This window comes from Neobacillus sp. S1115 (assembly GCF_055385565.1).
The window spans coordinates 15,001-72,671 of record NZ_AP038275.1 but is presented as its reverse complement, the minus strand read 5'-3'; the positions used below and the strand labels follow the sequence as shown (position 1 = coordinate 72,671).

Sequence of the window (57,671 nt, the reverse complement as noted above, 5' to 3'; positions counted from 1 at the left end):
GGTAGACCACCCCGTTTGCTCCAAATCCTAGTTCCTTTATGATTTTATATTGTTTGGAATGCCATCTCCCTGTAACATTTGTTCCCGGACTGATTTTATATTGATTCTTCCATGTATGATTCATCATCGTCTGATAAGAGACTCCTTAATGATCGTTTTTGATTAAAGGACGTTAAAGCAGTCCGGATGGCTGGCCCTGTCGGGGTTATTCCCCCCGTGGTCAACTTGGAAAAGATGCTTGTCAAATTTTGTAGGTTTGGCGTCCAATCCAGCAATCTTTCGACATCATTCTTTTTCCCGGGAAATACATAAACAGAAAATTGGTTATCTCCTGTCCTTGCGTTTAAGCTAAGTGAAAGGTCAAGCAGCGCCTCTTTTACAGTCGGAAGCTTTTGCTTCATGCTCGCGCTTGTATCGACAAGAATCAACACCTCTAATTCGACAGTCTCGCCGAGTTCGTCGACAACCTCCATCACTTCGCCTCTTTTTTCCGGAGGCAGGTCCTCCATTGTCTTGGAACGGCCGAGGATTTGCTGCAATTCCCGATTTACCATCCCTTGGATGGTTTGGTTCATTGCTTTTCTTGTGACCATTTGAACCGTTTGTGAGAGCGCCTCTGCATAGACTATCTGGCTCACGCCGCCGCCTGAAGCAGCGATTCCTTCTATTTCTGTCATTCCTTTTTCATCAATCACATCATGCTCCATTACACCAATGACATTAACGGTTATTCCCTGTTCATGAGCTAGTGCAGCCATCGCAATCGGGTCCTCACCCTGATTGGAGCAGCCATCTGTAATTAATAGGATTTGGCGAATCTTCCCTGTGTACATAACCTTCTCCCTCCACAAATGAATTGGTATCATTGTCGACGAGGGAAAAAGTATTTATACATAAATTAGCAGAATCCAGTGTAAAATAATTAGTTACGCTTGGCGCTTCATCTTTTGAACAGGAATAGTTGCCCATTTCGGTGTATTATGTCTGATCTTTGCCACCATGACGGTCATATCATCGTCAATTATTTCCGATTTGGAGCGAATCACATCTTCTAGGATTAAATCAGCTATCTCTTGAGGGTCATCTGTTTCCAATTCAAGGATTTTCCGTTTCATCCATAAATCATAATTTTCTACATGCTTCGGCCCCTCAAAGACACCGTCGCTCATCATAATTAACAAGTCCCCTGCCTTTAACTGTTCATCCACTACATCTACCTCAAAATCTTGAAGAATTCCCATCGGCAAGTTGCTTGCCTGTATCTTAATGACTTTTTTCCCCCTTTTAATAAAGCTTGGCGTAGATCCTATTTTAAGAAATTTGGCAGATGCGTTTTTTAAATCAATCATCGCCAAGTCCAATGTCGAGAATATTTCATCGGTTGTCCGCAGTGAGAGGATGGAGTTAACCGATTTGATGGCGATTTTTTCTTCAATGCCTGATTGGAGAATTTTTTGCAACAGCTTTAGTGTTTCATCACTCTCATAATGAGCCCGTTCGCCATTCCCCATTCCGTCACTGATGGCGAGTGCCATTTTACCAAGTCCCAGTTCAATCGTGGAATGGCTGTCACCGGACACTAAACCGCCATCCTTGGCAGCATGGGCTACACCCGTGTCGACCGTATAGGCCTTTGAAGACCTAAAGACAACATGGCAGAAGCCATTTGGATAGGTTGCACATTCCTCCAATCTAACCACAATCGTTTCCCCAAGAATATCGGATAGCATGGGAGCAATTAACTTTTCACACTCCCCGTGGCCATTACAAAACGGAACAGACATTTCAATATCAACATTTCCCGGCTCCAAGCTGTAAATTTCCACCTGTTCAATATGGATGCCAAATCCTTGCATGGCCTCCATGATTTGCTCCTCCTGTTTGTAGTAATTTTCCCGCTCACGCTGGATTTCCTTGGCGAAATTGTTCATCACTTCAGAAACACCTAAAAGTTGGTCCGCAACCAGCTTTCGACTTTCGTGTACTTTTTTCTTCAATTTTATATTGGCCTGGTAAAAAGTCAGTTCCTGGGCTATTGTTTCATACACCTTTTTCGGCCGCGAACAAAGCTTTTCCCATTCTCTTGACATCCTTAAAGAAATATTGCCGTCGTTTTGATCCATTTCATGAATAATTTCCTCCATGCAGGCATAGGTTGTACTAAAATTCTTTGCCCAGCACTGTTCTTTTTTAAAGCACGTTTGGCATGTCTTTTCGGTTACATGACTCATGAAGTAATCCATTTCCCGCTCATCTTCATTTTCAACAGGAAATGCATCCGTTTGTGAAAAGCTTTTGGAGAGGGCATGAAAGACATTTGAAAATTGCGAAACCCTTTGGGCCGTTACATCGCGCATTTTTCTCATATATTTTTGCTGCTCAGCCATATGCTCGGGTGTTCCGGGTATATACTTTGCCAGTCTGGAGGTTAAGCTTTGGGGTGTTAATAGGAATAAACAAATAGCTGCCGCTGTTTCATAGATTGTCAACAGCAGTGAGCCGCCCCCTTCACCGTACATGCCAATCAGCAGGGTAGCGATAAACAAGCCGACTGATACACCAATCTTTTTCCCTTCCTTGAGAAGACCCCCTAAAACACCTGAGAAGGCTAATAGACTCATATGATAGAAACTCGACACACTTGCCAGGCTGAAAATTAGACCAGTGACAACTCCAACCGTTGATCCGACAGTTGCCCCTGCTATAAAAGAAAAGACGAGAACCAAATAACGGGACAAGACATGTTCAAGCGATAGATCATAGACCTTCCAGCCAATCGTTCCCGTCATTATCGAAGCCAGCATGATGATCAAGCAGACGATTTCTTCTGTTTTTAATAGCTGCCTGCGTTTATTAGCCGTTAGCAGTGGAATGCTCTGCAGGAAAATCATCGTCAAAATAAAAGCAAGGCTGGCCTGGACCCCAACCATCATGACATCATAAAGGGTTATTGCTCGGGAGAGAATAAAGGCTTCAGCCAATTTCGAAAGCCCTAAAATAATTCCCACAAAAAAGGGCAGCGCTCTCATCTCATTGTTCAGCCATTTTTGACTGATACGGTAAATGAATAAGAACAGAAAAGTGACAATAAAGGTAAAGGCGGCATTTCCTAATGACAGGGTAGCAGCCCCTGTAACCAGTCCAATCAGGGCAAGCGGTGCCCGATCCTTTTTAATAAAATAAACAGCGGCAAAAAAGGGCAGACTAAACGGAGTCAGCTTTGCCAATATCAGGGCTCGTCCAAGTAAAAATCCTACGATTAATAATAGAAATCCTTTTTTAATGAAAAAGGACTCTAGCATAAATTGAAGCTTTTTAAATCCATAGTTCAAATTCCATTTTGGCGTGTGAAGATTGACTTCCCCGATCGGTTCTATTAAACTCGCATTTGGCTTTTCCATATATCCACACTCCCGATTCATTATTGTTAGAATCTATTATAAGTTTGCTAGATTTAAAAGTTTGTCAAAATAGTGAACGAGTTCAAAGAATCGTTCGACGGTTTTCACTATTTTCATTCAAATAATATTATCTATCTTAATTTGCTGTCATTATTTCAAAGTTTTTAATATATATTGGTACATAAAAAAGACAGGCCATTATGACCTGTCTTTTTGTAAAGCCTGCTCTATTTGTAAAAAAGTCTGCAGCAAGTTAACCCCGTTTAGCTCCTCTTCCGCCACGCTTGGACTCGGTGTGCCGCTTTAGGGAAGATAAACGATCTTCACTGTCTTTTAAGAATCTTGCCATTTTTTGCTCGAAGGATTCCGGCCTATTATGATTATTACGATCGTTTGCCCTTCCTTGACGAGGACGTTGTGAATGGGAATGCGAATGTTTTTTCTCTGGTTCCGGTCTATCTTTAGCCTTCTTGATGGATAGTCCAATCTTACCATCTTTCTCAACATTAAGAACCTTCACTTCAACCTGGTCGCCAACTTTAAGATGGTCATTAATATCTTTTACATAGTTGTCTGCGACCTCACTGATGTGAACGAGTCCTGTTGAACCATCCGGCAGCTCCACAAACGCTCCGAAATTAGTAATGCCTGTCACCTTTCCCTGTAACTTGCTGCCTACTTCGATTGACATAAAAAAAATGTTCCTCCTTAAAAATTTAAAAATCAACTTACTATATATTATACAGAAAGGGAAAATTGAGTGTCAATAACACTACTTATTGGTTCATTTTTCCTTCTTTTCGTCTGGAATATTAAAGATTATTTCGTTCTTGTCCGAGAAAAAATACTCTTTGCGGGCAAGCTTCGCAATGTAATCATCATCATTTAATTTGACGATGTTCTCTTTTAATATCTTCTCTTGCTTTTTTAAATCTGCCAGCTGATGATCAAGCTTCCGCTTCTCTGCCACTTTCGCCTCCAAGATTCTTGTTTGGGAAAGATAACTGGATATCATAAAATAAGAAAGCAAACAGGCAAACACAAAAAACAGCGACAGCCTTCTGAGAAGCAGCTTTTTCCTGCGGGCTGATGCAATTTCAGCATATTCCTGCTGTTGGACATAAGCTGTTTGGATTTTTGATACTGCTTTTTGTCGTTCTGCTCCCATTTATATCCTTCCTTACTCTTTTCTTTTTCTCAACTTGTCCATCCACTTACTAATATAATTCACGATTTCCTTGGATTTTCCTGCCGTTCTATTATATAACTTCTCGACGGATTTTTTAATACCTTTCGGCAAAAGTTTCCAAAAAACAAACAAAATCTTCTTCACAATGACAAATAGCACGTTAAGGATATAAAGAAGGATCTTCCAAATAAATTTGACAAGGGATAATAACCCCCTGCCAAATGTTAAGAGGATGGCGATGACAAGCTGGATTAGTCCGACAATTGGTTTATAAATTAAGAGGAGGAAAGTTCTTTTTGTAAATTGGGAGACGGAGATGACAGTCTCAATCAAAAGCTCCAGGAGCCTCAGATACATCGCTTTTAATAAGCTTTGATAAGCGGCGAATCCACATAGAAGAGCAATAAAAATATAGAACCGCAATTCTCCGTTATTCGCTAAAAATAACGCGTAAAATATTAGTAAGGCTTGAATCATCCAAAATAACAGATCATTTAAAAATACAATCCAGCCTTTTCGATGGGGCCTCTTTAAAAACCGATGGTACGTGTCAAGCATGGCGCCAAATAATGACCCCATTCCAATCATAGAAAGCATCGTCAGAAATTGCGTGGAAAGGGTCATTTGAATAACTTGCTAAAGAATCCTTTAGCTTTCTCCCCATGGTGTTCATCAAGATAGACCAAATCGAATATTTTCCCTTTAATTGAAACGATTCCTTTTTCAACATCGAGGTTTTTCATTTGCAGGTTTTGTCCCTTGATCGCTAAAAAGCCCATTGAAGTTTCTAATAAAAACTCCTCATTATCAAAGCTTTCCACTTGCTTTACACCGGTAATATCTAGAAGCTTTCTCCCTCTCATAATCACATCATGGTCAGGAATACTGCTTTTAGCAGGAGTATTATCATAATATTGGCTCATCCTTCATCCCTCACAATCATTTGTCCAGCTTCAGCGCCAAGGCGCTTGAGCTTTTCTATTTGTACAACCTTTTTGTACATTTCTATGTGTGAGGTAAAAGAATTAGAACATCATTAGTCGTTTTGCTCCTCGGAATAGCCAACGCGTTCTTCTTTTAGAATTGTATACATTTCCGCTGCTTCTTCCTTACGGGTAGTCTCCTGAATTCGTTCAATTTTGACGGTAATTCTCCTAGGACCGAGGCGGAGTGTTAATTCATCTCCGACCTTTACCGTGGAACTTGCCTTTGCTTCCTTGCCGTTGATTTCAATTCTTCCTTGGTCTGACACTTCTTTTGCCAGCGTTCTTCTTTTAATTAACCTTGATACCTTTAAAAATTTATCTAAGCGCATGTTAACTCTCCCCTTCTAAAACCCCTTAAATTTTGGGTTAATTCCAGCATTGATGCATGAGAACCGTCCCCATGCATCATAGCCCTTTTAATTTTGCCTCATCCCAGTATTGATCCAATTCCTTTAGGGAATGGGCTTCGATCGCTTTTCCGCTCATTTTTACCTTCTCTTCAATGTACTGAAAACGCCGGATAAACTTTTCATTTGTTGCAAACAAAGCTTCTTCCGGATTAATTTTTAAAAATCGGGCAACATTGACAAACGCAAACAATAAATCGCCGAATTCTTTATTTGCACGGGCACGGCCTTCTTCCGTTCCATCAAGTTCGGCAATAAATTCATCCAGCTCCTCTTTAACTTTCTCCAAAGCAGGGCCGATTTCCTTCCAATCAAAGCCCACCTTTGCCGCTTTCTTTTGGAGCTCATAGGCACGCAGCAAATTAGGCAGGGCCAGCGAAACTCCAGCAAGCAAGGAGACATCAGCATGTTCCTCCCCTTTTTCCTGCTTCTTAATCTCCTGCCAATTCTTGACCACCTCATCGGCATTGGCCGCTTCAGCATTTCCAAAAACATGAGGATGGCGGCGGACCATCTTCGCGGACAAGCCTTCAATCACATCCTCAATGGAAAAATATCCATCATCCTCGCCAATTTGCGCGTGCAGCATAACCTGCAACAGAACATCTCCCAATTCTTCGATGAGATGGTCAATATCCTCGCTATTAATCGCCTCAATCACTTCATACGTTTCTTCAATTAAATATTTCTTTAATGACTCATGGGTTTGTTCTTTATCCCATGGGCAGCCATTTGGTCCCCTCAAGACGGCAATAATGTTGCGCAGCTTGGGGAAGGTTCTCCATAAAATTTCTTCCTCCTGTACTGGAGGAACATAGATGGACCTTAAATTATCAATAGATAAATTCCGGTCTAATTCATATAAAGGTACTTTCATAATTGACTCTTCCTGACTGCCTGCTGCCGAGACAATATATATCTCATAATCATCCGGGAGCTGCTCCATTAAGGTTAATTTCACATTCGAAGCAACAAAGGCATCATAAACCTGGCTGATGATGATATGCTGGTCTATTTGGATCTGGCCAGCCTGAAGCGAAGTGCCGTCTAACAGCTGAAACCCGTCAATGGGGTCAATTTTTAAAGAAGTGAATAAGGCATCGATAAAGCTTTGACCTCCGCCAATGATGATTTCAACCCCGGCCTTTGCCCCATTTTCCAAAAGAATTTGGACCGTCCGCTCTGCCACAAGGGGATGCCCCGGCACAGCATAGGTTACTGATTCCGATTGCGCCTTCTCCAGCAAGGTTTCGGCAATTTCCTGATAGACATCCTCAAACTGCTCATGCTTTTCATAAACGGAATCAAACGAAGTATAAACCATTCCTTCTTTTACTAACTCTGCGACTACCGGATGCTCCTTTGTTCGCAAAAAAAGCCGCTGTCCTTTAATAAGCTTTCGATATACGCCGACCTGCAGCTGCTCCAGGTCGCCCGCACCTAAGCCGACAATTTCAATTTTTTTCGCCATATTATCTTCGATCCTTTCGAGCCATAAAATAAATGAGTTTGCTGCCAAACGGGAAAAGGGCAAGCTCTTCCTCAAGAAAAGTGCGTCCTCTAATAATAATCAACGTAAATAGAATTCCACCGGAAAATACCGCACTTAAAGACTGGATAGCTGCACCAAAGCGGCTTAATCCGAGTGGTTCTAATAGATGTTCCGCCAGAAACAGCCAGCCTTTCAAAAATAGAACCATAGCTAGCGCCGCAAAAAAAACAGTCCCTATTAAGCGAAGATTAAAAAGCGGGATGGCCGCTATTTTTTTAAAATGAATAATTAATAAAATGATAATAATGCCAAGCGACAACAAAGTAGAAAGTGCTGCCCCCATTGTTCCTAACATTGGTACGAATATCATATTTAGTACATACTTAACGGGAAATATTGCAGCTACCGCCAAAGCTGGAAGGGCAAAACTGCCTAATCCCTGGAGAATAGCGACAATTGTTGCAATCAATGATGTAAACAAAATAACAAAACTAAGCATCCCTAAAACATCTGAACCATAATCATTCTCAAACAGCATAGTGTTGGCCGGGCGAATAATCGCCCATAATCCAGCCGAAGCCCCTACGCCAATAACGATACTTACCTTTAGCGCCAATTGAATTTTGTGTTGTAAAAATTCCGGTTTGGAAGCAAGCCTCTCGCGGCTGATCAACGGCACCAGCGTTAACGACATCGAAGAAGCTGCAATCGTTCCCAGCTGGATGAGCGGCTGGCCGCGGTCAAAGATTCCTTTTAAGCTTTTTGCCATATCCCCGGGGGTTCCATTTGAAACGAGCAGAGAATAGAGGTTTAAAGAATCCGCCATTTGAATAAAAATCATCAGCATGCCGCTAACACAAATAGTAAGTCCTTGAAACGTGAGCGCCTTAAAAATCCGCTTTACCTGAAGAGCGTTCGTCTTTAAATTCCCTTTATTTGGTTCCATTAGTTTCCATTCTTTACGAATCCACAAGAACATAAACAAAATAAGGCCTGAAACCAAACTGCCTGTAATCGACCCAAACATTGCTCCCCCGCCGACAAGATAGAGAGAAACCCCCTTTTCCATTAATAGCCATGATAGAAAAAGAATCGTAACAACGCGGATTGTTTGTTCTGCCACTTGAGATAAAGCGGTCGGTACCATATCTCCTTTTCCCTGATAATAGCCCCGCAAAACGGAGACAAATGGAAAAGTTAAAAAAACGATCGAAACCACCCGGATGATGACGGCCAGATGAGGATCCTTCATCCAAATAGACAGCTGGCCGGCCCCAAAATAAAGAACAAGAAAACAAAGAAGACCGAATATCTGCAAATAGACAAACGATAAAAAAAGAAGAAGGCGTGGTTTTTCCTGGTCGCCTTTTTCCAGCAGCTCAGCATACAGCTTTGATATGACAACCGGAAATCCGGTAGTAGAAAGAACAACAGCAACCCCGTAAAAGGGATAAACCTGCTGATATATGTAAAACCCGATATCCCCGACAATGTTTTGAAAGGGAATACGGTAAAAGGCACTTAAAATTTTGGTGATCAGTGCCGATAAAGCTAAAATAAAGGCCCCTTTAAACACAGCCTTTGAAGGATTAACATTTTTCACAGTTTCACCTGCCTAATTAGCATAAGCGGAACCATTATAACATTAAAAAAGGCAGCGCTGGCTGCCTTTTTTAATATTATTGCTCCATTTGCCTAGCGAGGAATCCTGCGGCCGTTTCAACAGCCTTTTGTTCAACCTCACCAAGGGAGCCTTCCTTTGAAAAAATGATAACTGCCCCAATCGGGTCGCCATTTGCAATTATTGGCCCGATTGTATAAGATGTTACTGGTTCCTCGTTACCCTCAACCAAGGCAACATCGCCCTGCTGGGTACTGAGCATGGAGTTGCGATCCTCCATTGTTTTCTCGACTAAATCACTGATATTTTTATTTAAATAATCTTTCTTAGAACCGCCTGCAACAGCAATATACGCATCTCTATCACAAATTAAAACAGGATTACCGAGGCTGTCAAATAGGGCTTCAGCATATTCTTTGGCAAAATCGCTTAATTCGCTGATTGGTGAATACTTCTTTAAAATAACTTCTCCATCCCGGTCCACGAAGATCTCTAACGGATCCCCTTCCCGGATACGCAGCGTTCTGCGTATTTCTTTAGGAATTACAACACGACCCAAATCATCGATTCGACGAACTATTCCAGTTGCTTTCATCCAATGTTGCCTCACTTTCATCTGATGATTTTTCAACTTGGTGAGTGACTTAATTTCCTTTAATTGAAATCATCACCAACTTTGAACTTAGTATCTTTCAACTGGAAAGTTCTATTCACATCGGACATATTTTTTTCACATATTCAGGAAAGATTCCCAACATCACATAAAAGGGCCTGACCCCCGCTTTAATGCGTTAATGTTGGGGTCAGGCCCTTTTCGTTAATTCACAGGATTTTCCTGTTCTTTTTTCGCCAAAGAAATTCCCTTGATCATTTCAAACACAATATTAAGCCATTGTGCAGTCTCAAGGTCCTTTGTTTTAATCATGATTTTCAGCTTACGTCCTTCCATACCCGGGGTAACGGCTCTTCCGAAGCGGTTGCCAATATGGAAAAGCTTGCTGCCTTCAATTGTGTTTGTTATTTCTTCCGTTAATAAAATCGTGACATCCTGCTTGACCTGTTTAATCAGCTCTACTCCATTTTGGATGGCGTATACCTTCATCTCGGCAATTTGGAATAGGTAGCCGACCTCATCAGGATATTCGCCAAAGCGGTCGAGCATTTCAGACTGCAGCTCGTCAATATCCTCCAGTGCCAAAGCTCCTCTGAAGCGTTTATACATTTCTATTTTTTGATGGCCGTCCCGGATATATGAATCTGGAATATAGGCATCAATTTCAAGGTCAATTTCTACTGTTGGTTTTGCTTCAGCCTTAAGGTCGCCCTTCCGTTCCTCAATCGCCTCTTTGAGCATTTGCGAATAAAGGTCGAATCCTACCGAATCAATAAATCCATGCTGCTGGGCGCCGAGTAAATTTCCCGCACCTCGGATGGACAGGTCCCGCATCGCAATTTTAAAACCGGAACCTAACTCGGTAAATTCCTTTATTGCCTCGAGGCGTTTTTCAGCCACCTCTGTCAAAACTTTATCCTTTCGATAGGTGAAATAAGCATAGGCCACCCTGTTTGATCTTCCGACCCTGCCGCGGAGCTGATAAAGCTGGGAGAGTCCCATGCGGTCGGCATCATGGACAATCAATGTATTAACATTCGGTATATCGACACCAGTTTCAATGATCGTCGTACTGACAAGAACATCGAAATCACCCGCCAAGAAACCCAGCATCACCGATTCAAGTTCGTTTTCCGACATCTGGCCATGGGCAAAGGTGACCCTTGCGTCCGGCACCAGCATGGAAATTTCCTCTGCCTTCCGGTCGATATCCTCGACACGGTTATATAAAAAGTATACTTGTCCGTCGCGGGCAAGCTCGCGCTCAATGGCTTCTCTGACTAAAGAACCGTTGTATTCCATCACATAGGTTTGCACAGGGAAACGATTTTCCGGCGGCGTTTCAATGACCGATAAGTCCCTGACACCAAGCATCGACATATGCAGTGTTCTCGGGATCGGGGTTGCCGTTAGGGTTAACACATCAATATTTGTTTTCAGCTTCTTGATTTTCTCTTTATGTGTAACACCAAATCTTTGTTCCTCATCAATAATCAATAACCCTAAATCATGATAAACAATGTCTTTTGACAGCAGGCGGTGGGTGCCAACAACTATATCAACAGTCCCTGCCTTCAGCCCTTTGATTGTTTCTGTTTGTTGTTTTTTCGTACGGAACCTGCTTAATAAGCCGATATTAATCGGAAAATCTTGAAATCTTTCTCTTAATGTTTCGTGATGCTGCTGTGCTAAAATCGTCGTCGGAACAAGGAATGCCACCTGTTTACCGTCGGCAATCGCTTTAAAAGCGGCGCGGATGGCGACCTCTGTTTTCCCATAACCGACATCGCCGCATAATAACCGGTCCATTGGCCGCGGCCTTTCCATATCCTTTTTGATTTCATGAATCGATCGAAGCTGGTCATCTGTTTCACGGTAAGCAAACGATGTTTCAAACTCCCGCTGCATATCTCCGTCCGGCGTAAAGGCGTAACCGACTGCCGCTTCCCGCTCGGCATATAATTTGATTAAATCGTCGGCAATATCCTCTACCGATGATTGAACCTTTTTCTTTACCTTCTTCCAATCAGTGCCGCCAAGTTTATAGATTTTCGGCTCTTTTCCTTCGGAACCGACATACTTTTGGACAAGGTCGATTTGTTCTACAGGTACATAGAGTTTATCTGTCCCTTGATAGCGGATATGTAGATAATCCTTATGAATCCCGTTTATCACAAGAGTTTCAATGCCTAAATACTTTCCTATTCCATGATTCACATGAACAACATAATCACCAATCTTCAACTCCGAGTAGCTTTTAATCCGCTCGGCATTGGATAGCTTTTGACGGCTGGAGGACCGTTTCACCCGTTTATTAAAGAGCTCTTCCTCCGTAATAACGGCAATTTTCTGAATTGAAAGTTCAAACCCTGTCTGTAGATTTCCTCTTATAATCTGAATCTTTCCCGGTAAAAGCTGCTGGTTCTCGGAGGTAATACTTGCGTCAATTTCATAGTCTTCGAGCACCCGTTCTAGCTTAGCAACCCTCTCTTCATTAGCCCCTAAAAATAAAATGGTATAATTGCCTTTTTTCCATCTATCTATTTCTGATTTCAACAAATGCATCTGCCCGTGAAAATTCTGCATCGACCGGCAGGAAATATTAATAATATTTTGCGGGCTTGTATTGGCCACATGCCGTAAAAATAACGACATATAAAGAATTGGAAATTGCTTTCTTTGCAAAAACGCCTGCAAATCGTGGGATATTTGTACATCATGGATAATTTGCCCCTCAGCAAGCAAAGCTGTATACCACTCAGCCTCCTCTTTCAAAAGGGATTCATTCATCTCTTGAATCCTGCTGATTTCATCAATTATAACCAGCCCGTTCTTAGGCAGATAGTCTAGTAAACTACTAGGGGTTTCATAGGCCAATGACAGGTATTTAAAAACCTGATCAGGCTTTTGGCCATTTTTCAACTGCTCGAGCTCGAAGCTGATATTTTGGCTAAGCTCAATTTTTGCTTTATCATTTTTTAATTTCCTTAGACTAATCCCTAAACCATCTTCTATTTTTCCAACCATGCGGCTATAGTGTTCTGCTTCTAATAATACCTCTGTTGCTGGTCCGATAAAGACCTCCGACACCTTTTCCTTTGACCTTTGGTCCTCTAGAGAAAAATAACGAATTGAATCGATTTCCGTATCAAACAGTTCAATACGCAGCGGGTTTTCCTCTGTTAATGGATAAATATCAATGATGCCGCCTCTTACACTAAATTCTCCCGGTGTGGATACCATTTCCCCCCGTACATATCCCATTTGCACGAGAATGTTTAACAAGGACTCAAGATTGATATCTTCTCCTACTTTTAAGGAAAGCTGGTATTTTTCCCACAGTGATTTTGGAGGGAGGATTTTCTTTAATCCGGCAATCGGGACAATCATAATTCCCCTGGTCTGTTTGCTCCAATAATTTAAGGCTTCCATCCGCTGTGCCTTTAGCTCTGGACTGGCAATGCTCATTTCAGCAGCAATTAACTCATTGGCAGGAAAAAGAAAAACTTCCTTTTCATTCACTAAATTTGCAATGTCATCATAAAGTTTTTGTGCCTGCAGCAAATTATGGGTGACAACCATTATGGGTCTTTTCATTTTTTCGTAGATTGCAGCTGTCAGCACTGTTCTCGATGAGCCGGAAAGGCCCGCAATAAGCTGTTCCCTTAAGCCCTCTTCCACTCCGGAAATAACCGAGTAAATATCTTCCTGCTGAAGAAATAGTGATTTTAACCCCTCCAAGGTTTCTCCTCCTCCCGTATATGTTTGCTTCTATCAAGTTCATTTCTTAAATAGAAAAACGCTTTGGATTTCCCTCCAAAGCTGGTTAATGAATAAGATAATCATATTGGTGAAAATCTGGATTCTTCTCTAATGCTTCCTGACAGTCCTCGCAAATTGCCTTTATATGAATTTCTCCCGAATTATCATAAGTAACCATATCCTGTCTCTCTTGGTCCGTTAATCTATGAAGCCCAAGCGCTTCCGAATGGATCGATGTTTGCTGAATTGAACCAAGATTTGATCCACAATGTCGGCAATGGTAATGGATGGCCATACAATCCCTCCTGATCTCAAGATTCCCTAATAATAGTATGAACCTTGCAGGAGGAACTTATTCATTCTCCACTCTCCCGTTTCTTGTCTTTATTGTATGAGAGATACTTCTTTATCATGAACAATTCACTGATTATAATCGTTCATAACCTGCAAAAATGGCCTTTCCAGCCATGCCTCACAGGCATCGGCACTTTTTTCCACCGCTTCTTTGATTGGCTGCTGCTCTTCCGGACGGAACCTTCCTAGCACATAGTCAGGAACACTGATTCCCGGAGGGTGCGGCCGGTCAATTCCAATCCGGATACGGTTAAAGGCTTGAGTGCCAAGATGGGCCACTGTTGATTTTATTCCATTATGACCGCCTGGACTTCCCTTTTGCCGCAGGCGGATTTTCCCAACCGGCAAATCCAGATCATCATAGATAACGACCAGATCTTCTAGCTCTATTTTATAATAATCCATCACCGCACTGATAGATTCACCAGATAAATTCATATAAGTCAGCGGCTTTAGCAGCAATACCTTTTCCCCTTTGTGATTGCCCATGCCGTACAATCCTTTAAATTTTGACTGATTAAGGGGGATTTGCAGCCGGTTAGACAATTCGTCAATGACTTCAAAGCCGACATTGTGCCGTGTTTGGTCATACTGCTTCCCGGGGTTGCCTAAGCCAACAATTAATTTCATAGGGACTCCCGCCTCCTCTTCCTGTTTCGCCCGCCTGTTAAAAAAATTTTTTAACATTGTCTACTCCCGTATCTATTAGTTATGCAACAAAAGACGTAACCTAAAGCTAGGTTACGTCTATTTCTATTCTTTCCCTTCAGGCTCTGTTTCCCTGCCTTCTTCGTTGTCAGGGTGGCCGCCCTCCTGCTGCTCGCCAGCATTAATTTCCTCTTCTACCTTAGGAGGCAGAATGGAGGCAATTACTTCACTATCCTCATGATTAATCGTAAAATCAAAAGCTGGAATATCCCCTGCCAGAATAGTTTCGCCTACCTGCAAATGAGAAACATCTACTTCAATCTGCGGCGGAATATTGTCTGGTGTAGTCGTAATGGAAAGCTGATGCAATGGCTGCTGCAGAACGCCACCGTCCTTCACGCCGGCTGCTTCTCCAGCCAGAACAAGTCTTACATCAACTGTTACTTTAGAAGACTTATCAACGGCCAGAAAATCAACATGAATAACTTCTTTTTTAATGGCATTCTCTTGGTAAGCCGTTAATATAACATCCTGTTTGCTGCCATCAACATCGAGTGAAATGATTCCATTTCTGCCTACAGTGCGAATGGTTTTTGTAAAATCAGCCCCACTGACAAACACCGGCTTGCTCTCAATCTTTGCTCCATATACCACAGCAGGGATATTGCCGTTATCGCGGATTTTCCTCAATTCCGAACGGCGCAGCTCCTTCCGCTCCTTCGCTTGTAAAACAGTACTCATGTTTAGTCCACCTTCCTATTTCATTTATCTATATAAAATTTCCCCAAAAAAGGAAGGTCTAAACATATTTGTACTGTTTCTTTTTAGAAAAGCGGAAGGCGCCTGCTTATCGGCGACAAGCACAAGACGAGCCGGCCGAAAGGTTGCTTTTTAACCTTTTGGACGGATTGGCTTGTGACCTCGAGCCGATGGCGCCTGGAGCTAGACAATAGAAAAGCGGGGACTGTTCACATTAGATTAATCAAACAATGTGCTGACTGATTGCTCTTCGTGGATGCGAATAATCGCTTCGCCGATTAATGGCGCAACAGACAAGCTTTGAATTTTTTCAATTTTCTTTTCTTCCGGAAGATCAATAGAATTTGTTACAACCAATTCTTTGATTTTGGAATTCTGAATTCTTTCAATGGCAGGGCCCGATAAAACTGGATGTGTACAGCAGGCATAAACTTCTTTTGCCCCGTTTTCTACTAACGCGTTAGCGGCAAGGGTAATGGTCCCTGCTGTATCAATAATATCGTCAATCAAAATGGCAACTTTGCCTTCAATGTTACCAACGATATTCATAACCTCTGCCACATTTGGTCTTGGACGGCGTTTGTCGATAATTGCGATTGGCGCCTTTAGGCGTTCAGCCATTTTTCTGGCTCTCGTTACGCCGCCATGGTCTGGCGAAACAACCACAATATCACCATTTAATTCTTTATTTCTAAAGTATTCCGATAAAATCGGCACACCCATAAGATGATCGATCGGAATATCGAAAAATCCTTGAATCTGCGGTGCATGCAAATCAAGAGTCAGCACGCGGGTCGCACCGGCAGTCTCAAGCAGATTGGCCACTAATTTCGAAGTGATTGGTTCACGGGCGCGCGCTTTCCGATCCTGACGGGCATAGCCATAATAAGGCATAACAATATTGATTGTTTTGGCAGAAGCCCTCTTTAGCGCATCAATCATGATTAATAGTTCCATGATATTTTCATTTACTGGTGCGCTTGTCGATTGGATGACATAGACATCACAGCCGCGGATACTCTCTTCAATATTAATTTGAATTTCACCATCACTGAATCTTGTAACCGAGCTCTTTCCAAGCTCTACCCCAATTACCTTGGCAATTTCTCTAGCTAGTGCAACATTGGAGTTTAAACTAAATACCTTTAAGTTTGGATCTAAATATTGGTTCGACATGAGGGCCCTCCATTTTAATTTCGCTTATTTCTTTATATTAAGCTTTTCAACATAATTTTCTTTATTCACTTGATGTGCTCTGGCAATCGCCAATGCATTGCCTGGAACATTCTTTGTGACAGTGGAACCAGCAGCCACATAGGCTCCTTCGCCAATCGTGACCGGGGCAACCAAGTTAGAATTACAGCCAATAAACACATGATCTTCAATCTTTGTTAAATATTTATTTTTGCCATCGTAATTAACCGTGATAGAGCCGCAGCCGATATTGACGTCGCTGCCAACCTCCGCATCACCGATATAGCTGAGATGGGACGCTTTGCTTGCTTTACCGAATACAGCCTTTTTGATTTCCACAAAGTTGCCGATTTTCACCTCATCAGCAATTGCAGAATCCGGTCGGATATGGGCGAATGGTCCAATATTGACATGGGAGCCAATCGAACTATTATAAGCGGCAGATTGACGGATAACCGTCTCATCGCCAACATGGCAGTTTGCAATTTCTGTATGTGGGCCAATGATGCAATCTGCCCCGATAACAGTGTCACCTTTTAGGATTGTTCCTGGATGGATAACCGTATCAGGTCCAATTTGTACATCAGCTTCGATATAGCTGTTTTGCGGGTCAATAATGGTTACCCCATTACGCATTTGGGCTTCATTAATGCGCCCACGCATAATCCGTTCTGCTTCTGCCAAAGCCACGCGGTCATTAACCCCAAGAGTTTCATCCAAATCTTCAGTTTGGTAAGCTGTAACGATTTCTCCCTGCTTTTTCAAGATTTCAATAACGTCCGGTAAGTAATATTCTCCCTGCACATTATCATTTGAAACATTTTTCAGGGCATCGAATAAAGCCTGATTATCAAAGCAGTATGTTCCTGTGTTTATTTCATTGATTTTCCGCTCTTCTTCCGTGGCATCTTTATGCTCCACGATTTTTTCAACAAAACCGCTTTCATTGCGAACAATACGGCCATAACCGGTAGGATTGTCGATTTTTGCCGTAAGAATCGAGGCTTTTGCCTTTGCTTCTACATGCTCTTTAAATAAAGCCTCCATCGTTTCTGCTTTAATGAGCGGCGTATCTCCGCATACGACTATCGTTGTTCCTTCTTTCCCCTCAAGCATGCCGGCAGCCTGCATCACCGCATGAGCTGTCCCTAGCTGCTTTTCTTGAAGGGCATACAGACTCTCATCACCTAATTGGGCCCGTACCTTTTCAGCACCATGGCCGATGATGGTCACGATATCCTTAACATCAAGTTTTTTGACTTGATCTACAACATGCTGTACCATTGGTTTTCCGCACACTGGGTGCAATACCTTATAAAGCTTTGATTTCATCCGCGTTCCTTGCCCGGCGGCCAAAATCACAGCATAACGATTAGACATGGACTGATCCTCCATTTAATTAACCTTTTTATCCACTAAAAATATTATCGTATATGGGGTTTCATTTCAAGGAATGAACGAAATGTGTCTAATGTCATAATATTGTGCTTTTTTAAGATTGGGAAATTACTTTTGAAGGGGGATGAGAGGGGGGTTTTTAAATAATAAAAAGAGCCTTACTCAGAAGAAAGGCCCTAGTTGATTATCTTCAGGAAGCTCCGGCTTCTTCGAATTCTACTTCTAATTCACCTAAACGGTGGTACTCAGCCAATACAGCTTCTTGGATTTTTCCACGTGTTCCTGAATTGATTGGATGCGCAATATCACGAAATTCTCCATCAGGAGTCCGTTTACTTGGCATAGCGACAAACAAACCGTTGTTTCCGTCAATAACGCGAATGTCGTGAACAACGAACTCATTATCTAATGTGATTGATGCAATCGCTCTCATACGACCGTCAGTATTAACGCGGCGTAGTCTTACGTCAGTTACTTCCATGTGCTCACACCCTTTTCTCAATGTTAGATTAATAATTCAACAAGATTTTGCGTTTTCCTTCTTTATTTTTAAAAAAATTTTTGAAAAATTAGGGCAAATTGGTGAACATTTGTAAATTTTGGCTTTTGGCTGACAAAAAAAAAACGCCCGTATTATTTTACGAGCGCTACTACTTCGATTTCAACTAAGGCGTCTTTTGGAAGACGAGCCACTTCTACGCAGGATCTGGCTGGTTTGTGGACGGAAAAATATTCTCCATAGACTTCATTAACTTCGGCAAATTCGTCCATGTTTTTGATAAAGACAGTGGCCTTTACGACGGTTTCTAATGAAGCACCAGCTTCACTCAGAACAGCCTGCAAATTGCGGAACACTTGATGTGTCTGTTCTTTTACATCCCCTGTTACCATTGTTCCTTCAGCAGTTAACGGAATTTGTCCAGAGCTGTAGAACATATTGTTTACAATAATACCTTGCGAGTATGGGCCGATTGCAGCCGGGGCTTGATTGGTTTGTACAACTTTCATCGTATATTCCTCTCCTTTACCTATCAAAAAAGTTTCCCACTTCGACATTGATACTTTTTTCTTTAACATCCACATACGACAGCTTAACTAACGATAAGTAGTCATCCACTAACCGGTCCTCAGTTTTCTCCGCTTCGACTAAAACAGCAATCCCAGCTACGTGGCCGTTGAACTCCTCAAGCATGCTTACCATACCTAAGACTGTACCGCCCGCCTTCATAAAATCATCAACAATAAGGACATTTGCCCCTTCCTTCATGCTTCGCTTGGAAAGAACCATTGTTTGTATCCTTTTGGCTGAACCTGACACGTAATTAATACTGACAGTCGGCCCTTCCGTCACTTTGCTGTCCCTTCTGACAATTACGACTGGAACATTTAATTGACTGGCAACGGCATACGCGAGCGGTATGCCTTTTGTGGCTATTGTCATGACAACATCAATTTTTGCATCCGCATAAGCCGAAGCAATGATTCTTCCTGCCTTTTGAACCACCTGCGGACTGCCTAAAATATCAGTCAAATATAAATAGCCGCCAGGCAACAACCTGTCAGGACTGCCGATAAGCTGACAAAGTTCATTAATGAAAGGCTCAGCTTCTCTCTTGCTTACCTTGACGAAAAATTTAACACCGCCCGCTGCTCCTGGTACAGTTTGCAGCGTTCCGATTCCCCTTTCTTCAAGCGTCTCTTTGACAATGGCCAAATCTTCACTGATTGAGGACTTTGCCGAAGAATAACGCTCCGCAAAAAAGGTAAGCGGCACTAACTGGCGAGGATGATCGAGAAGATAACTTGTCATATCTATCAAACGTTCACTGCGGCGAAATTTCATAACAACCCCCCGAATCCGAATATTCTAATTAAAGGATACTATTATTGTGCGCCTTTAATCAAGCGTATGCCGTTCACCTAACATTCTTACTGCAAAAACCTGGTCACAAAATCCGCGCAGGCCATTATAAATGCGATGCATTCTGGAATCGTGCTGAACCAGCCCAAAAACGGTCGGACCGCTGCCGCTCATTAATACCGCATCTGCACCGAATCGTTTCATTTGGTCTTTTATTTGTGCTACCTCTGGATGAAGGTGTAAAGTTACTTCCTCTAGCACGTTGCCAACATGCTGGCATACCTTGTGATAGTCATTTTGCCCAATGGCATTGATCATTTCGTTTATATTTGGGTGGGTGATTCCGTTTACATCCAAACGCCGATATACCTCAGCAGTTGAGACACCGATGAACGGCTTGGCCAAAATAACCCAGCATGTCGGCGGCGCTGGCAGTTCGGTGATAAATTCCCCTCTGCCCTTTGCCAGCGCTGTCCCACCGTACACACAAAAGGAGACGTCTGAACCAATTTCACTGCCAAGCTCTCCCAGTTCATCCAACGTCAGTCCAAGATTCCATAGCTTGTTAAGACCCCTTAAAGCTGCTGCTGCATCGCTGCTTCCCCCTGCCAAGCCAGCCGCAACGGGGATTGTTTTTTCAATGGAGATTGATACACCCTTCTTAACATTAAAACGGTTTTTTAGCAGCAGTGCAGCCTGGTAGGCTAAATTACGCTGGTCATCAGGCACGTACCGATTATGAGAAAGAATATGTATTTTATCCTCCTGTAACAAGGAAAGTTCAACCCGGTCGGCTAAATCAATGGTGGTCATAATCATTTCAACCTCATGATATCCATCGGGCCGTTTATGTAAAACATCCAGTGCTAAATTAATTTTAGCCGGTGCTTTAACTAAAAGCTTCACGCTCGTCCACCTACTTTTACAAATATCCTAAGAGACAGGCTCCTTTTGCCTGCATTCCTGCTTTCCGAATCCATATATTGTCCTATTTTACCACAAAACGACAATTGTAAGACGTGAATCCTATCAAATTTTATATTTTATCATAGTTTTGCTAAGAAAAAAGTGATATTTTTTAGGCAAAAAAAAGCCGGAGAAAATTCTCCGGCTTTGCTGCGGCGTTTAAGTGTTTAAATAATTAGCGGAAGTTCTTGTGGGAATTAAGATTTATGCGAGTTCCTGTTGGTTAATTGCTGCTGGGCAAGCTCGATGGCCCGCTTTACCATGTTCCCTGCATCTTTTGCCCGGATGCCGCCCCAGCCCTCTTTTTGGACAACATCGTAAAATCCAAGTTCTTTTGCTAATTCTTCTTTAAAACGTTCGGACATCATTCCTCTTCTTCTGCCCATCTAAACAACCCCTTTCCTGTCGCAGCATTATTAGTATGAGATAATTTGGGATATTAAATAATTTTTTAATATAGGTCTGTTTATTTCGCTCCAATCAACAGATAGAAGAATCAGCAAAGGAGATTTTAAGTTCTTTTTGAACAGCAAAAAGCAGTAAACCTTTGGTTTACCGCCATGCGTTGATTATATTCTAGCTTAAAGCTGCATTTCCTGCTGCCTCTTCATAGAAGGTAATTTGAACGGTTTCGGTTAAAACATCCGCATAGCTGTAGGAAACTCGTTCGAATGCATTCTCATCCTGATCCAGTTCGATGACAAAAACAGATGGGTATGTCTCTGCTAGGACACCGGAACGTTCAATTGTTTTTCGACGTCCCCCGTTGGCCTTTAGTAACAACCTTTTCCCTAAATTGGAGTCCAGGGACTTTTTAATATCCGCTAAGGTTTTAGTCATTCGGTCCACCTCACTATGTAAAGTATATCACGCTGACATACTTATGTCAAACAAAAATATAAATTATATCAGTCCGACAAAAAGATTGTCAATATTTTTTGTTCTGTTTTTTTTGCTAAATTTCAACATTTCTAGCGTTACCTGAAATGTTTGGGAATATGTATCAAGGGAAAAAATAAACCCATTAGAGCATAGCGAAAGTAGTTTTAGTATTGATGACTAGCTTTTCGCCTCTCTAATAGGCCTATTCCTCCTCTTGAACGGGGTGATAGGGCATTCCGGTTCTGAGTACTCCCTTTGTTTCTATTCCTCCCAGTCCTTTTTCGCCTGTAAGTGTATTTCTCAGCACATCCCAAACGTTGATTCTTTCCATAAAAGGGGTAAAACTGATTTTGGCGACGATATAGACCGGGTCAAGAGCGTGAATGTTAATCCTAGATGGGGAGCTGGCAAAGTTTGCGCCGGCATGAATAAGCGATTCAAAATGAGATTGGCATGCGCCCGCAAAGATGACAAGCTGGTCCAAATGGGGCACTTTCCTTCGCGCTTCCCTAACCGTTTCCACAAAGTGTTTAGAATGGCGGTACGCATTGATATCGGTCATCTTCCCTTTTGCTTTTGAATAAGCATCATGTCCGGTGATAACGAGAATGTCGGGACGATAATAGTCCATGTAGCCGCCAATTTTCGCAGGCATCTCTTTTTCATTGCAATGAATCCCTAAAACAGGAACACCGATTTTTTCATATAAGGCCATGCATTTTTTTAAATAGGCAGGGTCGCCATCTAGGTGAAGGACTTTTCCGGGGATTTGAAAATAGCTGCTCGGCTTTACATAGCCGCTAGTGGCTTCGTATTCCTGCCTCTCCCTCAATAAATCGACATCCTGTGTAAAAAGCCTTAAGGATTGCTCCTCGAGCGTCCGGTACTCCTTCGTGAGCTTTAGCCGCTCATTTGGATTGATTACCATCAAATCTTGATATGGGGCATCTGCCACTAGGCGAAAATCCTCGCCATAGAGGATCACCACTGTCTGGCCACTAATTTTTTGTATATCGATAACTCGAAAGAGAATATCACAATTATATGAACGTCTGCCGACAATATCATTTATTTTTATATCCACTGTCGTCACTCCAATAAGACCGCAGGTAAGGCCTTCAAATAAGGTTCTTTGATAGGCTATGCATGGGTAGTTGTCCTTGTGAAAATTTTATGTCTCTGTTAGATTAGTTTGTTTCTTACTTCAAACAAGTAAGAATAGGTAAAAGGCACCGAAGTATGTAAGTATTAATGGGTTCGTTTGCTATTTTGCCCTATGGGTAGTAGAACTAGGGCGGACGGTCAATATAGACGGGCTATTTTGCCCTTTGGGTACTGAAACTGGGATGAACGGTCAATATAGACGCGCTATTTTGCCCTTTGGGTAGTGGAACTGGGATGAACGGTCAATATAGACGCGCTATTTTGCCCTTTGGGTAGTGGAACTGGGATGAACGGTCAATATAGACGCGCTATTTTGCCCTTTGGGTAGTGGAACTGGGATGAACGGTCAATATAGACGGGCAATTTTGCCCTTTGGGTACTGAAACTGGGATGAACGGTCAATATAGACGCGCTATTTTGCCCTTTGGGTACTGAAACTGGGATGAACGGTCAATATAGACTGCCTTATTTTGCCCGGTGAAGTGGTGGTACGGTCAAAAGGAAAAATAGCAGGCTTAGATTCAGACAACAAAAAAAATGCCGAGAAAATACCCTTTCTCGACAATCGTAGACCTTTAAAAGGTCTATTGGAAATATGCATATAGTTCGTCGCTTAGGCGGCCAAACTCTTCGAGGGACAGTGTTTCCCCTCTTCTTGACGGTTCAATGCCGCTGGCTGCCAAGGCCGCAAGGATGTCCTCTTTCTTTTGTTTGCCATCCGGCAGACCACTTGTTAGGTTGTTTAATAATGTCTTTCTTCTTTGGGCAAAGCTCGCCTTTGTCACCTGGAAAAAGAAGTTCTCATCCTTTACCTGGACAGCACGATTTTCCCTCCGTGTCAGCCTGATGACCGCAGAATCGACGTTTGGCTGCGGGACAAAAACCGTTTTTGGCACAATCATGACGGTCTCCGCTTCAGTATAATACTGAACAGCGATGGATAGAGAGCCGTAATCCTTCGTTCCAGGCTTGGCAGAGATCCTGTCCGCTACTTCCTTTTGGAGCATACAAACGATGCCGCGAATCGGCAAATGCTCTTCAAGCAGCTTCATAATAATCGGCGTCGTTACATAATAAGGCAGGTTAGCAACCACCATCAAATCGGAAATGCCAGCAAATTCAGCAGCAATAACCTCACCGACATCAGCCTTTAACACATCATTATGAATGACTTTTACATTCGGATATGGTGACAACGTATCTTCTAAAATTGGCAAAAGCCTTTGATCAATTTCAAAAGCAACGGTCTTTTTGCTCGAACGCGCCAGCTGTTCCGTTAAGGCTCCGATTCCTGGGCCAATTTCAATGGCCCCTGATTCGTCGGTAAGCTCCGCAAAGCTGACAATTTTTTTTAATATATTCGTATCGATTAAGAAATTTTGCCCTAGGCTTTTCTTAAAGGAAAAGCCGTATTTTTCTAAAATAGCCCTTGTTCTCACAGGGGTAGCAATATCTTTATCCATTATTTACCTCCTGACGTACCTTGCTTAGTGCCTCGGCAAATTCCTGTTTACTGATTTGAAACATCATGAGACGCTTATGCAGCTGCTTACCGTTTGTATAGCCGATTTTTAATAGCTTCCCTAATTGAATTCTCCGTTCCTTGGCGCCTTCCCCGCCGATTAGGCCGGCAGTGATTAAATCATCCTGGCTAATTTCTTCTAAAATATCTGCATGCATGACTTGTGCGTCCTTTAAGGCCGCCCTGATTGCATCCGGTGAGGCATGCTCAACCCCGATTCCTTTATCTCTTTTTGCAAGGGCATCCTCTTTTGCCAGGAAGGCGTGTTTACAGCCCGGAACTTGCCCAGCAATCGTTTTTCTTATTTTTTCACCAGGGTAATCGGGGTCGGTAAAAATAATGACTCCCCTTGTTTCCTGGGCACGTTTTATTTTTTCAATCGTGGTTTGATTAACTGCGGAACCGTTCGTTTCAATCGTATCCGCTTCGACTGCCCGATTGATGGCAGTTGTGTCATCCCTGCCTTCCACCACGATAAATTCTTTAATTTTCATTTTTCCTCCAAAACCGAAATGCGGAAGCGCCTTGCCCAGGGGCGACAGGCATAAGACGAGCCGGCGGGAAGGCTGTTTTTTAGCCTTCTTGACGGATTGGCTGTAGACCTGCGAGCCCCTAGGCGCTGGAGCTAGACATTTCTCAAAGTATAAAGTTATTAAATTTTTTATGATTTTGAAAAAAAGTTGAAACATTTTTGTAATGTCCATCGTCTATATTAACGAAACCATTCATAAACTTTAGTAATCATTTGCTTATGAGTTCGTTGTTAAGTATAAAGAAATTTTAAGAAAAAGTAAAAAAGCAGGGGTTTCCCCCTGCCGCAAAATGAATTACTGCAATATCGTAATCTTTACTTTTTTACGTCCCCATCGATATGCATCAGCTTTTGAAGGCATAAAGACATCGATTTTATACCCTTTTATGGCTCCGCCTGTATCGGCAGCAACCGCATAGCCATAGCCTTCGACATAAACCTTCGTGCCAAGCGGAATGATATTTGGATCAACGGCAATTATTTTAGCGTTCGGGTTAGAGCGCAAATTAAAACCAGTTGCAGTCCTTCCTGAACAGCCATTACAATAGGCTGTATACGCTGTTGACGACACGTATAGCTCTCTTCCTGCGGGAACCTCTCCACGGGAAACTTGAAGGGCTAAATCCTTCGTCCCGACAGCCACAACTCTATCCTGTTTTGCTGTAATCATCTGCTCACTGATTAACTTCCTTGATACCTCTTTACCATTTTCGATTAGGACTTCATATTGTTTGGAAACGAGCCCTTTTCTACCTTGAGAGATGGTCTGTTCTTTCCCTTTGTCAAGGCTGTCATCCCTCTTGGTAACCACGGCAAATTCAACAGGTTCTTCCACTACATCGGTGACTTTTTCTACACGAATGACGTTAACAACACCATTCTCTGCTATGGTTTCTGTTAATGGCGGTTCAACTCGGTCTAAATCGTTTAGTTTAGTGCCCTGCTGCGTTAAAAAGTCAGCGACCGTAGTCGAAGTGGACCAGACTGCTTGCTCTTTTCCGCCGTCAATGAAAGTCAGATGATAGGCCTCAGTGACGCCGATTTTCATCTTATTTGTGATTGCCGTTTGCGGTCCGGGTGAAACTTTATCGTGCTCGTTTAAAACAATATGTTGTTCTTTCAAAGCCTCCGCTACAGTCTCAGCTGTAGTCCAAATCGTTTTCTTCTCGTTGTTCTTGACAATGGTAACCTGTTTCGCTTGCAGCCAGACGATATGTAGGTTTTCATTTACCTTCGTACTCGCCTTTGGATACAAGTAGTCTTGGGAGCGCATTGTAACATCCAGTTCATCCAATAATTCCTTAATGGTATCTGCATGCGTTTTGATGACCTTTTGTTCGCCATTAAGAGTAATTGCCACCGTTTTCTTTGATCCTTCATAAAAAAGAATTCCAAGAGTTGTTAGCAAAACTACGAAACTAGCAAAAGCAATGGTCAAATTCCTCGCACTCCAAGACTGGAAAAACAGGCTTTTCATGTTTTTGAATACGATGAAAAACGCCTCCTTTTCTTATGGAGATATAGTGAAACCATGCCGCCGGCTGTCAACCCTTGCATACCCTGAGAACATATTCCTAATTATGCACATAACTGGAAATTTTGCAAAGGAAAACTTATCGACACGGTTATCCTATGTTGAAAAGGAGACGTGTAGAACTTTTAGTTATCGGAAAAAATTTGGACAAGCTTCTTACAGTTTCGACAAATTCCCTTATCAGTTTATGGCGAAACATTTTTTAGCATTTTGTGTCGTTGCCTCAGCAACCTCTTCGTACGTTAATCCCTTAATTTCGGCAATTTGCTCGGCTACCAGTTTCACATAACTCGGTTCATTGCGTTTCCCCCGAAATGGATGCGGCGCCAAATACGGGCAGTCTGTTTCAATCAACAGCTTATCGATTGGAATCTCAGCGGCTACCTCTTTCGGTTTTTTGGCATTTTTAAAGGTGACAGGGCCGCCCAGCGAAATATAAAAGTTCATGTTCACACATTCCTTTGCAGTCTCCGCGCTGCCGCTAAAGCAATGCATAATTCCGCCTATCTCGGCCGCGCCTTCCTCTTTTAATATGTCAACGATATCTTGAGTTGCCTCACGATTGTGGATGACAATCGGCAGCTTCACTTTTTTTGCCAGCTGGATTTGCTTTCTGAACACCTCTTTTTGAATATCCTTAGGCGATTTGTCCCAATGATAATCCAAACCCATTTCGCCAATTGCGACTACTTTTGGATGTGCCGCTAACTCTTCAATCCATAATAAATCCTCATCCGTCATGTCGATCGCATCTACCGGATGCCAGCCGACACAGGCATAAATAAACTCATAGCTTTCGGCCAATTCCATCGCTCTGGTAATGGTCGGGCGGTCAAAACCAACAACCACCATATTTGTTACTCCTGCTTCCTGGGCCCTTGAAATTACCTCTTCAAGGTCCTCGTTAAACTGTTCGGCGTTTAAATGGGCGTGTGTGTCGAATAACATAAAATCGCCTTCTTTCCTTTTTCTCCAACATTTTACTCTTTTTCAGCTTAAACACGAAAAAAGGGAAATTTCCACGAAATTTGTTTCACGTGGAACATTTCCCCATTTATTTTTATTTTACCTTTGAGCCATTCGGCAGTGTTTGGTCCACTGTTGCCAGAGACAGCTGCCCGTCTTTGGAGCCAGCCAGAATCATACCTTGAGATAATTCCCCGCGCAGCTTAACCGGTTTTAGGTTTGTGATGCAGATAACCTTGCGCCCCACCAATTCTTCTGGTTTGTAGTACTGGGCGATGCCTGATACAACCTGGCGTTTTTCATAGCCTAAATCCAACTGAAGCTTTAATAATTTATCAGCCTTCTTAATAGGTTCTGCCTGGATAACCTCCGCTACACGCAGGTCAATTTTCATAAAGTCATCAATGGAGATTTCAGTGAGTTCTTCCGGTTTCTCCTCTTTCTTTTCTTCTGCTGAAGCTGATGGAGCCGTTCCGCCTTGCATCTTAGTCTTGATAAATTCAACTTCCTCAGCGATTTCTAGTCTTGGGAACAATGGTGCGTCTTTTTCAACCTTTGTCCCACTTGGAATATTGCCGAATGTTTCAAGGCTTTCCCATGTTTTTAATGCTTCGTCGTTCATTCCTAACTGTTTAAAGACGCCATTCGGTGTCCGGGTTAAAAACGGCTGAAGAAAAATGCCAATCCGGCGCAGCGATTCTGCTAAATGAACCATTACGCTCGCAAGCTCGTTTTTCTTCGCCTCATCCTTCGCTAACGCCCATGGCTGTGTTTCATCAATATATTTATTTGTTCTGCTGACTAGCTGCCAAACAGAGCTTAACGCGACAGAAAATTCCATTTTTTCCATCGCCTCTTCATACTTTGTGATGGTTTCCCGATTTGTTTGGAGCAAGGACTCATCAAATTCACCAACAGAACCGGCATAGTCAGGAATAACCCCATTAAAGTATTTTTCAATCATCGCCACGGTCCTGTTCAGGAGGTTTCCAAGGTCGTTCGCCAAATCAAAGTTGATTCTTTCGATAAACCCTTCCGGAGTGAAAACACCATCTGCTCCAAAAGGAACCTCACGTAACAGATAGTAGCGAAGCGCATCAAGGCCATAGCGGTCAATCAATGTCACTGGATCGACAACATTTCCCTTTGACTTCGACATTTTTCCATCCTTCATTAACAGCCAGCCATGGGCAAATACCTTCTTTGGCAGTGGAAGGTCGAGTGCCATCAGCATAATTGGCCAATAAATAGTGTGGAAACGGACAATTTCTTTACCGACTAAATGTACATCTGCCGGCCAGTATTTTAAGTAGTTAGCGTCGTTTTCTGTACCATACCCAAGTGCGGTAATATAATTGGAAAGCGCATCAATCCAAACATAGATGACATGCTTTGGATTGCCCGGCACCTTGATGCCCCAGTCAAAGGTTGTCCGAGATACGGCCAAATCCTCAAGTCCCGGCTTAATGAAGTTGTTGATCATTTCATTCTTGCGGGATTCCGGCTGGATAAATTCAGGATTCTCCTCATAATATTGCAGAAGTCTGTCCACATACTTGCTCATTCTGAAAAAGTACGATTCTTCCTTTACTTTTTCGACCGGGCGGCCGCAATCCGGGCAGTTCCCGTCAACAAGCTGGCGGTCAGTAAAAAAGGATTCACAAGGCGTACAGTACCAGCCTTCATATTGATCTAAATAAATATCGCCCTGCTCAAGCAGTCTGGCAAAGATTTTTTCTACAACCTGTTTATGCCGATCCTCTGTTGTCCGGATAAAATCATCATAGGAAATATCAAGCTTTTGCCAAAGCTCTTTAATTCCGCCAACAATTTCATCCACATACGCCTGCGGTGTTACACCTAATTCTTGCGCTTTGCGCTGAATTTTTTGTCCGTGCTCATCAGTACCTGTTAGATATCTTACATCAAACCCGCGCAAGCGCTTATAACGGGCCATTGCATCCCCTGCAACCGTCGTATAGGCATGTCCAATATGTAAATTACCGCTTGGATAATAAATCGGTGTCGTAATATAAAAAGATTTTCCCGCCATTCGTATCACTCCTCTAGTAATAGACAATTAATCCCCATCTAAACATTATTGCCCTTTTTTATTGGTCTCTAACATCAAAATATACCGAAAATTACGTTTTTGTGCAAGAAACCGGCATTTCGATGAATTCCATTTTTTAAAAATTTTTTCCAAAACACACCCATAAAATCCCCACAAACTACGAAACTTATTTTTAGAATAGGATAGGATTTTGTAGAATTTTGTCGAATTGTCGAATTTATCTCTAATGACTAATATTAGTTATCTATAATGTTAATGATAGTATTTATTGAATAAAAATTTAAAAATCCCTTATTAAATCAGCTTTTTGTGAATGGGTAAAAATTCCTTATTATTTTTCAAAATTAAATAATTGACGAATTTGGGAAACGCTGGTATTATGAATATATGAAATTTTTGTCGAATAATGACGAATTATAAAAGAGAAAAAATAATTGTTTAATAGTGAGAGGAGATTAAAAAAATGAAATCTACTGGTATCGTTCGTAAGGTTGATGAATTAGGCCGCGTGGTTATTCCGATCGAATTAAGACGTACACTTGGAATTGCTGAAAAGGATGCTCTTGAAATCTATGTTGATGATGACCGCATTATTTTAAAGAAATACAAGCCAAATATGACTTGCCAAATCACTGGTGAGGTTTCTGATGATAATCTTGCTCTTGCAGGCGGAAAGTTAATCCTAAGCCGCGAAGGTGCAGAGCAGTTAATCAAGGAAATCCAAAGCAACTTTGAATTAGTAAAATAAGAAGACTTCCTTGCCAAAGGTAATCTCTTCTTTTATAAATAGACCAAGAGGCTGACATTTTTGTCAGCCTCTTTTTATGGTTCGATATGATATGCCTGGTAAACTTCCCGTTTATGTAATCCTCTGTCCTTCGCCGTTTGTTTAATGGCGTCTTTAGAGGACATATCTTTGTCAGTTATGTAGTGCCCGACATGCTCTTCAAGCGTTAACTGCTCCCACCAAGCGGCCTCTTCGGGCTCCGGTATTTCGCTGGTTCCTTCAACGATGACGCAGAATTCCCCGCGGATTTCCTCTTCATTAGCCCATTGTAGAGCCTCTTCGAGATTCCCCCTGATAAATTCCTCAAACTTTTTTGTCAGCTCCCGGCAAAGGGCGACCTTACGGCTGCCAAGGACTTCAAGCATGAGGGCTAACGTTTCCTTCAGCCTGTGCGGGGCTTCATAAAATATAATGGTAGCCGTTTGTCGCTTTAGTCCTTCTAATTGCTCCCGTTTTTCCTTTTTGCCGCGTGGCAGAAACCCATAAAAATAGAAAGGCTGGCAGACAAGGCCGGAGGCAATTAACGAAGTGATTCCCGCATTTGCTCCCGGCAGCGGAACGACCGTCAGCATTTCGGCTGTGGCTTGCACGACAAGCTCGTAGCCAGGGTCAGAAATGGCAGGTGTACCAGCATCACTCACTAAGGCAATTTTGGCACCATCATTTAACCTTTGAATCAGCTTTTCCCCGCTCGTTTCTTTGTTATGTTCATGGTAGCTTACCACCGGGGTGTCAATTTCAAAGTAATTCAACAGTTTTTTTGTATTTCTTGTATCCTCAGCGGCAATCAGGTCTGCCTCTTTTAATATCCGTACCGCACGAAAGCTCATATCCTCCAGATTTCCAATCGGGGTTGGAACCAAATAGAGAATTCCCTTATGCTCCTCATTCGCAAAGCTCTTTTGCTGCCACATCATCATCACCTATCTCTCTCACTAAAAAATCCAACTTTTGTTTCCGTGTCAGCTTTTTAAAATGGTATTCCGCTCTTAGGGCATCACCCTTATTTTCAAATCCCTCATAATACGTCAGTTTAACCGGGCCGCGGCCCCTTGTATACTTGGCCCCTTTTCCATCATTGTGAAGCTGAATCCTGCGTTCTAGATTATTGGTATAACCCCCATAGAAACTGCCATCCCTGCAGGTCAGCACATAAAAATAATGCTCATTTTTCTCCATATAAAATCTCTCTTATTTCTGGAGTATATTCATCGTTATCTTGATAAACGATCAGCGGTGGAAGAATTTTCAAATCAGGACTTCCATCCTTAATGGCTTCGACTAATATCGTATTCGCTTCCTTCCCCATCTTTGGGTAAACAAATTGGATCCGCTTTGGCTCCAGCCTATATTGACGCATAAACGTTACGATATCCAATAGTCGCCCCGGACGGTGTACGAATGCCACTTTCCCACCTTGCCTGACAAGGTCGCTGGATGCCTTTATAGCATCCTCAAGCGTACAGAGAATTTCATGACGGGCGATTGCCAAATGTTTATTTGGGTTAATTTCTCCCTTTGATGGTGTCGTAAAATAAGGAGGATTGCAGGTAACCACATCAAATTTGCCGTATCCCAATTTTTTCGGCATATCCTTAATATCCCCAAGAATCATCTCCAGCCTATTTTCAAGACCATTATATTCAATACTTCTGACCGCCATATCGTAAAGGCGTTCCTGAATCTCCACCCCTGTAATTTTGCCCTTAGTCCTGGCACTTAAAAACAGCGGAATAACCCCGTTGCCACTGCAAAGGTCGATAAGGTTTCCTTTTTGGATGGGGACATAAACAAACCTTGCCAAAAGGACTGCATCCAGTGAAAATGCAAATACAGATGGACTTTGAATAATCCTTAAGTTCTCGGCCAGCAAATAATCTAAGCGTTCATCATCCTTCAAGTTAATCATGTTCATTCATTCCTTATCAAAGTATGAAAATAGAGGCTGATGAAAGGTCAGCCTCTTAACGTTATTTCTTATTTAGAAAAGATAGACAGAATAAACAGTCGCCTTCCTTGCGCAAACTGCCAAAATGAAGATTGCAGATATGAAATCCCTCTTGATAAAGGCGGGCTAGATTATCATAGCCTTCTCCGACATCAAATGGCTTTACATTGGGAGATGGTGTTTGTGCCGCCTCCTCTGCTTTTTTGCTGCTATCCTTCTTCTCAGCTTCAGTGGTTACATCTAAACGGCGTCTTAAATGCTCATTTTCAAGCTTTAAACAATGATTTTCTTCTAGTATTTCAGCTAAGTGCTCCTTTAATTCCCCAAGCTGCTGGTAAAGATGGCCAATTTGTGTTTCCATATTACTTACTGATTCAAATATCTCTTTTTTATCCACGCCTTCCACCTCATTAATCTGTGGATTGTATCGAAAAGGCACCTTCTTTAATGATTTCATCTAGCGTATATTCCAGAACCCGCTCTTGTTCTGTCAATTCCACCTGAAGAACCCGCTCTAAAATATTCAAACCTACCACTTTTCCCCTGCCATTAGGAGTTTCAATGACTTCTCCCAAATCCGGCAGCTGTTCTTTAGCAGATTCGTATTCATCATTTTCATATTTTAAGCAGCACATAAGCCGGCCGCATAAACCTGAAATTTTGGTAGGATTTAAAGATAAATTTTGATCCTTTGCCATTTTAATCGACACAGGGTCAAAATCCCCTAAGAAAGTGGAACAGCACAGCATTCTTCCACACGGGCCGATACCGCCAAGCATCTTGGCTTCATCGCGGACCCCAATTTGGCGCAATTCAATCCGTGTCCGAAAGATGGCTGCCAAATCCTTTACAAGCTCACGGAAATCAACTCGTCCATCCGCTGTAAAATAGAAAATAATTTTATTGCGATCAAATGTATATTCAACATCCACCAGCTTCATATCCAGTTGATGTTCAGTTACTTTTTCATTACAAACCTCATAGGCTTCCTGGGCCGCCTGCTTATTTTCCTCGACAATTATCCGATCCTTCTGGTCCGCAATTCTAACAACCTTTTTTAACGGAAGGACCACATCATGTTCCTCAACCCGCTTCCGGGCTATCACAGCCCTGCCATATTCCACCCCGCGGACGGTTTCGACAATGACAAAGTCATCTTTTTGAATTGGGAGGTCTCCAGGATCAAAATAATAGATTTTCCCCGCTTTTTTAAAGCGTACTCCTACAACATCATACAAATTCAAGATCCCTCCTGCAATTTAAGCACAAGCTGTTCCATCATCAGCTGAGGATTCATGTTCGCAGCAAGCTTTCTCTTTGCTTCGAGAATAGCTGACATTTGAGCCGTTAAGCGCCGCCTTGATGTTTTTAGAGCAAACTGCCGCATGCGTTCCAAATCATTTTGAAAAACAATTTGCTCCTGCTTATCTAATTGTATATATAATAAATCTTTAAAAATAAGAAGTAATAAGTCTAACCCACGTTGAATTTGTTCCTTCTCTTTAAAGTGCAAGAACCAATCGGTCTGAAGCGTGACCATCGCTTCGAGCGGATTTTTTTCTAACACCTCATATAATTTTACCACTATTTTTTGGGCTTGTGCAAACCATTCATCGACATTTAATTCTAGCGCCTCATCCAGACTATTAGTCAACTGTGCAAGTAGTGGGGCTTTTTGCGGTGTTACACCATTTTCAACCAACTGACTTACCATTTTTTGCGGCGATAGCGGTTGGAAGGTTAAAGCCTGGCATCTTGAGAGAATCGTCGGAAGGATTTTCTGAGGCTGTTCGGTTAGTAATAATGCTGCCGTTTCGGCATTTGGTTCCTCGAGAAATTTAAGGAGGCTATTGGCAGCACTTACGCTCATCTTATCAGCATGAACTAGCATATAAACCTTTTTTAAGGATTCTACTCCTTTTTTGGAAAACTCCGACTGGAGGTTTCTGATTTGTTCTACCTTAATAGATTGACCGTCCGGCTCGATAATGTGCACATCTGGGTGATTCCCGCTATTGATACGCCGGCAGCTGCTGCAGGCCTCACAAGGTTTATACCCATCAATTAACGATTCACAGAAAAGAGCCCTGGTTAGAAGTTCGGCGATTTCCTTTTTCCCCGTTCCTCTCATGCCCTCAAAAAGGTAAGCGTGAGCCACCCGACTTTTTAATAAGCTATTTTTTAACATGCGGAGGACCGCCGGCTGCAGCTCCTCCAGTTGATCCCAGGTTTTCACCAAGATTATCACTCACTAACTAAAGAATAGGATTTAAAAATGTAAAAACTGCTCAATCGGAAGCACGAAAACCGTTGCCCCGCCAACCTCGACTTCTACTGGATAAGGGACATATGAGTCGGCATTGCCGCCCATTGGCGAAACAGGTGACACTAGCTGGTCGCGGGCACGGCAGTTATCCTTAATAATCTGCAGAGCCCGGTCAACGCGAATATCTTCAGTACCGATTATGAAAGTGGTGTTCCCTGATTTTAAAAACCCGCCAGTGCTCGCCAGCTTTGTTGCTCTAAAATTATTTTCCACCAACGCCTTTGACAAACGATTGCTGTCCTGGTCTTGAACTACCGCAATAATAAGTTTCATAGTAAATCCGCCCTCTCCTTTGGAATTTCCGGCATTACTTATCCTTTATTATAACAGTTTCTTTGGGGACTTACATTCGCAATAAATTAGGAAGGTTTTCCTCGCTAGCAAAAAAAGCCTTATCGCGAAGGCTTTTTTTCTGTTAGCTTTGATTTGATTATGTCGAGTGTTTGTTGAAAAACATCCTCGATTGTTCCTGAGGCATCAAGTTTGATAATCCGGCTGGGGAATCGGTCTAAAAGGATATGATAGCCTTCTCTCACCTTTTGGTGAAACTCCAGGTCTTCCAAATCCAAGCGGTTAACTTCTCTGCCTTTATTTTTATTAATTCGCTCCAGCCCAGCTTCCGGCTCAATATCAAAGTAAATCGTCAAATCTGGCATCATCTTCTCAATTGCAAATTGGTTAATCGTCCATACCTCTTCAATTCCTAATCCCCGGGCGTAGCCTTGATAAGCCAGGGAGCTGTCAACGAAGCGGTCGCACAAGACAACTTTTTCCTCTTCTAAGGCAGGCTTTACTTTTTCAATTAAATGCTGTCTTCTTGCGGCAGCATAGAGCAACGCCTCCGTCCGCGGGTCCATGGCCGTATTTTCTTTTGCCAAAATGACGCGGCGGATTTGTTCCGCAATATCAATGCCGCCAGGTTCCCTTGTAACCATTGCCATTGGCAGCTGCTCAGCAACCATACTGAGGATTGTAGTTTTGCCTGCCCCATCCGGGCCCTCGAATGTAATAAACGTTCCGTTCGTCATCTATGAAACCTCCAAAACTGTATATCTTAAGTTGTCCAAAAAACCTTCAGCATATTTTTTCTTAATAAGGAACCACCTTGAAACCTTGCCCCCGTTTTCATCAGCTTATGTAAGCGGCTTAGCTTTTCAGCAGTGATTCGCTCTCCTTTTAACAAAAGCGGAATCCCAGGAGGATAAGGAATAATCGTTTCCGCACAAACCTTGTCCTCTGCTTCAGAAATAGAAATTTCCCACTCCTCATAATCGCCCATCTTTTTGAAAGGAATAGCTAACTCAGAAATTCGATTAATACTTAATTGAATTTCTTCCTTTTCCTCGTCACAATCACAAAAAATATCTTTTAGAGCCTCTTTTATTTTTGCAGCCGTTTCCCTAAAGGGATACTTTTGTTCATCCTTCAGTAGTGGAAGAATGAACAGGAGATTATTTGGATCTGCTAATTCTGTATATATGGAGTATTCCTCCAGCCTTTGCTGCAGCTCGAAGCCACTTAATTTGCTTCGTGACTGAAGCGTGATTTTTAATAAATCCCCTTGCTGATTTGGATAGTCTAATATCTTAATCGCGGAAACATCAGCCAAATCCCTTTTAAATAAGGAGATCTCGCTTTGTAAAAATTCTAAATCCCTCTGCTCATAGGCTGCTAGATAGCCTCTCGCCAAATCCAGCGATGCCATGATCGGATAAGACGGGCTGCTGGACTGAAACATTTCCAAGTAACCCTTGATTTTTTTATTGTCAAGAAGACAGCTATTAAAATGCAAAAAGGACCCCATCGTCATGGCCGGGAGTGTCTTATGCGCTGATTGCACAACAATATCCGCACCAAGTTGGACAGCTGATGCTGGGAAAGGTTTTCCGAGGATAAAATGGGGCCCATGTGCCTCATCCACTAGGACTGGAATGTTATTCCCGTGCGCCTCCTGAATAATCCCTTGTAAATCAGAGACCACCCCGTAATAGTTTGGGTATGTCAATATAAGGGCTTTTGCATTCGGATACCGGGTGATGGCTTCTTTAACAGTCTCCACTGATATTCCAGAGGGAACCATCCAATCTTGGTCATATTCCGGCTCCAGAAATATGGGTCTTGCCTTGGCCAGCTGTATAGCATTCAGGACCGATTTATGGCTATTCCTTTGTACCAGGACCGTATCGTCCTCCGAGCACGCCGTTAAAATCATGGCAATATTTCCGACAGTGGAGCCATTTACAAGAAAGTAGCTTTTCTTTGATTGATAAAGCTGCGTTAAAAGGTCTTCTGCTTCTAAAATTGCTCCTGCAGGAGAATGCAAGTCATCTAATCCAGTTAACTCAGTTGCATCCAGCTTTAGAATTTGTTTAAAGTGCTCCTGCGCATTCGCATCAAAAATAAGACCATATTTATGTCCAGGAACATGAAAGGAAACTGGTTTCCTGAATTCATGCTTTATTAACGCATCATATAAAGGTGTTTTCATCTGCTTAAACATTTCCTTACATCCTTGTTAAGATTCTAACCTATTGTCTCGTTTTAGGGAAAAAAAATAAAGCCCCAATCAGGACTTTGTTATGAAAATATTTCGGGCGTTGTAATTTTTCTAAGCTGTTTCAGATAATGTTTATATTTTGGATCGCTCGTGTCTGTTTGAATTAAATCATTTTCACATTCAGTGCAAATAAAAGAAGTGTATAGATGTATGCCTTTCGCTTTAAGATTCTCACAAATAACGCATGTTTCCCCCAAATGGTTATGTGCTAAGTTTGAACTCAATCGCTCCACCTCCATACACCCATTCTGCCCGATAACAAAAATTTGTATACAATTTTTCGAATTTTCGTATCCGCAATAATAATATATGTCGCCATTCACAATTGGGTGTATGTCTAATGTCGATTTTTTATTGATGCATGGGGACGGTTCTCGTGCATCACTCACACTTCACTTTCTAAACAAAAAAAGACAACCATTTTAAGGTTGTCTTTTTATTTGCCCGGCAGCGTCCTACTCTCACAGGGACTTGCGTCCCAACTACCATCGGCGCTGAGAAGCTTAACTTCCGTGTTCGGGATGGGAACGGGTGTGACCTTCTCGCCATTACTACCAGACCTATTTATTTAGAGGTTTCATTCCCTCAAAACTAGATAACGCAGAAGAAGTTTATAAGAACGAGTTCACCTTACTTAATTATGACTTGGTTAAGTCCTCGATCGATTAGTATCAGTCAGCTCCACACGTCACCGCGCTTCCACCTCTGACCTATCAACCTGATCATCTTTCAGGGATCTTACTAGCTTGACGCTATGGGAAATCTCATCTCGAGGGGGGCTTCATGCTTAGATGCTTTCAGCACTTATCCCGTCCGCACATAGCTACCCAGCGATGCCTTTGGCAAGACAACTGGTACACCAGCGGTGCGTCCATCCCGGTCCTCTCGTACTAAGGACAGCTCCTCTCAAATTTCCTGCGCCCACGACGGATAGGGACCGAACTGTCTCACGACGTTCTGAACCCAGCTCGCGTACCGCTTTAATGGGCGAACAGCCCAACCCTTGGGACCGACTACAGCCCCAGGATGCGATGAGCCGACATCGAGGTGCCAAACCTCCCCGTCGATGTGGACTCTTGGGGGAGATAAGCCTGTTATCCCCAGGGTAGCTTTTATCCGTTGAGCGATGGCCCTTCCATGCGGAACCACCGGATCACTAAGCCCGACTTTCGTCCCTGCTCGACTTGTAGGTCTCGCAGTCAAGCTCCCTTGTGCCTTTACACTCTGCGAATGATTTCCAACCATTCTGAGGGAACCTTTGGGCGCCTCCGTTACACTTTAGGAGGCGACCGCCCCAGTCAAACTGCCCACCTGACACTGTCTCCCACCCCGATCAGGGGTGCGGGTTAGAATTTCAATACAGCCAGGGTAGTATCCCACCGACGCCTCCACCGAAGCTGGCGCTCCGGCTTCTCAGGCTCCTACCTATCCTGTACAAGCTGTACCAAAATTCAATATCAGGCTACAGTAAAGCTCCATGGGGTCTTTCCGTCCTGTCGCGGGTAACCTGCATCTTCACAGGTACTATAATTTCACCGAGTCTCTCGTTGAGACAGTGCCCAGATCGTTACGCCTTTCGTGCGGGTCGGAACTTACCCGACAAGGAATTTCGCTACCTTAGGACCGTTATAGTTACGGCCGCCGTTTACTGGGGCTTCGATTCAGAGCTTCGCTTGCGCTAACCCCTCCTCTTAACCTTCCAGCACCGGGCAGGCGTCAGCCCCTATACTTCGCCTTGCGGCTTTGCAGAGACCTGTGTTTTTGCTAAACAGTCGCCTGGGCCTATTCACTGCGGCTCTTCGGGGCTATTCACCCCAAAAAGCACCCCTTCTCCCGAAGTTACGGGGTCATTTTGCCGAGTTCCTTAACGAGAGTTCTCTCGCTCACCTTAGGATTCTCTCCTCGCCTACCTGTGTCGGTTTGCGGTACGGGCACCTTTTATCTCGCTAGAGGCTTTTCTTGGCAGTGTGGAATCAGGAACTTCGGTACTATAATTCCCTCGGCATCACAGCTCAGCCTTATGGCAAGCGGATTTTCCTACTTGCCAGCCTAACTGCTTGCACGCACATATCCAGCAGTGCGCTTACCCTATCCTCCTGCGTCCCCCCATCACTCAAACGATAAAGAGGTGGTACAGGAATATCAACCTGTTGTCCATCGCCTACGCCTTTCGGCCTCGGCTTAGGTCCCGACTAACCCTGAGCGGACGAGCCTTCCTCAGGAAACCTTAGGCATACGGTGGATGAGATTCTCACTCATCTTTCGCTACTCATACCGGCATTCTCACTTCTAAGCGCTCCACCAGTCCTTACGGTCTAGCTTCAACGCCCTTAGAACGCTCTCCTACCGCGGACACCATAAGGTGTCCACCCACAGCTTCGGTGATACGTTTAGCCCCGGTACATTTTCGGCGCAGAGTCACTCGACCAGTGAGCTATTACGCACTCTTTAAATGGTGGCTGCTTCTAAGCCAACATCCTGGTTGTCTAAGCAACTCCACATCCTTTTCCACTTAACGTATACTTTGGGACCTTAGCTGGTGGTCTGGGCTGTTTCCCTTTTGACTACGGATCTTATCACTCGCAGTCTGACTCCCACGGATAAGTCATTGGCATTCGGAGTTTGTCTGAATTCGGTAACCCGATGAGGGCCCCTAGTCCAAACAGTGCTCTACCTCCAAGACTCTAACTACGTGAGGCTAGCCCTAAAGCTATTTCGGAGAGAACCAGCTATCTCCAAGTTCGATTGGAATTTCTCCGCTACCCACACCTCATCCCCGCACTTTTCAACGTGCGTGGGTTCGGGCCTCCATCCAGTGTTACCTGGACTTCACCCTGGACATGGGTAGATCACCTGGTTTCGGGTCTACGACTACATACTAATTCGCCCTATTCAGACTCGCTTTCGCTGCGGCTCCGTCTCTTCAACTTAACCTCGCATGCAATCGTAACTCGCCGGTTCATTCTACAAAAGGCACGCCATCACCCATGAACGGGCTCTGACTACTTGTAGGCACACGGTTTCAGGATCTCTTTCACTCCCCTTCCGGGGTGCTTTTCACCTTTCCCTCACGGTACTGGTTCACTATCGGTCACTAGGGAGTATTTAGCCTTGGGAGATGGTCCTCCCTGCTTCCGACCGGATTTCACGTGTCCGGCCGTACTCAGGATCCACTCAGGAGGGAACGAAGTTTCAACTACAGGGCTTTTACCTTCTATGGCCGGCCTTTCCAGACCGCTTCATCTACCCCGTTCCTTTGTAACTCCATGTTGAGTGTCCTACAACCCCGAAAGGCAAGCCTTTCGGTTTGGGCTGTTCCCGTTTCGCTCGCCGCTACTCAGGGAATCGCGTTTGCTTTCTCTTCCTCCGGGTACTTAGATGTTTCAGTTCCCCGGGTCTGCCTTCAATACCCTATGTATTCAGGTAAAGATACTGCTCCATTACGAACAGTGGGTTTCCCCATTCGGAAATCTCCGGATTGGCGCTTACTTACAGCTCCCCGAAGCATATCGGTGTTAGTCCCGTCCTTCATCGGCTCCTAGTGCCAAGGCATTCACCGTGCGCCCTTTCTAACTTAACCTAAAAGGTTTTACTTACTCTTAAAAATAAGAGAGAAAAACTAAAATGGCGATTACTCGGTTCTTACTTGGTTACTTCTTCTTTTACGATTATCTAGTTTTCAAAGAACGATATTGGTGGAGGATAGCGGGATCGAACCGCTGACCTCCTGCGTGCAAAGCAGGCGCTCTCCCAGCTGAGCTAATCCCCCAATATTCACTGTAAAATTAAATGGTGGGCCTAAATGGACTCGAACCATCGACCTCACGCTTATCAGGCGTGCGCTCTAACCAGCTGAGCTATAGGCCCACAAAACATATTCAAAGAGAATTAACTTCTCAAAACTAAACAAACAAAAAACAGTCAACCTTATTATCAGCCCTAAAAGGCTGCATTATCCTTAGAAAGGAGGTGATCCAGCCGCACCTTCCGATACGGCTACCTTGTTACGACTTCACCCCAATCATCTGTCCCACCTTAGGCGGCTGGCTCCTTGCGGTTACCCCACCGACTTCGGGTGTTACAAACTCTCGTGGTGTGACGGGCGGTGTGTACAAGGCCCGGGAACGTATTCACCGCGGCATGCTGATCCGCGATTACTAGCGATTCCGGCTTCATGCAGGCGAGTTGCAGCCTGCAATCCGAACTGAGAATGGTTTTATGGGATTGGCTTCACCTCGCGGCTTCGCTGCCCTTTGTACCATCCATTGTAGCACGTGTGTAGCCCAGGTCATAAGGGGCATGATGATTTGACGTCATCCCCACCTTCCTCCGGTTTGTCACCGGCAGTCACCTTAGAGTGCCCAACTGAATGCTGGCAACTAAGATCAAGGGTTGCGCTCGTTGCGGGACTTAACCCAACATCTCACGACACGAGCTGACGACAACCATGCACCACCTGTCACTCTGTCCCCCGAAGGGGAAATTCCTATCTCTAGGAGTGTCAGAGGATGTCAAGACCTGGTAAGGTTCTTCGCGTTGCTTCGAATTAAACCACATGCTCCACCGCTTGTGCGGGCCCCCGTCAATTCCTTTGAGTTTCAGCCTTGCGGCCGTACTCCCCAGGCGGAGTGCTTAATGCGTTAGCTGCAGCACTAAAGGGCGGAAACCCTCTAACACTTAGCACTCATCGTTTACGGCGTGGACTACCAGGGTATCTAATCCTGTTTGCTCCCCACGCTTTCGCGCCTCAGCGTCAGTTACAGACCAGAAAGCCGCCTTCGCCACTGGTGTTCCTCCACATCTCTACGCATTTCACCGCTACACGTGGAATTCCGCTTTCCTCTTCTGCACTCAAGTCCCCCAGTTTCCAATGACCCTCCACGGTTGAGCCGTGGGCTTTCACATCAGACTTAAAGGACCGCCTGCGCGCGCTTTACGCCCAATAATTCCGGACAACGCTTGCCACCTACGTATTACCGCGGCTGCTGGCACGTAGTTAGCCGTGGCTTTCTGGTCAGGTACCGTCAAGGTACCGGCAGTTACTCCGATACTTGTTCTTCCCTGACAACAGAGCTTTACGACCCGAAGGCCTTCATCGCTCACGCGGCGTTGCTCCATCAGACTTTCGTCCATTGTGGAAGATTCCCTACTGCTGCCTCCCGTAGGAGTCTGGGCCGTGTCTCAGTCCCAGTGTGGCCGATCACCCTCTCAGGTCGGCTACGCATCGTCGCCTTGGTGAGCCGTTACCTCACCAACTAGCTAATGCGCCGCGGGCCCATCTGTAAGTGTCAGCCGAAACCGACTTTCAGCCTTCCCTCATGCGAGGGAAGAAATTATCCGGTATTAGCTCCGGTTTCCCGAAGTTATCCCAGTCTTACAGGCAGGTTGCCCACGTGTTACTCACCCGTCCGCCGCTAACCACTGGGAGCAAGCTCCCAGTGATTCGCTCGACTTGCATGTATTAGGCACGCCGCCAGCGTTCGTCCTGAGCCAGGATCAAACTCTCCAATAAAGTTGAGTTGATTAGCTCAAAAATGTTACGTTGGCTTCGTTTCAAACGAAACGAATATTATTGTTTGTTGACGTTTTTGTTTGTTTAGTTTTCAAAGGTCAATTTCTTCGTCGCTTTAAAACGACCTTTTAAATATATCATTTCTTGTTGTTGAAGTCAACAACTTTTTTTATTTCTTGTCTGCCGTGTTAGCGGCGACTTAAAATATATTACAGGATAATTTTATGTTGGTCAATACCTTTTTCAAAAAAAATAAACCGCTGCTAAAGAGCGGTTCTGTCTCAAAGAACCCATTGCTGAATCGCCACTAACGCACATAGGCCCGGAATTCCTAAAAACCCTGATACAGCAGACGTGGCAAAATTTATTGGAACATGAATCCCGAACTGATTTCCTGCTGTATTGAGGAAAAACAAAAATAATGCTCCTATCAATATTTTTATAACAGCTTGGCCGACAAATCGGGCAGGCTTAAATGGCGCTCCGGTAAATAACAATAATACAATTAGTCCCCCCAAAACGGCAATCACAAACATTGGTTCCAAAAAGCGTCACCCTCCAATGGTCTCTTTACTTAAAAAGCTATGTACAAGCCCTTAAAAATAGAACAATAAAAAAAACTCAAGCAATCAATTGCTTGAGTTGTTTAAAAATAGTTATTTTGTTAGTGTCACATTTCTGTATTTAGCTTCTCTTAATAGAAGAATATATTTTGCTTCTGCGACTTTTGATTGGCAAATGACCTCTTCAGAGGGATCAAGACTTCTTTCCAAAAGGAGTTTTTCCTGCCGCCAATAATCTTTATATTTATTTAACTGGATTAAAAGCTTTTCATTATATTCCTTCCGAAGCTTTCCTTTGCGCCGAAAAAACATCGCCATCCCCCCGGCATTAAAGCATTTAAATTTAATTTTAATATTACAATTCTCTTCGCCCTTCTAATGCTTTTGATAAGGTAACCTCATCTGCATACTCAAGATCCCCGCCTACCGGAAGTCCATGGGCAATCCTTGTTGTTTTAATACCCGACGGCTTTAGCAGCCGTGAGATATACATAGCTGTTGCTTCCCCTTCAATATTGGGATTGGTAGCTAAAATGACTTCTTGAATAGTTTCGTCCTGAAGCCGCTTTAGCAGTCCGGGAATATTAATATCCTCCGGGCCGATGCCATCCATAGGTGAAATAGCCCCGTGCAAAACATGATACAATCCGTTGTAATCCTTCATTTTCTCCATCGCAATTACATCTTTTGGATCCTGCACTACACATATTATGCCCTTATTCCGGCGCTGATCTTCACATATGTAACATGGATCTTGATCGGTAATGTGACCGCAGACAGAGCAGTATGTTAAATTCCGCTTGGCATTCACTAATGCTTTTGCAAAATCCAAGACGGTATCCTCTTTCATACTTAAGACAAAAAAAGCCAACCGTGCGGCTGTTTTTGGCCCAATGCCAGGAAGCTTCATAAAGCTATCAATCAGCTTCGAAATCGGTTCTGGATAATGCATAATTTATGTTCCTCTCTTTAGAAAAAGCTAAAAGCGCCCTTAGCAGCATGTGGCTGCTTAAGGCGCTTAACGCTTATTGTTTTTAAAATGGCAGGTTTAATCCTTTTGTAAATTGTCCCATAGTATTATTGGAAAGTTCATCAGCTTTTTTAAGTGCATCGTTTACGGCTGCAAGGACAAGGTCTTGAAGCATTTCCACATCATCAGGATCGACTGCTTCAGGTTTAATTTGAACATCTACAACCTCTTTATGGCCTGTTACCACGACGGTTACCATTCCGCCGCCGGCAGTTCCTTCAATTTTTTCCTCACCTAATTGTTCTTGTGCCTCTGCCATTTTCTTCTGCATTTTTTGCACTTGCTTCATCATATTTTGCATATTACCCATTCCACCACGCATCGATAAATCAACCTCCAATTAAATTTAGATTATATAATCACATTGATAGCTGTTTTTTGCATTTTCGCCTAACTTTTAATCAATTATTTCAATAAATTCTTCGCCAAATAGCTTTTTGGCTTCAGCGATATGCGGCTCCTCTTCATGGGCAGGCCCGCTGATTTCCCCTTCTTCCCCATGCTGGGTGCTTAAGAAATTTTCACGGATGGTTAACCACTGCTCTTCAGGAACTCCTAAAAGCGTGAACCTTTTGCCAGTTAATTTGTTCAAGATAGTGCTTACTGCTTCCAGGAAATCGCCTCGGCTCATCGCCATTTGACAAATCATTTCATGCTTGAATTTTAAAACAAAGGCTGCTGCAGATGCTGCAACCGGCTCTGCTTCATTTAATAAGGCAGCATGTGATTTCATGAGACTCGATCGCATTTCGCCCCAATTACCCTTGATCAGATTCAAGTCATTTTTTGTGGCTTGCTTTAGCACTTCATTTATTTTACCAACAGCCGGCTGGAAGGCGTTTCTTGAGGTTCTTTGTACCTGTTTTTGTGGCTGTGGCGCGGCATCTTGAGGTGCTGCGGCTACGCCGTTAGCTTTTAAGTGATGAAGTTCCGACTCAAGCTGCTCAATCCTCGTCAGTAGCTGCTGCAATTCTCCGGAACTCGCGGTCTCTCTTTGGCTAGTTTCCATTTGGCAAAGCTTAACAATGGCTACCTCCAGGAAAATCCTCGGGTGATTGGTCCATCGCATTTCTTGCTGAGTCTTATTTAAGAAATCAATCAGCTGATAAATTTGCTCTGTTGGCGTTTCGTCTGCCATCAGGCGAAACTCATCATCCAGCATCACCCGCTCGAGAGATTCCTCAAGATTTGGTGCCGTTTTGTATAGCAGCATATCCCTGTAAAACAAGATCAAATCTTCGATAAAGCGCGCTGGGTCCTTTCCATGAAATAAAAGTTCCTCGAGCGCCTCCAGACCGCTTGCCACATCTTTATCCTGAAACGCCTTGGCCGTTTTATTTAAAAATGCCTGTGATGCAGAGCCTGTGACGGTCAACGCATCTTCAACTGTCACCCGGTCCTGACTGTAGGATATGGCTTGATCCAACAGACTTAATGCGTCACGCATTCCACCTTCAGCTGCTCTGGCTATCATTTGCAAGGCCCGCTCATCGCAGTCAATGCCGGTTTCCTCGACAATCAGCTTCATCCGGTTAACAATAGACCCTGCGGTAATCCGTCTGAAATCAAAACGCTGGCATCTTGAAATAATCGTCAGTGGGATTTTATGCGGTTCTGTCGTGGCTAAAATAAAGATGACATGCTTCGGCGGTTCCTCCAGCGTTTTAAGTAAAGCGTTAAAAGCGCTAATGGAGAGCATATGCACTTCGTCGATGATATAGACCTTATAGTTTACTGCCGTGGGGGCAAATTTGACCTTATCAAGAACATCACGCATCTCCTCCACCCGCGAGTTAGAGGCAGCGTCAAACTCCAGGACATCCGGAATCGTTCCATTCGTGATCCCGAGGCAGGCCGCACATTCATTGCACGGTTCAGCAACAGGAGCATGCTCACAATTAATCGCCTTTGCTAATATTTTAGCCGCACTCGTCTTTCCTGTTCCTCTTGGACCGGAAAATAGGTATGCATGAGAGATTTTTTGCTGAAGCAGGGCGTTTTGCAATGTCTGCGTGACATGTTCCTGTCCCACTACGTCAAAAAATTTCTGCGGACGCCAAACCCGATATAAAGCTTGATATGACACTCGACATCGCCCCCTTCAAATTAGTCTAATATATTATAACGTATTCAAATTCCTTTTTACAAAAGTAATCCTAAGAGTTCACAAAAAAACTCATCCCAGAATCTGAGATGAGTTTTATTATGGCATATGTAATAACTGCCGCGCACCTTCCGTCGACTGACGCCCATAAGCGTTACTTAAGCAGTTAGCTCGGCCCAGGCACCCCTGCGGCACATGAGAGCGTCCACTTAATGCTGCTTCCTTCCGGACCTGACATAGTTCATGGATTCCCATTGCGCAGGACCCAGGCGTCAACACCACTTACTTAAGGCAGACCCTACAGGCCATCAGCCTCGGGAAGGGATTCCGTCCCGCTAGAGCGGATTGCGGGTACAGGGCACCGCTACCTCCCCACCTAGCGCGGCAAAGTTGATACCAATTATTAGTGCGTCGTATCTGACGCCTTTTTAGTATACAAACAATCTAGCAAAAAAGCAATCGATATTAACTGTAAATTACTGTAAGTTTGTTTCTGATGCGTGCCGCTTCAACTTTTTCTCCTGCTTCTTGCGATCTCTTATTTTTTGAAAAAAAGATGAAAGCATGCTGCCGCACTCTTCTGCTAAGACGCCTTTAACAACCTCGCATTGGTGGTTAAAGCGTGAATCCTGTAAAAGATTCATTAGCGTTCCGGCACACCCGCCCTTTGGATCGCTCGCCCCGTATACCACGCGTTTGACCCTCGATAAGATAATCGCCCCTGAACACATCGGGCAAGGCTCCAACGTGACATAAAGAGTAGTATCCTCTAACCGCCATGAGCCTGTTTCCCGGCAGGCCTGGTCAATGGCCAGCAGCTCGGCGTGGGCCGTCGCATTCTGCTCGCTTTCTCTTAGATTGTGGGCCCGGGCAATAATTTTACCATCATGGATAAGAACAGCCCCAATCGGTACCTCATCCAGCTCCTCTGCCTTCCTTGCTTCTGCTATGGCTTCCAGCATAAATTTCTCATCTTGGTTAGTCATCTTAATAAACCGCCTTCTAAAACTAATTCCGTTTATAGGAAAATTATTAACATTATAACATGTATTAAGTCCCGCCCTCATAGAATAGTTGTAGCGCAAATGTGCAGGGAGGGATTGAGATGCAGATTCATGTGGTTAAAAGAAATGAATCGCTGACAACCATTGCAAGAGCTTACCATACAACCACCCAGGATATTATAGAGGCAAATGATTTGCCAAATCCTAATCAGCTGGTTATCGGACAATCACTTGTCATTCCGATTATCGGCCGTTTTCATTTCGTTCAGTCGGGTGAATCATTATTTACAATAGCCCGCGATTACGGCACTACCGCCCAGGAACTTGCCAATGTGAACCGCATTCCCGTTAACCAGCCGCTCAATGTCGGTCTAAGGCTTTATATTCCTCAGGGGAAAAAAAGAAATGCCGAATTCAATGCTTACGTGGAACCACGCGGGACAACTGTTGCCCCTAATTTGGAAGCAAGTGCCCGCGAGGCAGCGCCCTATATTACCTATTTAGCCCCATTCAGCTTTCAGGCCCGGCGTGACGGCACGCTAAAGGAGCCGCTATTAAATAACTTTCCGGCGATTGCAAACGCCAACCGCAATGTCTTAATGATGGTCATCAATAACCAGGAAAATGACCAGTTCAGCGATGAGCTAGGGCGGATTCTTCTTAATGACATCGCAATTCAAGATAGATTTATCAATAACATTGTCGCCACCGCAAAAAAAAACGGGTTCCGTGATATCCATTTTGATTTTGAATTCTTGCGCCCTGCTGACCGCGAGGCTTATAACCGCTTTTTAAGAAAGGCAAAGCAGCGCTTTTCACGTGAAGGATGGCTTATGTCCACTGCCCTTGCGCCAAAAACAAGTGCAACCCAGCAAGGAAAATGGTATGAAGGACATGATTATAAGGCCCACGGTCAAATATCCGACTTTGTTGTCATCATGACCTATGAATGGGGCTACAGCGGCGGTCCGGCCATGGCAGTCTCGCCAATTGACCAGGTAAAAAAAGTGTTGGATTATGCGGTGACAGATATACCATCTAACAAAATCCTCATGGGGCAAAATCTCTATGGTTATGATTGGACCCTGCCTTTCGTTCAAGGTACCGTGGCAAAGGCTGTCAGCCCACAGCAAGCCATACAGCTTGCAGCCCAACACAATGTCCCAATTGAATACGATACAAAAGCGCAAGCACCACATTTTAGATATAAGGATGCGGCTGGCAAAGAGCATGAAGTCTGGTTTGAAGACGCCCGCTCTATCCAGGCAAAATTTGATTTGATCAAACAGATGAATTTAAGAGGAATGAGCTATTGGAAACTAGGCCTTGCCTTCCCGCAAAACTGGCTGTTGATCGTTGATAATTTCAACGTAACAAAAAGAGGAACACGAGTATTCTCCACCTGATAACTGCCGGTCTCCGGCGGTTTTTTCTTTCTTATAAACATGTAAAAGCTTCCTCAAAAATTCCATATCCCTTCCTGTACCGATTGTGATAAAATGATGTTTGTGTCGAATTAAAGCATAATTGCTCGAATAAGTGACAAGGTGCTTGTCGCTTTTTGGCGACTTTGCAGGACAATTATTAAAAATTGCATATATATATGAACCAGACGAATCTGGAAAAGATAGAATCTGCAGGCAATTGGAGAAGGAGGAGCAGCCAAATGGGGGGTACACCCTTTATTACCGTTGAGGGACCGATAGGTGTCGGAAAGACATCTCTCGCCAAAGCCATCTCTCGGCATTTTGAGTTTGAATTATTAAAAGAGATTGTCGATGAAAATCCATTCTTAGGGAAATTTTATGAAAACATCGAGGAATGGAGTTTCCAGACAGAAATGTTTTTCCTCTGCAATCGCTTTAAACAGCTTGGAGATATTAATTCCCATTATTTAAGCAAAAATAAATCTGTAGTGGCTGACTATCATATATTTAAAAATTTAATTTTTGCTACTCGGACATTGAGTCCTGACGAATACAAAAAGTATTATAAGATTTATCAAATTTTGACAGAGGATATGCCAAAACCGAATGTCATCATATATTTGCACGCAAGTCTCGATACCTTATTAAAGCGAATAAAAATCCGTGGGCGCGAGGTCGAGAAAAACATCAGCCCGCTTTATTTAGAGCAGCTTTCCATTGATTATGAAAACACAATGACTATTTTTGAAAAGGAGCATCCGGAAATACCGGTTCTCCGTTTCAGTGGTGATGAGCTGGATTTTGTGAAAAACAAGCAGGATTTAGACTATATCATTGAAAAGCTAGGAGTATCATTGAAAGCAAACAGCTGGACAAACACTATATAGAAACAGGGGGATGTTCGTGAGCATCGTTATTGGAGGCATGATCGGTCTTGGCAAAACGAGTGTGGCTGACACTTTAAAAGCACACTTTCAGAATAATGGCCTTGACAGCAAAGTTTTTTATGAAGCGGTGGATGACAACCCGATTCTCCCGCTTTACTATGAATTAACACAGGAAGAATTGGATGCAAGAAGAATTCCCTTCCTATTGCAATTATTTTTCTTAAATAAACGGTTTAAAACAGTCAAGGATTGCATCAATTGGACAAACCCGATTTATACCATTCAGGACCGTTCTATTTATGAAGATTGGTACTTCGCCTATGTCAATAAAAATTTAGGCAGGATTTCCAGCCTCGAATTTAAAATCTATGAAGAGTTAGTCGACAATATGCTGGAGGAGTTAAAAGAACTTCCCAAAAAAGCTCCTGATTTGATGGTTTATTTAAAAGGATCGTTTGATACGGTGATTGATCGGATTATGGCCCGCGGCCGCAGCTTTGAAATTAACCCGGAACTGAAGGAATATTATTTCGAGGTTTGGAAGGGCTATGATGAATGGGTCATGGAGCGCTATAATGCCAGTGAGGTTTTGGTCATTGATATGGACACAACCGATGTGGTGAATAGTGAAGCTGACGCCAAACGAGTATGCCAAGAAGTAGAAGACAAGCTAAAGGAAATTTTATATATAACAAAAGCACATATTGGGTAATCCCTGATATGTGCTTTTTTCTTTAAAAATAAAAAATCCGTTACAAAGGATTGTAACGAATTTTTATCTCCAGTTTTTATGCGCGTTTTTTCTTGTGATGGCGGAGGAAGAGGGATTCGAACCCCCGCGCGGTTTAACCCGCCTGTCGGTTTTCAAGACCGATCCCTTCAGCCGGACTTGGGTATTCCTCCGTGACAACAGAAGTTAATTTATCATATATTTAACCCTGTGTCAACATTATTAATATGCCATTAAAAAAGGCGCTATTCAACTTGGTTATACATTGTTTATTACGGCTTTATGACGTCGCGGCCACCCATATATGGACGCAGCACAGCTGGAATTACGACACTGCCGTCATCCTGCTGGTAGTTTTCCAGAATAGCTGCAACCGTACGGCCGATCGCGAGGCCAGACCCATTAAGTGTATGCACATGCTCCGGTTTTGCCTTAGGGTCGCGGCGGAAGCGGATGTTAGCCCGTCTTGCCTGGAACGCCTCAAAATTACTGCAAGAAGAAATTTCACGGTAAGTTCCATAGCTCGGGATCCACACTTCAATGTCGTACTTTTTTGCCGCTGTAAAGCCAAGGTCGCCCGTACACATGCTTAACACACGGTATGGCAATTCCAGTAATTGAAGAACCTTTTCGGCATCAGCAGTCAGTTTCTCCAGCTCTTGATAAGAGTCCTCAGGCTTTACAAACTTCACAAGCTCAACCTTATTGAATTGATGCTGGCGGATCAAGCCTCTTGTGTCACGCCCTGCAGAACCAGCTTCAGAACGGAAGCAAGCGCTGTAGGCTGCAAAGCGGATTGGAAGCTCTTCGCCGCTTAAAATTTCATCGCGGTAATAATTAGTAACCGGCACCTCTGCGGTCGGTATTAGGAAGTAGTCCTCGTTTTCAATTAAAAAGGCATCCTCTTCAAACTTTGGCAGCTGGCCTGTTCCAATCATGCTGGTGCGATTCACCATATATGGAGGCAGTATCTCTGTGTAACCATGCTCATCGACATGGAGGTCAAGCATGAAGCTTATTAACGCACGCTCAAGGCGGGCACCAAGACCTTTATAAAAAACAAAGCGGCTGCCGGTCACCTTTCCTGCTCGTTCAAAATCAAGAATTCCCAAATGGTCAGCTACATCCCAATGTGGTTTCGCCTCAAAGCCGAACTCGCGGACCTGGCCCCATTTGCGGATTTCTACGTTATCGTCTTCTGTCTCGCCAATAGGCACAGTTTCATGGGGAATATTTGGAATGCTAAGCAATAATAGTTCTAATGTCTCCTCAACGCCTCTTAGTTCATCGTCGAGTTCCTTGATGTGGTCGCCAACCTCACGCATTTCCTTGATAAGGTGATCGGCATCCTGCTTCTCACGTTTTAATACTGCAACTTGCTGAGAAACTTCATTCCGCTTGGATTTCAGTTTTTCCGCTTCGACAATTAATTCGCGTCGTTTAACGTCTAAATCTTCAAATCGGCCTAAGTCTGTTAAATCTTCACCGCGATGCTGCAGTTTTTCTTTAACTTCGGCAAAATTGGCTCTTAAATACTTCAAATCCAACATGCTTAAACACTCCTTTATTATTTATCCGAGGGCAAACAAAAAACTCCCGCCCCTAAAACAGGGACGAGAGTTAACCCGCGATACCACCCTGGTTGACAGACGAATCTGTCCACCTTAAAAATGTAACGGTTTTTCACCGAGAGTCCTTACTAGCCTCGTGATGAGGTGTTCCGCACTCTACTCGAGGAGGGATTCACAAGTCTTATTCACCGGTTCACACCAGCCACCGGCTCTCTTTAGAATAAATCTCTTGTTACTAGTTCCTCTCATTGCTTTTGCATATTTCTAATTTGTATAACTTAGAGTACTATATTTATTTGCCAAAAGCAACCAATCTATACAGGCTGTTTTTGATTTTTTGCTTCTTTTACCATCTCAACAAAGTAAGCTGTAAGACGATGGTCATCCGTTAGTTCTGGATGAAACGAACAGCCTAAAAATTGCCCTTCACGAGCTAAAACAATGCGGCCATCATGCTTCGAAAGAATCTCGACCTCTTCGCCTGCCTCTACGATATGCGGGGCCCGGATAAAGACTGCTGGGAAGTCACCCGCGACATCTTTCACAGCGAGGTCAGCCTCGAAGCTATCCACCTGGCGTCCGAAGGAGTTGCGTTCAACCGTAACGTCCATCACACCTAGGTGAGGCTCACTGTATCCGACGATGTTTTTTGCCAAAAGAATAAGGCCTGCACAGGTACCGAACATCGGTTTACCTTCCCGGGCAAATTCCTTTAAGGAATCCATAAAATCATATTTATCGATCAGGCGGCGCATTGTCGTGCTTTCTCCACCAGGGAGAATAAGGCCATCAACGTCTTTTACTTCCTCTTTGTGTTTAATGGCAACGGCTTCGACACCACAAGCTTCTAATGATTGAATATGCTCACGAACTGCTCCTTGTAATGCGAGAACGCCAATTTTAATCATTTTACCATCCACGCTCCTGCATGCGAGCTTCAGGGGCTAATGAAGAAATTTCGATACCCTTCATTGGAGTTCCAAGATCCTTTGAAAGTTCAGCAATCAATTTATAGTCTTGGTAATGAGTTGTTGCTTCGACAATCGCTCTTGCAAATTTCGCAGGGTTTTCTGATTTAAAGATACCAGAGCCAACGAATACACCGTCTGAACCTAATTGCATCATTAACGCTGCATCAGCAGGTGTTGCAACACCACCAGCAGCAAAGTTAACAACAGGAAGGCGGCCATTGCGCTTAATTTCAAGCAATAATTCAAATGGTGCACCTAATAGCTTTGCTTCTGTCATAAGTTCATCTTCGTTCATGCTTACAACCTTGCGAATCTGTGCGTTAACCTTGCGGATATGGCGGACAGCTTCTACGATGTTGCCAGTTCCCGGTTCGCCTTTTGTACGAAGCATAGATGCTCCTTCGCCAATACGTCGGGCAGCCTCGCCCAAGTCACGGCAGCCGCATACAAATGGAACAGTAAAGTCACTCTTTAATAGGTGAAACTCTTCATCAGCAGGTGTTAATACTTCACTTTCATCGATATAGTCTACACCAAGTGCTTCAAGTACACGTGCTTCCACAATATGGCCGATACGAGCCTTAGCCATAACAGGGATTGAAACAGCGTTAAGAACCTCTTCGACAATTCGAGGATCTGCCATTCTAGCAACGCCGCCAGCTGCACGAATATCAGAAGGTACGCGCTCTAGCGCCATTACCGCTACTGCGCCTGCTTCCTCAGCAATTTTTGCCTGTTCTGCATTAACAACGTCCATGATGACGCCGCCTTTTTGCATTTCTGCCATCCCACGTTTTACCCGATCCGTACCTGTTTTCATTTGTAAATCCCCCTTGTTTTTCCACGTTAAAAACGTTGATTATTTAGAAAATTCCTATTAATTCGATTCGAATTATTTATTCCATAAAATCATTAAAGCAACAAAAAAGGATTCCTGTCAAGACAAGAATCCTTTCCAACATTTTACTTATAGGTTCTTTAGAGCTAATTAGAACCAGCCTTTAACAGTGGAGGAGATGCCTCCCCAGACATCACCGAAAAATCCTCCGATGCCCCGCATCATTAGGACAAACCAATTTGCTTTCTCAACATCTTGGGCTGCAATGACATCTACTTGTAATTTGCTTTTGCCTTCCTCAGTTAAAAAGTTGACCTTATCGCTGTTTTTAGGCTCTATTGTTAAATAGCCGACCTTATCACCTTTTTTGATTGGTGCTGTTAGTTCACCTTTTTTGTTAATTTTATTTTTATCTAATACCAGTACCGGTTTATAATTTTCCTTTTCGCCATTTTCAATGACCATATTGATGGCTGACTTTGTATAAACTTTTACCTGGTCATTCTTCCCCTTAATAACAGGTATCGTTTTATGGCCCTTTACCTGATAATGCTTTGGTACAATAGTTTCTTTTGTTGTATTGGCAAATGCATAGTCAAACATTTTCTTAGTCTCATCGAAGCGAGCCTTATAGTCCCCTTTGCCGCTCGCATCTTTAGCATTTTGCACAACTGTGATAAACCGTTTGCCATCACGGCTGGCAGTACCGGTAAAACAGTAGCCGGCAAAATCGGTGGTACCCGTCTTAAGTCCGTCGACACCTTTATATCCATAATCCAAAGAAGGAAGCATCCAGTTCCAGTTGATCATATTAATTGCGTCAGAAGTGCCTTCACGAAATGTTTTCTTCGGTATGCTTGCCGTCTTTAACACTTCGGGATATTCATTGACTAGGTGGAAGGCAAGACTCGCTACCGCTCTTGGAGACATGACGTTTTCGTCTGTTTCACCGGTGCCTTCCGGATGCATGCCACGATATTCGGCATTATTTAAACCTGATGAGTTTACAAATTTATAATCCTTTAAGCCTAACTTTTTGGCTTTTTCATTCATCATTTTCACAAAATTGGTTTCAGACCCGGCAATTGTTTCGGCAATAGCAATCGTTGCTGCATTGGCAGAATAAATGACCATCGCTTCATACAACTCGCGGATTTTATATGTGCCGTCCTGGCGCAATGGAACATTCGACAATGCGCGGTCTTGGGAAATTTTATAAACAAGATCACTGACGTTATATTCCTGATCCCATTTCACTTTTCCATGTTTAATGGCATCTAGTAAAAGATATTCAGTCATCATTTTTGTCATGCTGGCAATCCCCATGACAGTATCAGCATTTTTTTCGTATAACACTTTGCCTGATTCAGCATCTACTAATATGGCACCGTCCGCGTTGATGTTTAACGCCGCGGCTGCCTCCGCTTTATCTTGGCCCATGCCGGCAAAAAGGCTGAAGAACAAAATAACGGCCATTGCACTGGCAAGATACTTTTTAAAAACATGTTTATTCACATTAACGCCCTCCATGATTTTTTACACTTTGGTTATTTTAACATAACTGCTTTATAAATCATAGAGAGAGCATCGAAGCATTCTTTTGCCAATTTTGATAGACTGCTAGAAATAGATAGGGCTTTATTCACAGTAATCCGTTGATTTCCGCTCCAGGGGCTCGCTTTCCGCGGGCGTGCCGGGGAGCCTCCTCGTCGCTAAAGCTCCTGCGGGGTCTCCCCTGCCCCATACTCCCGCAGGAGTCTCGCCCCTTCCGCTCCAATCAACTTAGGATAAAAATAGGAGCAGACGGAAAGTCTGCTCCTACGCTTTTTATTTACATTGAGTAGTTTGGTGCTTCTTTGGTGATTTGAACGTCGTGCGGGTGGCTTTCTCGTAAGCCGGCACCGGTCATTTTAACGAATTGCGCGTTCATTCGTAATTCTTCTAGGTTTTTCGTACCACAGTAGCCCATACCTGCACGTAAGCCGCCGACTAATTGATAAATGGTATCTGCCAATGGTCCTTTGTACGGAAGGCGTCCTTCAATGCCTTCTGGGACAAACTTTTTATTGTCCTCTTGGAAATAACGGTCTTTAGAGCCCTTTTCCATTGCTGCTACTGAACCCATGCCGCGGTATACCTTAAAGCGGCGTCCTTGGAAAATTTCTGTTTCTCCAGGGCTTTCTGTTACCCCTGCAAGCATGCTTCCCAGCATCACGGCATGTCCGCCTGCTGCCAAAGCTTTGACGATATCACCCGAGTATTTAATACCACCATCTGCAATAATCGTTTTCCCGTGTTTCATGGCTTCACCAGCACAGTCATAAACAGCTGTTATTTGCGGTACTCCGACACCAGCTACAACGCGTGTCGTACAAATCGAACCTGGTCCAATTCCAACCTTAACGACATCTACTCCGGCTTCGATTAAGGCCCTTGTTCCCTCTGCAGTGGCTACGTTTCCGGCGATAATCGCAAGGTTAGGGTAGGCGGCTCTAATTTGCCTTACAGTGTCTAGCACACCCTTGGAATGCCCGTGTGCGGTATCGACTACGATTACATCAACGTTAGCCTTCACCAGCTTGTCGATCCGTTTCATCGTATCGCTTGTCACCCCAACTGCAGCTCCTGCCAACAGACGGCCTTGGCTGTCCTTTGCGGAATTTGGGAACTCAATCACTTTTTCAATGTCCTTAATTGTGATTAAACCTTTTAACATTCCATGATCATCCACAAGAGGCAGCTTTTCAATTTTATGCTTTTGAAGAATTTGTTCAGCTTCCTTCAAGGTTGTCCCAACTGAAGCAGTAATTAGATTTTCCTTCGTCATGACATCAGAGATCTTGAAAGAGTAATCCTGAATAAAACGAAGGTCCCTGTTGGTGATAATGCCAACCAGACGCTGTTCCTCCATGTTGTTAACGATTGGAACACCCGAAATACGATATTTCCCCATTAGATGCTCTGCATCAAATACTTGGTGTTCAGGAGTCAGGAAAAACGGATCAGTGATAACGCCGCTTTCTGAACGCTTAACCTTTTCAACCTGTTCAGCCTGCTGTTCGATGGTCATATTCTTATGAATAATTCCAAGGCCGCCTTGGCGGGCCATAGCAATTGCCATTTCGGATTCCGTGACTGTGTCCATACCTGCACTTATAACTGGAATATTGAGCTTTACCGCAGGAGTTAACTCCACCTGCAAACTCACGTCGCGTGGCAGCACCTCTGATTTGCCAGGAATCAATAATACATCATCAAACGTTAATCCTTCTTTTGCGAACTTACTTTCCCACATATTAACAGCCTCCAGGTCAAAAAATATTATTTGTAGGTTATCAATTGGACAAAATACTGTCAAGGAAGAAATATTAGTAAGATTTTTCTGAAAAAGGTGATCTGCTTTGAATACGCCATTTAAAGGCTGGAAAAGCTACTCATGCTTTTTTTCAGCTGAATACTGTCAGCACTATTTGAAAAATAGCTATCTAAAGGCGAATATTGAGAATCCTGAACAAAAGAGCTATGAGAATGGATATGCCTTTTTATATTATCTCGAACATGGGCAAATCTATTATGAACAGGCAGAAAAAGCCCCGCTGGTTATTAAACCTATATTGCTTTTCTATGGCCTTGTCCATTTAATAAAAGCCTGCATCTTAACCGTAGATCCATCCTATCCGGAAACAACAGCGGTATTGGCACACGGTGTTTCCACCAGAAAAAGAAAAAAGCAAAATTATTTATTTTTTCAAGACGAAGTGAAATTACAAAAAAATGGACTTTTTCCATTTATGTCAGAAAAATTGTTTCACATGAAACAGCTTGAAGGGGAAAAAGTCCTAATGGAGGAATTACTACAGCTTATACCTGAACTCGATGAATTATTCTTCCTACTTATGAGGAAAAACTGCTTTGAAAAACTACATAGCAACGGCAGCCAGCTCCATATTCCCGAGAAAATACTGGATACCTATCATATGACCGGGAGTCGATTTAAAGAGTTTCTTGCCTCGAAATTTGCTAATGGGGTGGAATTCTCTGCTGATGAAGGAATCCATCTAATTTTGAATAACAATCCGGTATCAGCCATT

The 57,671-nt window shown here is 43.4% G+C and carries 55 protein-coding genes, 3 tRNA genes, 3 rRNA genes, 1 other RNA gene and 1 other annotated feature (2 of these 63 only partly in view); of the genes, 5 read left to right on the top strand and 57 right to left on the bottom strand.

The window, feature by feature from the left end; genetic code table 11:
* The 29 genes from ACZ5B7_RS00370 to metG all read right to left on the bottom strand — a co-directional run.
* Nucleotides 1-127, bottom strand: the beginning of a protein-coding gene (locus tag ACZ5B7_RS00370) for a protein kinase domain-containing protein (RefSeq protein WP_423800307.1). 887 nt of this gene lie to the left of the window's left edge; only the first 127 of its 1,014 coding nucleotides appear in the window; its start codon is at nt 125-127; its stop codon lies beyond the left edge, outside the window.
* Nucleotides 96-833: a VWA domain-containing protein gene (locus ACZ5B7_RS00365; RefSeq protein WP_464492232.1), complete on the bottom strand. Its 738-nt coding sequence runs from the start codon at nt 831-833 to the stop codon at nt 96-98. Before ACZ5B7_RS00365 ends, ACZ5B7_RS00370 begins: the two co-directional genes overlap by 32 nt.
* Before the next feature lie 93 nt (nt 834-926).
* A complete protein-coding gene (gene spoIIE / locus ACZ5B7_RS00360; protein ID WP_464492231.1) occupies nt 927-3,401 on the bottom strand; it encodes a stage II sporulation protein E in 2,475 nt (824 codons plus the stop codon).
* Nucleotides 3,402-3,654: 253 nt separating this feature from the next.
* Complete coding sequence (locus tag ACZ5B7_RS00355) at nt 3,655-4,092, bottom strand: S1 domain-containing RNA-binding protein (RefSeq protein ID WP_464492230.1); 438 nt, start codon at nt 4,090-4,092, stop codon at nt 3,655-3,657.
* A 93-nt stretch (nt 4,093-4,185) separates the two neighbouring features.
* Nucleotides 4,186-4,569 carry an FtsB family cell division protein gene (locus ACZ5B7_RS00350; protein WP_423800304.1) on the bottom strand — a complete coding sequence of 128 codons (384 nt, stop codon included), beginning with the start codon at nt 4,567-4,569 and terminating at the stop codon, nt 4,186-4,188.
* A 12-nt stretch (nt 4,570-4,581) separates the two neighbouring features.
* A complete protein-coding gene (yabQ, locus tag ACZ5B7_RS00345; protein ID WP_464492228.1) occupies nt 4,582-5,214 on the bottom strand; it encodes a spore cortex biosynthesis protein YabQ in 633 nt (210 codons plus the stop codon).
* Nucleotides 5,211-5,513: a sporulation protein YabP gene (gene yabP / locus ACZ5B7_RS00340; protein WP_213148319.1), complete on the bottom strand. Its 303-nt coding sequence runs from the start codon at nt 5,511-5,513 to the stop codon at nt 5,211-5,213. Before yabP ends, yabQ begins: the two co-directional genes overlap by 4 nt.
* Nucleotides 5,514-5,626: 113 nt before the next feature.
* On the bottom strand, nt 5,627-5,905 hold the full coding sequence (locus ACZ5B7_RS00335) for an RNA-binding S4 domain-containing protein (RefSeq protein ID WP_213148320.1): 279 nt from the start codon (nt 5,903-5,905) through the stop codon (nt 5,627-5,629).
* Between the two features lie 76 nt (nt 5,906-5,981).
* On the bottom strand, nt 5,982-7,454 hold the full coding sequence (gene yabN, locus ACZ5B7_RS00330; RefSeq protein WP_464492227.1) for a bifunctional methyltransferase/pyrophosphohydrolase YabN: 1,473 nt from the start codon (nt 7,452-7,454) through the stop codon (nt 5,982-5,984).
* Between the two features lies 1 nt (nt 7,455).
* Nucleotides 7,456-9,078, bottom strand: coding sequence for a putative polysaccharide biosynthesis protein (locus ACZ5B7_RS00325; protein WP_464492226.1), 1,623 nt, complete (start codon nt 9,076-9,078; stop codon nt 7,456-7,458).
* A 76-nt stretch (nt 9,079-9,154) separates the two neighbouring features.
* A complete protein-coding gene (spoVT, locus tag ACZ5B7_RS00320) occupies nt 9,155-9,691 on the bottom strand; it encodes a stage V sporulation protein T (RefSeq protein ID WP_423800300.1) in 537 nt (178 codons plus the stop codon).
* Nucleotides 9,692-9,913: 222 nt separating this feature from the next.
* Nucleotides 9,914-13,450 (bottom strand): transcription-repair coupling factor, encoded by a 3,537-nt coding sequence (mfd, locus tag ACZ5B7_RS00315; RefSeq protein ID WP_464492225.1) that lies wholly within the window; start codon nt 13,448-13,450, stop codon nt 9,914-9,916.
* Between the two features lie 85 nt (nt 13,451-13,535).
* Entirely contained in the window at nt 13,536-13,766 is a 231-nt protein-coding gene (locus ACZ5B7_RS00310; protein WP_213148323.1) for an anti-sigma-F factor Fin family protein, read from the bottom strand.
* Nucleotides 13,767-13,891: 125 nt separating this feature from the next.
* Complete coding sequence (gene pth / locus ACZ5B7_RS00305; protein ID WP_464492224.1) at nt 13,892-14,455, bottom strand: aminoacyl-tRNA hydrolase; 564 nt, start codon at nt 14,453-14,455, stop codon at nt 13,892-13,894.
* A 123-nt stretch (nt 14,456-14,578) separates the two neighbouring features.
* Nucleotides 14,579-15,214, bottom strand: coding sequence for a 50S ribosomal protein L25/general stress protein Ctc (locus ACZ5B7_RS00300; RefSeq protein WP_464492223.1), 636 nt, complete (start codon nt 15,212-15,214; stop codon nt 14,579-14,581).
* 237 nt (nt 15,215-15,451) lie between these two features.
* Nucleotides 15,452-16,408, bottom strand: coding sequence for a ribose-phosphate diphosphokinase (locus tag ACZ5B7_RS00295; RefSeq protein WP_213121142.1), 957 nt, complete (start codon nt 16,406-16,408; stop codon nt 15,452-15,454).
* 24 nt (nt 16,409-16,432) lie between these two features.
* Nucleotides 16,433-17,806 carry a bifunctional UDP-N-acetylglucosamine diphosphorylase/glucosamine-1-phosphate N-acetyltransferase GlmU gene (gene glmU, locus ACZ5B7_RS00290; protein ID WP_464492222.1) on the bottom strand — a complete coding sequence of 458 codons (1,374 nt, stop codon included), beginning with the start codon at nt 17,804-17,806 and terminating at the stop codon, nt 16,433-16,435.
* Between the two features lie 208 nt (nt 17,807-18,014).
* Nucleotides 18,015-18,305 carry a septation regulator SpoVG gene (spoVG, locus tag ACZ5B7_RS00285; RefSeq protein ID WP_003347151.1) on the bottom strand — a complete coding sequence of 97 codons (291 nt, stop codon included), beginning with the start codon at nt 18,303-18,305 and terminating at the stop codon, nt 18,015-18,017.
* A 152-nt stretch (nt 18,306-18,457) separates the two neighbouring features.
* A complete protein-coding gene (gene ridA, locus ACZ5B7_RS00280) occupies nt 18,458-18,832 on the bottom strand; it encodes a 2-iminobutanoate/2-iminopropanoate deaminase (RefSeq protein WP_213148327.1) in 375 nt (124 codons plus the stop codon).
* A gap of 16 nt (nt 18,833-18,848) precedes the next feature.
* On the bottom strand, nt 18,849-19,667 hold the full coding sequence (gene purR / locus ACZ5B7_RS00275) for a pur operon repressor (RefSeq protein WP_423800295.1): 819 nt from the start codon (nt 19,665-19,667) through the stop codon (nt 18,849-18,851).
* Between the two features lie 54 nt (nt 19,668-19,721).
* Nucleotides 19,722-20,591: a 4-(cytidine 5'-diphospho)-2-C-methyl-D-erythritol kinase gene (gene ispE / locus ACZ5B7_RS00270; protein WP_464492221.1), complete on the bottom strand. Its 870-nt coding sequence runs from the start codon at nt 20,589-20,591 to the stop codon at nt 19,722-19,724.
* 257 nt (nt 20,592-20,848) lie between these two features.
* Nucleotides 20,849-21,037: a small, acid-soluble spore protein, alpha/beta type gene (locus ACZ5B7_RS00265; RefSeq protein WP_213148330.1), complete on the bottom strand. Its 189-nt coding sequence runs from the start codon at nt 21,035-21,037 to the stop codon at nt 20,849-20,851.
* Nucleotides 21,038-21,227: 190 nt separating this feature from the next.
* Nucleotides 21,228-21,491, bottom strand: coding sequence for a biofilm formation stimulator Veg (gene veg / locus ACZ5B7_RS00260; RefSeq protein ID WP_213121148.1), 264 nt, complete (start codon nt 21,489-21,491; stop codon nt 21,228-21,230).
* A gap of 244 nt (nt 21,492-21,735) precedes the next feature.
* The gene (gene yabG, locus ACZ5B7_RS00255; protein ID WP_378588568.1) at nt 21,736-22,626 is read right to left on the bottom strand and encodes a sporulation peptidase YabG; all 891 of its coding nucleotides are present in this window, start codon (nt 22,624-22,626) and stop codon (nt 21,736-21,738) included.
* A 655-nt stretch (nt 22,627-23,281) separates the two neighbouring features.
* Nucleotides 23,282-24,160, bottom strand: coding sequence for a 16S rRNA (adenine(1518)-N(6)/adenine(1519)-N(6))-dimethyltransferase RsmA (rsmA, locus tag ACZ5B7_RS00250; protein ID WP_464492220.1), 879 nt, complete (start codon nt 24,158-24,160; stop codon nt 23,282-23,284).
* On the bottom strand, nt 24,153-24,713 hold the full coding sequence (gene rnmV / locus ACZ5B7_RS00245) for a ribonuclease M5 (RefSeq protein ID WP_464492219.1): 561 nt from the start codon (nt 24,711-24,713) through the stop codon (nt 24,153-24,155). Before rnmV ends, rsmA begins: the two co-directional genes overlap by 8 nt.
* Nucleotides 24,714-25,046: 333 nt before the next feature.
* Nucleotides 25,047-26,228 (bottom strand): ubiquitin-like domain-containing protein, encoded by a 1,182-nt coding sequence (locus tag ACZ5B7_RS00240; protein ID WP_464492218.1) that lies wholly within the window; start codon nt 26,226-26,228, stop codon nt 25,047-25,049.
* 237 nt (nt 26,229-26,465) lie between these two features.
* Nucleotides 26,466-27,233 carry a TatD family hydrolase gene (locus ACZ5B7_RS00235; RefSeq protein ID WP_464492217.1) on the bottom strand — a complete coding sequence of 256 codons (768 nt, stop codon included), beginning with the start codon at nt 27,231-27,233 and terminating at the stop codon, nt 26,466-26,468.
* Between the two features lie 112 nt (nt 27,234-27,345).
* Nucleotides 27,346-29,304 (bottom strand): methionine--tRNA ligase, encoded by a 1,959-nt coding sequence (metG, locus tag ACZ5B7_RS00230; RefSeq protein ID WP_464492216.1) that lies wholly within the window; start codon nt 29,302-29,304, stop codon nt 27,346-27,348.
* A 484-nt stretch (nt 29,305-29,788) separates the two neighbouring features.
* Between metG and ACZ5B7_RS00225 the strand changes: the two genes are divergently transcribed.
* Nucleotides 29,789-30,073 (top strand): AbrB/MazE/SpoVT family DNA-binding domain-containing protein, encoded by a 285-nt coding sequence (locus tag ACZ5B7_RS00225; protein WP_423800287.1) that lies wholly within the window; start codon nt 29,789-29,791, stop codon nt 30,071-30,073.
* Between the two features lie 74 nt (nt 30,074-30,147).
* Here the strand turns inward: ACZ5B7_RS00225 and rsmI are convergent, their stop codons facing one another.
* The 22 genes from rsmI to tadA all read right to left on the bottom strand — a co-directional run bounded on the left by rsmI (nt 30,148) and on the right by tadA (nt 47,138).
* Complete coding sequence (gene rsmI, locus ACZ5B7_RS00220) at nt 30,148-31,026, bottom strand: 16S rRNA (cytidine(1402)-2'-O)-methyltransferase (RefSeq protein ID WP_464494407.1); 879 nt, start codon at nt 31,024-31,026, stop codon at nt 30,148-30,150.
* Nucleotides 30,998-31,291, bottom strand: a complete 294-nt coding sequence (locus ACZ5B7_RS00215; RefSeq protein ID WP_464492215.1) for a GIY-YIG nuclease family protein — start codon at nt 31,289-31,291, stop codon at nt 30,998-31,000. The genes rsmI and ACZ5B7_RS00215 overlap by 29 nt, the downstream gene beginning before the upstream one ends.
* Nucleotides 31,278-32,021 (bottom strand): tRNA1(Val) (adenine(37)-N6)-methyltransferase, encoded by a 744-nt coding sequence (locus ACZ5B7_RS00210; RefSeq protein ID WP_464492214.1) that lies wholly within the window; start codon nt 32,019-32,021, stop codon nt 31,278-31,280. Before ACZ5B7_RS00210 ends, ACZ5B7_RS00215 begins: the two co-directional genes overlap by 14 nt.
* A 61-nt stretch (nt 32,022-32,082) precedes the next feature.
* Entirely contained in the window at nt 32,083-32,457 is a 375-nt protein-coding gene (gene yabA / locus ACZ5B7_RS00205; protein WP_423800285.1) for a DNA replication initiation control protein YabA, read from the bottom strand.
* Nucleotides 32,458-32,470: 13 nt separating this feature from the next.
* Nucleotides 32,471-33,298 (bottom strand): PSP1 domain-containing protein, encoded by an 828-nt coding sequence (locus ACZ5B7_RS00200; RefSeq protein ID WP_464494406.1) that lies wholly within the window; start codon nt 33,296-33,298, stop codon nt 32,471-32,473.
* A gap of 2 nt (nt 33,299-33,300) precedes the next feature.
* Nucleotides 33,301-34,299, bottom strand: coding sequence for a DNA polymerase III subunit delta' (holB, locus tag ACZ5B7_RS00195; protein ID WP_464492213.1), 999 nt, complete (start codon nt 34,297-34,299; stop codon nt 33,301-33,303).
* Between the two features lie 30 nt (nt 34,300-34,329).
* A complete protein-coding gene (locus ACZ5B7_RS00190) occupies nt 34,330-34,659 on the bottom strand; it encodes a cyclic-di-AMP receptor (protein WP_213121161.1) in 330 nt (109 codons plus the stop codon).
* A gap of 119 nt (nt 34,660-34,778) precedes the next feature.
* Nucleotides 34,779-35,414, bottom strand: coding sequence for a dTMP kinase (gene tmk, locus ACZ5B7_RS00185; protein ID WP_464492212.1), 636 nt, complete (start codon nt 35,412-35,414; stop codon nt 34,779-34,781).
* A gap of 26 nt (nt 35,415-35,440) precedes the next feature.
* Nucleotides 35,441-36,886: an aminotransferase class I/II-fold pyridoxal phosphate-dependent enzyme gene (locus ACZ5B7_RS00180; protein ID WP_464492211.1), complete on the bottom strand. Its 1,446-nt coding sequence runs from the start codon at nt 36,884-36,886 to the stop codon at nt 35,441-35,443.
* 77 nt (nt 36,887-36,963) lie between these two features.
* Nucleotides 36,964-37,182: a sigma factor G inhibitor Gin gene (locus ACZ5B7_RS00175; protein ID WP_378588543.1), complete on the bottom strand. Its 219-nt coding sequence runs from the start codon at nt 37,180-37,182 to the stop codon at nt 36,964-36,966.
* 203 nt (nt 37,183-37,385) lie between these two features.
* A 5S ribosomal RNA gene (gene rrf, locus ACZ5B7_RS00170) occupies nt 37,386-37,502 on the bottom strand.
* Nucleotides 37,503-37,588: 86 nt separating this feature from the next.
* Nucleotides 37,589-40,523, bottom strand: a 23S ribosomal RNA gene (locus tag ACZ5B7_RS00165).
* Between the two features lie 113 nt (nt 40,524-40,636).
* A tRNA-Ala gene (locus tag ACZ5B7_RS00160) sits at nt 40,637-40,712 on the bottom strand.
* Between the two features lie 21 nt (nt 40,713-40,733).
* Nucleotides 40,734-40,810, bottom strand: a tRNA-Ile gene (locus ACZ5B7_RS00155).
* A 95-nt stretch (nt 40,811-40,905) separates the two neighbouring features.
* Nucleotides 40,906-42,455: ribosomal RNA gene (locus ACZ5B7_RS00150) — 16S ribosomal RNA — on the bottom strand.
* Together the 16S, 23S and 5S rRNA genes with 2 tRNA genes alongside form the textbook arrangement of a ribosomal RNA operon.
* A gap of 281 nt (nt 42,456-42,736) precedes the next feature.
* The gene (locus ACZ5B7_RS00145) at nt 42,737-43,000 is read right to left on the bottom strand and encodes a pro-sigmaK processing inhibitor BofA family protein (RefSeq protein ID WP_213148381.1); all 264 of its coding nucleotides are present in this window, start codon (nt 42,998-43,000) and stop codon (nt 42,737-42,739) included.
* 111 nt (nt 43,001-43,111) lie between these two features.
* Nucleotides 43,112-43,330: a YaaL family protein gene (locus ACZ5B7_RS00140; protein WP_423800279.1), complete on the bottom strand. Its 219-nt coding sequence runs from the start codon at nt 43,328-43,330 to the stop codon at nt 43,112-43,114.
* A gap of 43 nt (nt 43,331-43,373) precedes the next feature.
* A complete protein-coding gene (recR, locus tag ACZ5B7_RS00135) occupies nt 43,374-43,970 on the bottom strand; it encodes a recombination mediator RecR (RefSeq protein WP_213121203.1) in 597 nt (198 codons plus the stop codon).
* An 82-nt stretch (nt 43,971-44,052) separates the two neighbouring features.
* Entirely contained in the window at nt 44,053-44,370 is a 318-nt protein-coding gene (locus tag ACZ5B7_RS00130; RefSeq protein WP_213148382.1) for a YbaB/EbfC family nucleoid-associated protein, read from the bottom strand.
* Between the two features lie 75 nt (nt 44,371-44,445).
* Complete coding sequence (gene dnaX / locus ACZ5B7_RS00125) at nt 44,446-46,134, bottom strand: DNA polymerase III subunit gamma/tau (protein ID WP_464492210.1); 1,689 nt, start codon at nt 46,132-46,134, stop codon at nt 44,446-44,448.
* 138 nt (nt 46,135-46,272) lie between these two features.
* An RNA gene (gene ffs / locus ACZ5B7_RS00120) (signal recognition particle sRNA large type) lies at nt 46,273-46,537 on the bottom strand.
* A gap of 91 nt (nt 46,538-46,628) precedes the next feature.
* Nucleotides 46,629-47,138, bottom strand: a complete 510-nt coding sequence (gene tadA / locus ACZ5B7_RS00115) for a tRNA adenosine(34) deaminase TadA (protein ID WP_464492209.1) — start codon at nt 47,136-47,138, stop codon at nt 46,629-46,631.
* A gap of 119 nt (nt 47,139-47,257) precedes the next feature.
* Here tadA and ACZ5B7_RS00110 point away from each other — a divergent pair, with 119 nt between their 5' ends.
* The 3 genes from ACZ5B7_RS00110 to ACZ5B7_RS00100 all read left to right on the top strand — a co-directional run bounded on the left by ACZ5B7_RS00110 (nt 47,258) and on the right by ACZ5B7_RS00100 (nt 50,182).
* Nucleotides 47,258-48,562, top strand: coding sequence for a glycosyl hydrolase family 18 protein (locus tag ACZ5B7_RS00110; RefSeq protein WP_464492208.1), 1,305 nt, complete (start codon nt 47,258-47,260; stop codon nt 48,560-48,562).
* A gap of 260 nt (nt 48,563-48,822) precedes the next feature.
* Nucleotides 48,823-49,470: a deoxynucleoside kinase gene (locus ACZ5B7_RS00105; RefSeq protein ID WP_464492207.1), complete on the top strand. Its 648-nt coding sequence runs from the start codon at nt 48,823-48,825 to the stop codon at nt 49,468-49,470.
* Nucleotides 49,471-49,480: 10 nt separating this feature from the next.
* Nucleotides 49,481-50,182 (top strand): deoxynucleoside kinase, encoded by a 702-nt coding sequence (locus tag ACZ5B7_RS00100; RefSeq protein ID WP_464492206.1) that lies wholly within the window; start codon nt 49,481-49,483, stop codon nt 50,180-50,182.
* A gap of 98 nt (nt 50,183-50,280) precedes the next feature.
* Here the strand turns inward: ACZ5B7_RS00100 and ACZ5B7_RS00095 are convergent.
* From ACZ5B7_RS00095 to guaB, 6 genes are all read right to left on the bottom strand, one after another.
* Nucleotides 50,281-50,373: transfer RNA gene (locus ACZ5B7_RS00095), tRNA-Ser, on the bottom strand.
* Nucleotides 50,374-50,472: 99 nt separating this feature from the next.
* Nucleotides 50,473-51,750: a serine--tRNA ligase gene (gene serS / locus ACZ5B7_RS00090; RefSeq protein WP_464492205.1), complete on the bottom strand. Its 1,278-nt coding sequence runs from the start codon at nt 51,748-51,750 to the stop codon at nt 50,473-50,475.
* 56 nt (nt 51,751-51,806) lie between these two features.
* Nucleotides 51,807-52,029: a binding site (T-box leader), on the bottom strand.
* A gap of 56 nt (nt 52,030-52,085) precedes the next feature.
* The gene (gene pdxT, locus ACZ5B7_RS00085; RefSeq protein WP_464492204.1) at nt 52,086-52,679 is read right to left on the bottom strand and encodes a pyridoxal 5'-phosphate synthase glutaminase subunit PdxT; all 594 of its coding nucleotides are present in this window, start codon (nt 52,677-52,679) and stop codon (nt 52,086-52,088) included.
* Nucleotide 52,680: 1 nt separating this feature from the next.
* Nucleotides 52,681-53,562, bottom strand: coding sequence for a pyridoxal 5'-phosphate synthase lyase subunit PdxS (gene pdxS, locus ACZ5B7_RS00080; RefSeq protein ID WP_213148390.1), 882 nt, complete (start codon nt 53,560-53,562; stop codon nt 52,681-52,683).
* A gap of 168 nt (nt 53,563-53,730) precedes the next feature.
* Nucleotides 53,731-55,056: a D-alanyl-D-alanine carboxypeptidase family protein gene (locus tag ACZ5B7_RS00075; protein ID WP_464494405.1), complete on the bottom strand. Its 1,326-nt coding sequence runs from the start codon at nt 55,054-55,056 to the stop codon at nt 53,731-53,733.
* 355 nt (nt 55,057-55,411) lie between these two features.
* Nucleotides 55,412-56,875 carry an IMP dehydrogenase gene (guaB, locus tag ACZ5B7_RS00070; RefSeq protein ID WP_464492203.1) on the bottom strand — a complete coding sequence of 488 codons (1,464 nt, stop codon included), beginning with the start codon at nt 56,873-56,875 and terminating at the stop codon, nt 55,412-55,414.
* 106 nt (nt 56,876-56,981) lie between these two features.
* Here guaB and ACZ5B7_RS00065 point away from each other — a divergent pair, with 106 nt between their 5' ends.
* Nucleotides 56,982-57,671, top strand: partial view of a YaaC family protein gene (locus ACZ5B7_RS00065; RefSeq protein WP_464492202.1) — the 5' portion only. It continues 258 nt past the right edge of the window; only the first 690 of its 948 coding nucleotides appear in the window; its start codon is at nt 56,982-56,984; its stop codon lies off the right edge, out of view.

What these genes read in the sequence shown, in the direction of transcription:
- ACZ5B7_RS00365 (WP_464492232.1), bottom strand. Translation starts at nt 833, where the DNA reads ATGTACACAGGGAAGATTCGCCAAATCCTATTAATTACAGATGGCTGC.
- spoIIE (WP_464492231.1), bottom strand. Translation starts at nt 3,401, where the DNA reads ATGGAAAAGCCAAATGCGAGTTTAATAGAACCGATCGGGGAAGTCAAT.
- ACZ5B7_RS00355 (WP_464492230.1), bottom strand. Translation starts at nt 4,092, where the DNA reads ATGTCAATCGAAGTAGGCAGCAAGTTACAGGGAAAGGTGACAGGCATT.
- ACZ5B7_RS00350 (WP_423800304.1), bottom strand. Translation starts at nt 4,569, where the DNA reads ATGGGAGCAGAACGACAAAAAGCAGTATCAAAAATCCAAACAGCTTAT.
- yabQ (WP_464492228.1), bottom strand. Translation starts at nt 5,214, where the DNA reads ATGACCCTTTCCACGCAATTTCTGACGATGCTTTCTATGATTGGAATG.
- yabP (WP_213148319.1), bottom strand. Translation starts at nt 5,513, where the DNA reads ATGAGCCAATATTATGATAATACTCCTGCTAAAAGCAGTATTCCTGAC.
- ACZ5B7_RS00335 (WP_213148320.1), bottom strand. Translation starts at nt 5,905, where the DNA reads ATGCGCTTAGATAAATTTTTAAAGGTATCAAGGTTAATTAAAAGAAGA.
- yabN (WP_464492227.1), bottom strand. Translation starts at nt 7,454, where the DNA reads ATGGCGAAAAAAATTGAAATTGTCGGCTTAGGTGCGGGCGACCTGGAG.
- spoVT (WP_423800300.1), bottom strand. Translation starts at nt 9,691, where the DNA reads ATGAAAGCAACTGGAATAGTTCGTCGAATCGATGATTTGGGTCGTGTT.
- ACZ5B7_RS00310 (WP_213148323.1), bottom strand. Translation starts at nt 13,766, where the DNA reads ATGGCCATCCATTACCATTGCCGACATTGTGGATCAAATCTTGGTTCA.
- pth (WP_464492224.1), bottom strand. Translation starts at nt 14,455, where the DNA reads ATGAAATTAATTGTTGGCTTAGGCAACCCCGGGAAGCAGTATGACCAA.
- ACZ5B7_RS00300 (WP_464492223.1), bottom strand. Translation starts at nt 15,214, where the DNA reads ATGAGTACTGTTTTACAAGCGAAGGAGCGGAAGGAGCTGCGCCGTTCG.
- ACZ5B7_RS00295 (WP_213121142.1), bottom strand. Translation starts at nt 16,408, where the DNA reads ATGTCGAACCAATATTTAGATCCAAACTTAAAGGTATTTAGTTTAAAC.
- glmU (WP_464492222.1), bottom strand. Translation starts at nt 17,806, where the DNA reads ATGTCTAATCGTTATGCTGTGATTTTGGCCGCCGGGCAAGGAACGCGG.
- spoVG (WP_003347151.1), bottom strand. Translation starts at nt 18,305, where the DNA reads ATGGAAGTAACTGACGTAAGACTACGCCGCGTTAATACTGACGGTCGT.
- ridA (WP_213148327.1), bottom strand. Translation starts at nt 18,832, where the DNA reads ATGAAAGTTGTACAAACCAATCAAGCCCCGGCTGCAATCGGCCCATAC.
- purR (WP_423800295.1), bottom strand. Translation starts at nt 19,667, where the DNA reads ATGAAATTTCGCCGCAGTGAACGTTTGATAGATATGACAAGTTATCTT.
- ACZ5B7_RS00265 (WP_213148330.1), bottom strand. Translation starts at nt 21,037, where the DNA reads ATGGGCAGAAGAAGAGGAATGATGTCCGAACGTTTTAAAGAAGAATTA.
- veg (WP_213121148.1), bottom strand. Translation starts at nt 21,491, where the DNA reads ATGACTAAAACCTTAGCGGATATTAAAAAGTCCCTGGACTCCAATTTA.
- rsmA (WP_464492220.1), bottom strand. Translation starts at nt 24,160, where the DNA reads ATGGATAAAGATATTGCTACCCCTGTGAGAACAAGGGCTATTTTAGAA.
- rnmV (WP_464492219.1), bottom strand. Translation starts at nt 24,713, where the DNA reads ATGAAAATTAAAGAATTTATCGTGGTGGAAGGCAGGGATGACACAACT.
- ACZ5B7_RS00240 (WP_464492218.1), bottom strand. Translation starts at nt 26,228, where the DNA reads ATGAAAAGCCTGTTTTTCCAGTCTTGGAGTGCGAGGAATTTGACCATT.
- ACZ5B7_RS00235 (WP_464492217.1), bottom strand. Translation starts at nt 27,233, where the DNA reads ATGTTATTCGACACACACGCCCATTTAAACGCCGAACAGTTTAACGAG.
- metG (WP_464492216.1), bottom strand. Translation starts at nt 29,304, where the DNA reads ATGGCGGGAAAATCTTTTTATATTACGACACCGATTTATTATCCAAGC.
- ACZ5B7_RS00225 (WP_423800287.1), top strand. Translation starts at nt 29,789, where the DNA reads ATGAAATCTACTGGTATCGTTCGTAAGGTTGATGAATTAGGCCGCGTG.
- rsmI (WP_464494407.1), bottom strand. Translation starts at nt 31,026, where the DNA reads ATGTGGCAGCAAAAGAGCTTTGCGAATGAGGAGCATAAGGGAATTCTC.
- ACZ5B7_RS00215 (WP_464492215.1), bottom strand. Translation starts at nt 31,291, where the DNA reads ATGGAGAAAAATGAGCATTATTTTTATGTGCTGACCTGCAGGGATGGC.
- ACZ5B7_RS00210 (WP_464492214.1), bottom strand. Translation starts at nt 32,021, where the DNA reads ATGATTAACTTGAAGGATGATGAACGCTTAGATTATTTGCTGGCCGAG.
- ACZ5B7_RS00190 (WP_213121161.1), bottom strand. Translation starts at nt 34,659, where the DNA reads ATGAAACTTATTATTGCGGTAGTTCAAGACCAGGACAGCAATCGTTTG.
- tmk (WP_464492212.1), bottom strand. Translation starts at nt 35,414, where the DNA reads ATGACGAACGGAACGTTTATTACATTCGAGGGCCCGGATGGGGCAGGC.
- ACZ5B7_RS00180 (WP_464492211.1), bottom strand. Translation starts at nt 36,886, where the DNA reads ATGTTTAAGCAGATGAAAACACCTTTATATGATGCGTTAATAAAGCAT.
- ACZ5B7_RS00175 (WP_378588543.1), bottom strand. Translation starts at nt 37,182, where the DNA reads ATGGAGGTGGAGCGATTGAGTTCAAACTTAGCACATAACCATTTGGGG.
- ACZ5B7_RS00140 (WP_423800279.1), bottom strand. Translation starts at nt 43,330, where the DNA reads ATGTTTTTTCGGCGCAAAGGAAAGCTTCGGAAGGAATATAATGAAAAG.
- recR (WP_213121203.1), bottom strand. Translation starts at nt 43,970, where the DNA reads ATGCATTATCCAGAACCGATTTCGAAGCTGATTGATAGCTTTATGAAG.
- ACZ5B7_RS00130 (WP_213148382.1), bottom strand. Translation starts at nt 44,370, where the DNA reads ATGCGTGGTGGAATGGGTAATATGCAAAATATGATGAAGCAAGTGCAA.
- tadA (WP_464492209.1), bottom strand. Translation starts at nt 47,138, where the DNA reads ATGACTAACCAAGATGAGAAATTTATGCTGGAAGCCATAGCAGAAGCA.
- ACZ5B7_RS00110 (WP_464492208.1), top strand. Translation starts at nt 47,258, where the DNA reads ATGCAGATTCATGTGGTTAAAAGAAATGAATCGCTGACAACCATTGCA.
- ACZ5B7_RS00105 (WP_464492207.1), top strand. Translation starts at nt 48,823, where the DNA reads ATGGGGGGTACACCCTTTATTACCGTTGAGGGACCGATAGGTGTCGGA.
- ACZ5B7_RS00100 (WP_464492206.1), top strand. Translation starts at nt 49,481, where the DNA reads ATGTTCGTGAGCATCGTTATTGGAGGCATGATCGGTCTTGGCAAAACG.
- serS (WP_464492205.1), bottom strand. Translation starts at nt 51,750, where the DNA reads ATGTTGGATTTGAAGTATTTAAGAGCCAATTTTGCCGAAGTTAAAGAA.
- pdxT (WP_464492204.1), bottom strand. Translation starts at nt 52,679, where the DNA reads ATGATTAAAATTGGCGTTCTCGCATTACAAGGAGCAGTTCGTGAGCAT.
- pdxS (WP_213148390.1), bottom strand. Translation starts at nt 53,562, where the DNA reads ATGAAAACAGGTACGGATCGGGTAAAACGTGGGATGGCAGAAATGCAA.
- ACZ5B7_RS00075 (WP_464494405.1), bottom strand. Translation starts at nt 55,056, where the DNA reads ATGGCCGTTATTTTGTTCTTCAGCCTTTTTGCCGGCATGGGCCAAGAT.
- guaB (WP_464492203.1), bottom strand. Translation starts at nt 56,875, where the DNA reads ATGTGGGAAAGTAAGTTCGCAAAAGAAGGATTAACGTTTGATGATGTA.